This is a genomic window from Butyricicoccus sp. AF35-5AC, from assembly GCF_003477715.1.
GTDB classification, from domain to species: Bacteria; Bacillota; Clostridia; order Oscillospirales; family Butyricicoccaceae; genus Agathobaculum; species Agathobaculum butyriciproducens.
Genome location: NZ_QUDX01000008.1, coordinates 55,796 through 111,246 on the forward strand (window position 1 = coordinate 55,796; position 55,451 = coordinate 111,246).

General features: G+C 49.2%; 54 protein-coding genes and 4 pseudogenes (1 of these 58 cut by a window edge). 4 read left to right on the plus strand and 54 right to left on the minus strand.

Annotated elements, in window-relative coordinates; translation table 11 throughout:
• The 23 genes and pseudogenes from DWZ82_RS10815 to DWZ82_RS10925 form a co-directional block, all read right to left on the minus strand.
• Window positions 1-154, minus strand: partial view of a sensor histidine kinase gene (locus tag DWZ82_RS10815; RefSeq protein ID WP_118480788.1) — the start only. It extends 1,067 nt beyond the left edge of the window; only the first 154 of its 1,221 coding nucleotides appear in the window; the start codon lies at window positions 152-154; its stop codon lies beyond the left edge, outside the window.
• Window positions 151-852, minus strand: a complete 702-nt coding sequence (locus DWZ82_RS10820; RefSeq protein ID WP_118361954.1) for a response regulator transcription factor — start codon at window positions 850-852, stop codon at window positions 151-153. Before DWZ82_RS10820 ends, DWZ82_RS10815 begins: the two co-directional genes overlap by 4 nt.
• 90 nt (window positions 853-942) lie before the next feature.
• Window positions 943-1,680, minus strand: a complete 738-nt coding sequence (locus tag DWZ82_RS10825; RefSeq protein WP_118480790.1) for a hypothetical protein — start codon at window positions 1,678-1,680, stop codon at window positions 943-945.
• A gap of 349 nt (window positions 1,681-2,029) precedes the next feature.
• Window positions 2,030-2,542, minus strand: a complete 513-nt coding sequence (locus DWZ82_RS10830; protein ID WP_118480792.1) for a DUF6329 domain-containing protein — start codon at window positions 2,540-2,542, stop codon at window positions 2,030-2,032.
• A complete protein-coding gene (locus DWZ82_RS10835; protein WP_118480794.1) occupies window positions 2,539-3,228 on the minus strand; it encodes an antirestriction protein ArdA in 690 nt (229 codons plus the stop codon). Before DWZ82_RS10835 ends, DWZ82_RS10830 begins: the two co-directional genes overlap by 4 nt.
• A gap of 284 nt (window positions 3,229-3,512) precedes the next feature.
• Window positions 3,513-3,959 (minus strand): hypothetical protein, encoded by a 447-nt coding sequence (locus tag DWZ82_RS10840; RefSeq protein WP_147356930.1) that lies wholly within the window; start codon window positions 3,957-3,959, stop codon window positions 3,513-3,515.
• Between the two features lie 54 nt (window positions 3,960-4,013).
• On the minus strand, window positions 4,014-4,205 hold the full coding sequence (locus tag DWZ82_RS10845; RefSeq protein WP_118480798.1) for a hypothetical protein: 192 nt from the start codon (window positions 4,203-4,205) through the stop codon (window positions 4,014-4,016).
• 75 nt (window positions 4,206-4,280) lie between these two features.
• Entirely contained in the window at window positions 4,281-4,526 is a 246-nt protein-coding gene (locus DWZ82_RS10850; RefSeq protein WP_158575207.1) for a transposase, read from the minus strand.
• A 75-nt stretch (window positions 4,527-4,601) separates the two neighbouring features.
• Window positions 4,602-5,117, minus strand: coding sequence for a transposase (locus DWZ82_RS16100; RefSeq protein WP_118480802.1), 516 nt, complete (start codon window positions 5,115-5,117; stop codon window positions 4,602-4,604).
• Complete coding sequence (locus DWZ82_RS10860) at window positions 5,053-5,349, minus strand: hypothetical protein (RefSeq protein WP_118480804.1); 297 nt, start codon at window positions 5,347-5,349, stop codon at window positions 5,053-5,055. Before DWZ82_RS10860 ends, DWZ82_RS16100 begins: the two co-directional genes overlap by 65 nt.
• Window positions 5,350-5,396: 47 nt before the next feature.
• Entirely contained in the window at window positions 5,397-5,942 is a 546-nt protein-coding gene (locus tag DWZ82_RS10865) for a MarR family transcriptional regulator (RefSeq protein WP_243022936.1), read from the minus strand.
• Window positions 5,939-7,410 (minus strand): annotated as a pseudogene (locus DWZ82_RS10870) (relaxase/mobilization nuclease domain-containing protein). The gene DWZ82_RS10865 and the pseudogene DWZ82_RS10870 overlap by 4 nt, the downstream one beginning before the upstream one ends.
• A gap of 16 nt (window positions 7,411-7,426) precedes the next feature.
• A complete protein-coding gene (locus DWZ82_RS10875; protein WP_243022937.1) occupies window positions 7,427-7,714 on the minus strand; it encodes a hypothetical protein in 288 nt (95 codons plus the stop codon).
• A 170-nt stretch (window positions 7,715-7,884) separates the two neighbouring features.
• Entirely contained in the window at window positions 7,885-8,217 is a 333-nt protein-coding gene (locus DWZ82_RS10880) for a plasmid mobilization protein (protein ID WP_118480806.1), read from the minus strand.
• A pseudogene (locus DWZ82_RS10885) lies at window positions 8,214-12,668 on the minus strand (SNF2-related protein). Before DWZ82_RS10885 ends, DWZ82_RS10880 begins: the two are co-directional and overlap by 4 nt.
• Before the next feature lie 220 nt (window positions 12,669-12,888).
• On the minus strand, window positions 12,889-13,299 hold the full coding sequence (locus tag DWZ82_RS10890; RefSeq protein ID WP_243022938.1) for a hypothetical protein: 411 nt from the start codon (window positions 13,297-13,299) through the stop codon (window positions 12,889-12,891).
• Window positions 13,296-13,970, minus strand: a complete 675-nt coding sequence (locus DWZ82_RS10895) for a helix-turn-helix domain-containing protein (RefSeq protein ID WP_118480808.1) — start codon at window positions 13,968-13,970, stop codon at window positions 13,296-13,298. Before DWZ82_RS10895 ends, DWZ82_RS10890 begins: the two co-directional genes overlap by 4 nt.
• The gene (locus DWZ82_RS15400; RefSeq protein ID WP_185911899.1) at window positions 13,951-14,118 is read right to left on the minus strand and encodes a hypothetical protein; all 168 of its coding nucleotides are present in this window, start codon (window positions 14,116-14,118) and stop codon (window positions 13,951-13,953) included. The genes DWZ82_RS10895 and DWZ82_RS15400 overlap by 20 nt, the downstream gene beginning before the upstream one ends.
• On the minus strand, window positions 14,115-14,945 hold the full coding sequence (locus DWZ82_RS10900) for a phage antirepressor KilAC domain-containing protein (protein WP_118480810.1): 831 nt from the start codon (window positions 14,943-14,945) through the stop codon (window positions 14,115-14,117). The genes DWZ82_RS15400 and DWZ82_RS10900 overlap by 4 nt, the downstream gene beginning before the upstream one ends.
• Window positions 14,946-15,439: 494 nt before the next feature.
• Window positions 15,440-16,651, minus strand: coding sequence for a tyrosine-type recombinase/integrase (locus tag DWZ82_RS10905; RefSeq protein ID WP_007882176.1), 1,212 nt, complete (start codon window positions 16,649-16,651; stop codon window positions 15,440-15,442).
• A 147-nt stretch (window positions 16,652-16,798) separates the two neighbouring features.
• Window positions 16,799-18,016 carry a tyrosine-type recombinase/integrase gene (locus DWZ82_RS10910; protein WP_118480812.1) on the minus strand — a complete coding sequence of 406 codons (1,218 nt, stop codon included), beginning with the start codon at window positions 18,014-18,016 and terminating at the stop codon, window positions 16,799-16,801.
• An 84-nt stretch (window positions 18,017-18,100) separates the two neighbouring features.
• Entirely contained in the window at window positions 18,101-18,331 is a 231-nt protein-coding gene (locus DWZ82_RS10915) for a helix-turn-helix domain-containing protein (protein WP_008728422.1), read from the minus strand.
• A 536-nt stretch (window positions 18,332-18,867) separates the two neighbouring features.
• A complete protein-coding gene (locus tag DWZ82_RS10925) occupies window positions 18,868-19,281 on the minus strand; it encodes a sigma factor-like helix-turn-helix DNA-binding protein (RefSeq protein WP_118480816.1) in 414 nt (137 codons plus the stop codon).
• Between the two features lie 218 nt (window positions 19,282-19,499).
• Here DWZ82_RS10925 and DWZ82_RS15405 point away from each other — a divergent pair, with 218 nt between their 5' ends.
• Entirely contained in the window at window positions 19,500-19,658 is a 159-nt protein-coding gene (locus DWZ82_RS15405; protein ID WP_173880161.1) for a hypothetical protein, read from the plus strand.
• 64 nt (window positions 19,659-19,722) lie between these two features.
• Here the strand turns inward: DWZ82_RS15405 and DWZ82_RS10935 are convergent, their stop codons facing one another.
• The 9 genes from DWZ82_RS10935 to DWZ82_RS10980 form a co-directional block, all read right to left on the minus strand.
• Window positions 19,723-20,682, minus strand: a complete 960-nt coding sequence (locus DWZ82_RS10935) for a D-alanyl-D-alanine carboxypeptidase family protein (protein ID WP_005422939.1) — start codon at window positions 20,680-20,682, stop codon at window positions 19,723-19,725.
• Window positions 20,683-20,726: 44 nt separating this feature from the next.
• A complete protein-coding gene (locus DWZ82_RS10940; protein ID WP_005422940.1) occupies window positions 20,727-21,218 on the minus strand; it encodes a hypothetical protein in 492 nt (163 codons plus the stop codon).
• Between the two features lie 29 nt (window positions 21,219-21,247).
• Window positions 21,248-22,435 carry an ABC transporter permease gene (locus tag DWZ82_RS10945; RefSeq protein WP_118480820.1) on the minus strand — a complete coding sequence of 396 codons (1,188 nt, stop codon included), beginning with the start codon at window positions 22,433-22,435 and terminating at the stop codon, window positions 21,248-21,250.
• Entirely contained in the window at window positions 22,425-23,138 is a 714-nt protein-coding gene (locus DWZ82_RS10950; RefSeq protein WP_118480822.1) for an ABC transporter ATP-binding protein, read from the minus strand. Before DWZ82_RS10950 ends, DWZ82_RS10945 begins: the two co-directional genes overlap by 11 nt.
• 8 nt (window positions 23,139-23,146) lie before the next feature.
• Window positions 23,147-23,977, minus strand: coding sequence for a hypothetical protein (locus tag DWZ82_RS10955; RefSeq protein ID WP_233435094.1), 831 nt, complete (start codon window positions 23,975-23,977; stop codon window positions 23,147-23,149).
• Window positions 23,978-24,129: 152 nt separating this feature from the next.
• Complete coding sequence (locus DWZ82_RS10960; protein WP_005422949.1) at window positions 24,130-25,218, minus strand: sensor histidine kinase; 1,089 nt, start codon at window positions 25,216-25,218, stop codon at window positions 24,130-24,132.
• Window positions 25,205-25,909, minus strand: coding sequence for a VanR-ABDEGLN family response regulator transcription factor (gene vanR / locus DWZ82_RS10965; protein WP_118480824.1), 705 nt, complete (start codon window positions 25,907-25,909; stop codon window positions 25,205-25,207). The genes DWZ82_RS10960 and vanR overlap by 14 nt, the downstream gene beginning before the upstream one ends.
• Before the next feature lies 1 nt (window position 25,910).
• Window positions 25,911-26,135, minus strand: a complete 225-nt coding sequence (locus tag DWZ82_RS10970) for a helix-turn-helix domain-containing protein (protein WP_118480866.1) — start codon at window positions 26,133-26,135, stop codon at window positions 25,911-25,913.
• Window positions 26,136-26,197: 62 nt separating this feature from the next.
• The gene (locus tag DWZ82_RS10980) at window positions 26,198-26,386 is read right to left on the minus strand and encodes a helix-turn-helix domain-containing protein (RefSeq protein WP_118480826.1); all 189 of its coding nucleotides are present in this window, start codon (window positions 26,384-26,386) and stop codon (window positions 26,198-26,200) included.
• 164 nt (window positions 26,387-26,550) lie between these two features.
• Here DWZ82_RS10980 and DWZ82_RS10985 point away from each other — a divergent pair, with 164 nt between their 5' ends.
• The gene (locus DWZ82_RS10985; RefSeq protein ID WP_105309553.1) at window positions 26,551-26,907 is read left to right on the plus strand and encodes a helix-turn-helix domain-containing protein; all 357 of its coding nucleotides are present in this window, start codon (window positions 26,551-26,553) and stop codon (window positions 26,905-26,907) included.
• A 222-nt stretch (window positions 26,908-27,129) separates the two neighbouring features.
• On the opposite strand, the gene DWZ82_RS10995 is transcribed toward DWZ82_RS10985, so the two are convergent.
• Window positions 27,130-28,542 carry a relaxase/mobilization nuclease domain-containing protein gene (locus DWZ82_RS10995; protein WP_118480830.1) on the minus strand — a complete coding sequence of 471 codons (1,413 nt, stop codon included), beginning with the start codon at window positions 28,540-28,542 and terminating at the stop codon, window positions 27,130-27,132.
• Between the two features lie 114 nt (window positions 28,543-28,656).
• Between DWZ82_RS10995 and DWZ82_RS11000 the strand changes: the two genes are divergently transcribed.
• The gene (locus DWZ82_RS11000; protein WP_118480832.1) at window positions 28,657-30,069 is read left to right on the plus strand and encodes an ATP-binding protein; all 1,413 of its coding nucleotides are present in this window, start codon (window positions 28,657-28,659) and stop codon (window positions 30,067-30,069) included.
• 74 nt (window positions 30,070-30,143) lie between these two features.
• On the opposite strand, the gene DWZ82_RS11005 is transcribed toward DWZ82_RS11000, so the two are convergent.
• From DWZ82_RS11005 to DWZ82_RS15680, 6 genes are all read right to left on the minus strand, one after another.
• Window positions 30,144-30,443 (minus strand): CD1845 family protein, encoded by a 300-nt coding sequence (locus DWZ82_RS11005; RefSeq protein ID WP_097770128.1) that lies wholly within the window; start codon window positions 30,441-30,443, stop codon window positions 30,144-30,146.
• The gene (locus DWZ82_RS11010) at window positions 30,440-30,742 is read right to left on the minus strand and encodes a hypothetical protein (protein ID WP_009272651.1); all 303 of its coding nucleotides are present in this window, start codon (window positions 30,740-30,742) and stop codon (window positions 30,440-30,442) included. The genes DWZ82_RS11005 and DWZ82_RS11010 overlap by 4 nt, the downstream gene beginning before the upstream one ends.
• Before the next feature lie 151 nt (window positions 30,743-30,893).
• Window positions 30,894-31,238, minus strand: a complete 345-nt coding sequence (locus DWZ82_RS11020) for a plasmid mobilization protein (RefSeq protein WP_425518628.1) — start codon at window positions 31,236-31,238, stop codon at window positions 30,894-30,896.
• Window positions 31,235-32,053, minus strand: coding sequence for a DUF3849 domain-containing protein (locus DWZ82_RS11025; protein ID WP_118480836.1), 819 nt, complete (start codon window positions 32,051-32,053; stop codon window positions 31,235-31,237). Before DWZ82_RS11025 ends, DWZ82_RS11020 begins: the two co-directional genes overlap by 4 nt.
• 1 nt (window position 32,054) lies before the next feature.
• Window positions 32,055-39,563: an SNF2-related protein gene (locus DWZ82_RS11030; RefSeq protein WP_442861234.1), complete on the minus strand. Its 7,509-nt coding sequence runs from the start codon at window positions 39,561-39,563 to the stop codon at window positions 32,055-32,057.
• A 152-nt stretch (window positions 39,564-39,715) separates the two neighbouring features.
• Complete coding sequence (locus tag DWZ82_RS15680; RefSeq protein WP_226906289.1) at window positions 39,716-40,072, minus strand: TnpV protein; 357 nt, start codon at window positions 40,070-40,072, stop codon at window positions 39,716-39,718.
• On the opposite strand from DWZ82_RS15680, the gene DWZ82_RS15685 reads away from it, so the two are divergent.
• The gene (locus DWZ82_RS15685; protein WP_243022939.1) at window positions 40,059-40,826 is read left to right on the plus strand and encodes a hypothetical protein; all 768 of its coding nucleotides are present in this window, start codon (window positions 40,059-40,061) and stop codon (window positions 40,824-40,826) included. The two genes, DWZ82_RS15680 and DWZ82_RS15685, sit on opposite strands and share 14 nt — an antisense overlap.
• A 95-nt stretch (window positions 40,827-40,921) precedes the next feature.
• On the opposite strand, the gene DWZ82_RS11035 is transcribed toward DWZ82_RS15685, so the two are convergent.
• From DWZ82_RS11035 to DWZ82_RS11105, 15 genes and pseudogenes are all read right to left on the minus strand, one after another.
• Window positions 40,922-41,137 (minus strand): transposon-transfer assisting family protein, encoded by a 216-nt coding sequence (locus DWZ82_RS11035; protein ID WP_118480840.1) that lies wholly within the window; start codon window positions 41,135-41,137, stop codon window positions 40,922-40,924.
• A 1-nt stretch (window position 41,138) separates the two neighbouring features.
• Complete coding sequence (locus DWZ82_RS16105; RefSeq protein WP_442861236.1) at window positions 41,139-42,647, minus strand: YodL domain-containing protein; 1,509 nt, start codon at window positions 42,645-42,647, stop codon at window positions 41,139-41,141.
• A 132-nt stretch (window positions 42,648-42,779) separates the two neighbouring features.
• A pseudogene (locus tag DWZ82_RS16110) lies at window positions 42,780-44,507 on the minus strand (LPD28 domain-containing protein); the annotation flags it as partial.
• A 6-nt stretch (window positions 44,508-44,513) separates the two neighbouring features.
• Entirely contained in the window at window positions 44,514-44,792 is a 279-nt protein-coding gene (locus tag DWZ82_RS11045) for an immunoglobulin (protein WP_118480844.1), read from the minus strand.
• Window positions 44,789-46,888, minus strand: a complete 2,100-nt coding sequence (locus tag DWZ82_RS11050; RefSeq protein WP_199667473.1) for a type IA DNA topoisomerase — start codon at window positions 46,886-46,888, stop codon at window positions 44,789-44,791. The genes DWZ82_RS11045 and DWZ82_RS11050 overlap by 4 nt, the downstream gene beginning before the upstream one ends.
• Entirely contained in the window at window positions 46,869-47,576 is a 708-nt protein-coding gene (locus DWZ82_RS11055) for a hypothetical protein (protein WP_009298984.1), read from the minus strand. The genes DWZ82_RS11050 and DWZ82_RS11055 overlap by 20 nt, the downstream gene beginning before the upstream one ends.
• A gap of 150 nt (window positions 47,577-47,726) precedes the next feature.
• Window positions 47,727-48,479, minus strand: a complete 753-nt coding sequence (locus DWZ82_RS11065) for a DUF4366 domain-containing protein (RefSeq protein WP_009298983.1) — start codon at window positions 48,477-48,479, stop codon at window positions 47,727-47,729.
• Window positions 48,469-48,720, minus strand: coding sequence for a DUF4315 family protein (locus DWZ82_RS11070; RefSeq protein ID WP_118480848.1), 252 nt, complete (start codon window positions 48,718-48,720; stop codon window positions 48,469-48,471). Before DWZ82_RS11070 ends, DWZ82_RS11065 begins: the two co-directional genes overlap by 11 nt.
• A 29-nt stretch (window positions 48,721-48,749) precedes the next feature.
• Entirely contained in the window at window positions 48,750-50,486 is a 1,737-nt protein-coding gene (locus DWZ82_RS11075; RefSeq protein WP_118480850.1) for a C40 family peptidase, read from the minus strand.
• Window positions 50,479-50,853: a DUF3851 family protein gene (locus DWZ82_RS11080; protein WP_002569211.1), complete on the minus strand. Its 375-nt coding sequence runs from the start codon at window positions 50,851-50,853 to the stop codon at window positions 50,479-50,481. Before DWZ82_RS11080 ends, DWZ82_RS11075 begins: the two co-directional genes overlap by 8 nt.
• Window positions 50,854-50,855: 2 nt before the next feature.
• Complete coding sequence (locus DWZ82_RS11085; RefSeq protein WP_118480852.1) at window positions 50,856-53,255, minus strand: VirB4-like conjugal transfer ATPase, CD1110 family; 2,400 nt, start codon at window positions 53,253-53,255, stop codon at window positions 50,856-50,858.
• Window positions 53,212-53,667: a PrgI family protein gene (locus tag DWZ82_RS11090; protein WP_118480854.1), complete on the minus strand. Its 456-nt coding sequence runs from the start codon at window positions 53,665-53,667 to the stop codon at window positions 53,212-53,214. Before DWZ82_RS11090 ends, DWZ82_RS11085 begins: the two co-directional genes overlap by 44 nt.
• 20 nt (window positions 53,668-53,687) lie before the next feature.
• Window positions 53,688-54,557, minus strand: a complete 870-nt coding sequence (locus DWZ82_RS11095) for a VirB6/TrbL-like conjugal transfer protein, CD1112 family (RefSeq protein ID WP_024724981.1) — start codon at window positions 54,555-54,557, stop codon at window positions 53,688-53,690.
• Between the two features lie 69 nt (window positions 54,558-54,626).
• Window positions 54,627-54,713, minus strand: a pseudogene (locus DWZ82_RS11100) (Maff2 family mobile element protein); the annotation flags it as partial.
• Window positions 54,714-54,804: 91 nt separating this feature from the next.
• Window positions 54,805-55,451, minus strand: a 647-nt coding sequence (locus DWZ82_RS11105) for a DUF4368 domain-containing protein (protein WP_243022940.1), incomplete at its 5' end; no start/stop codon positions are given.

Consider the following 55,451-nt stretch of genomic DNA (forward strand, 5'->3'; position numbering starts at 1 on the left):
GGTTCTGGTACTGTGCCTCGCTGATGAGCGCCTTTTTTGCCTCACGCACAAAGTGTGCAGGTATGATGAGGTTCACCGCCAGCATGAACAGTGCAAAGAGCAGCAGAGCCGAGCAAAGGATCAGATACACGATCCGCAGTTTGATGTTTTTCACGTGCGCTCCGCTCCCTTCAGCTTATAACCAAAGCCCCATATGGTGCTCACGCTGACGGTGCTGCCCGATTGCGTCAGCTTTTTTCGGATACGGCGCAGGGTTTCGTCGGTCACACGGGTCTCCACCTCCGAATCAAAGCCCCACACCGCGCTGAGCAGCTCCTCGCGGGAATAGGCCTTTTCCGGCTGCTTCATCATATAGCTGAGCAGCCGCAGCTCGGTCTGGGTCAGTGCCACGATCGTGCTTCCGCAAAAGACAGCATTTTCCGTAGCGGAATAGCGGAGATCCCCATAGCGCAATTCATCTACTGCCGCCGCTGTTTTCCCCCTGTCCATCTCCACCCGGCGCAGCAGGGCTCTCACCTTCATGAGCAGTATGGTGGGGCGGAAGGGCTTGGTGAGGTAATCGTCGCTGCCCTGGCTGATGCCCATGACATAGTCCAGCTCGCTGTCCTTGGCCGTAAGCAGGATAATGGGGATATCGGAAACCGAGCGTAGCTCCCGGCACACGGTAAGTCCGTCCGTGCCGGGCATCATAATGTCCAGTATTACAAGCTCCGCAGGCTCCTGACGAAACGCCTCCAGCAGCGCGTCGCCGCTTTCAAAGGAGCGCACGGTATATCCGTCGCTTGCGAGGAAGCTATGGAGCAGCTCCCGGATGCTCTTTTCATCGTCCGCCAAATAGATGGAATGTCCCATGCGTCCTCCTTGAAAGCAGCGCCAAATGCTGCGCGTAGGCGCAGCATCGGCATGATGTTGATTTTATACTATCAGAATATCGTCTTTCTGTCAAAAGGGGCAGATGCCGCTTTCGCAGCCGGTGTTGCCCCAGATGGAATCGTACAGCTTGCACAGCCGGCTGTCGATCTCCGCAAGACGGTTGTAGTCGGCGATCAGCGCGTCCTTTTCCGTATCGGTCAGGAAGGTCAAACTGCGGATGAAAGCGGCCTCATCGTAGTTGTCGAAGTCGTAGTCGTCCGGCAGATTGAAGTACGCTTCATCTACCTTGTCCCACAGGTCGGCGTGCTTTTCGCAGACGCGGTCATACTCCTGCTCCAGGGTGTCGATCTCATCCAGTACCTTGGGGTCGGCTTTTTCCAGTGCCTTCTCGTAGAGCGGCATATTGTCGCAGTCGGGCAGCTTCTCATACAGCGCCTCCATTTGGGCGTCCAGCTCGTTCAGCTCCTTGATGTCTGCCAGAAGCGTTTCCTTCTCCGCTTCGGTCAGGGCATTGGTGCTGCGGATAAACGCCGCCTCGTCAAAATCTGTGAAGTCATAGTCGTCAGGCAGGGCGTTGCAGATTTCGTCCAGCTTTTCCCATAGCGCTGCGTTTCTCTGGAAGATGGCGTCGCTCTTCTCTTCCACTGCCTCAATCTGCTCCCAGATGGCGTCCTCGTTCTCGGTAGCAATTTTAGTAACAGGCTCCATTGGTACGGATGTGGCGGCAAAGGCGGAAGTTGCCGTGCCGACAGTCGATACCACCAACGCCAGTGCCAGTGCAAATCTCCAAATCGTTTTCTTTTTCATGGTATGTTACGCTCCTTTTTTGAAGTATTTGTGGTTGTGTATCAACCTTGTCTGTATCATACCAGAAGCTGCATTGAAATTCTCCCGCGAAAGTGCGGGGAAAGTGTCACAAATTCGTCACAGCGCCTGTGTTATACAATGAACACCCACCCGGTAGCCGACCGATGGGTGTTCGTTTCAATCCATTATGGTGCTGAATTTGCCCGCCCCCGCAAGCACAAAAACATGAGTTTCTGCTCCATGCTTGTTCTTTCTCTGTCTTAATCCTCCGATAGAGTGGGAGGTTCTGGTGGGGTCATATTGAACCCCTCCTCGATCCAGCTTGAACTCCCAGTTATAGCTGTTTTTATTATACCTTAAAGTGAATATCACAGAGCATGGCATCCGCGAAAACATCAATATCAAGGTAAGCCCTCACAGCATCGAGATATTCCTCGTCAGCGGGGAGGACGAGGGTGTAATCGGGCTTTCCCTCGACACGCAGCGTCATGCGGAGCATTTCATCCCGATTTTCATCCCGCCAAGGCTCTGCCGGCGAAAGATAGCTGCGGTCGATTGCCATATCCGGCGTCAGCAAGCTGCGGACGTTGGGAATAAAGGCACTGTACCGAGCGTAGTTGTGCCCCTGCGGGTCAATAAGGAAACCGTCCGTTCCCTCCGCGTCGAAGATGAGCAGGCAGTGCCTGGCGTCCTCATCACGCTGGACAGCGTTTTTGTTCTCTGCGATGAAATCATAGTCAGCCAGCAGTGCGCGGCTGAACTGCCTGAACCGCGGGCTTGGCAGCTCGATGACCTTATCCACGGCACAGGATTCTGCCTCGCATCCTGTCTGCTTACACTTCAGTTCTGCTTGAATGATCACATCATCCCTCCCATCTCCATGCGGCTGCTCTGACCACTGTTCATCACTTCCTCCATACTGTAACAACCCTTATAGGCGATGTAACCCCGGTCGGTGAACATCCCGTCCTCCGCGTTTATGCGCTCCGTGCCGCACTTTTCATAGTCATAAAAATCATCCAGGTTTTCGTCATAGTCAAAGCGACCGGACTGCCGGATCATATACTTGCCGTACTCCTGCGGCGTATGCGCACCGGAGGCGAAGTCAAAGAGGTCGAGGTGTTCTGCAAGGTTTTTGATCTGTGCCGCGGACTTTGGCTCTGCCAGCATGACCACAGCGCCCAACTTTCCCACATCTGCTTTTGATAACCCATCCGTTGCCTCTGCCAGTTCATTGAGGTCGGAGAAAGTTTCGTACTCCATATCGAGAAGGACATCCACCTCATTGGGGAGCTGGCTATCCTCCAGCCGCTTGGCGAGGTAATTCAGCTCCTCCACATTGACCGTGAGCATCTCTGCGCGCTTGAGGACAGCGTAGAAGCTGTCGATCTTCTCCACCTTGCAGTCCGTCTTGAGCGCGTCGCCAATCTCCAACGCCGCCAGCAGCTCCATGCAGTGCGCGTACTGGTCGCGGGGGATGGAGAACGGGAGGGTCACCACGCCGTATTCCGGGTGGCTGGGATTACTGAGAACCACTTGAATCATCATTTTTGTTTTCCTCCGATCCGTGATTTTGTTCATTCTGGTCCGCAGGCAGGTATCTTCACTCTGCCAACAGATGAAGCCATGCCCTGGATAGGGGCAGCCGGTGCATCGCTCAAAAAGTGTGCAAGCGTGAATCTCCGGCGGATCGCGGGGATAATCTGGAGCAAAGACTGGGGCATACCAATGGCCCAATGAGCTTTTTCGGTTGATCTGTGGCATTTCATTTCCTCCAATATAAAAAGTGGCCGGAGTCTTATTACTAAAACTCCAGCCGCTGCCATGTCGTATTACATTGTCTGCTCCTGCGAGGAGTGTTCCAGCGCTTTCTCTTGTCTCCGGACGCGCTCGCCCAGATCTGGCACGCATATCTCAATCTGTTGCTGGATGCTACAAATCAAATCTTCCTGCGCTTCAGTGAGTTCAAAAAAATCGCTGTCCATGGAGTCGGCACAGCAGCGATAAATCTCGATCATCTGCTCTGTGGTGAAAAGCTGTTCCTTTGGGATAAGCCCAGAGCGTGTGGCGAAGTCCTGCTTGGCAGCATCGTAGTTCTCCATGAAGTAGTGCCCGTGTACCACGCCCGTGCGGTCATAGTCCCAATCCCATGTGACGAATTGAACGCCGTATTTGCTTGGAGTACCCGCCAGCACCGTGCCGCCAAAGTCAGCGAGGATGCGGTAGTCTCCATCCAGTCCGCTGGCTTTGAGCTGCGGGGCGGCTTCCATAGCAGTCATATACTCCAGCGTCTTCGCGGCGATGTCCTCGACGCGATATAGGGCATCCTCTGCCTAGGGCGTGTCTACATCCTCTCGCCGATAGAACACGCTGCCCTTGCCGGTAATGCGGCAGAGGGGTGTGCCGTTCCAAAGGACGGGCAACTGCTCCCCCTCCACCGGCAGGGTTCCAAAACCAGCACGGTGCAGAGAAATACGGACTTCTTCAAGGTAGCGGAGCTGACGGCTTGTGTTTTGGGTGTCCATGTGAACGATCCTCCTGTTGTAAAAAATAAGGCCGGAGAGGTCTTCTCCGGCCTCAGCCTGTAGAAAAAGTCTGTCTTAGCAATCACGCCAAGGCAGGCTTTTTCGTTTGAAAAGGGAAAATAGCAGCCAAGAAAAATAATCGGCCGCCAAAATCCTTCTCTGCTTCTTCCCTGGAGAAGGATTTTTCCGTTTCCATTTCCAAGTGGCCAGTTTTTTCAAATTCATGGCAGCAAATTTAAGCTTCACCCAGTTGGCAACCTGAGCCAAGCCTCTGTACTGCGTATAGCGCATACCGTGCTTTTCTTTTGCATCGGCAAGCACACGCTCAATTTTTTTGTTGTCTTAGCTTGTAGATATCTCTGTACAAAGGTGTGTGTCGTACATCCTCATCCATATCTACAAAACGCTGCCAGATATGCCTTGTAACGTTTTTTCGCACTTGGCATTTTGTGTACACATCGCTTTTGTTGGGCAGTCTGCACACAGATAAGAGCGGCTTTTATATTCGCGGTAGCCATCGCGGTTCGTGGTAGAATAATGCAGCGCCTTGTATTCCGGACAAATCACATCGTCAAAGTATTCATCGTAAACATACATATACCAAGGATGGTTGCCGTCTTTGGTTTTGGGGCGTGTATAGGCAGAAGTCAGGACTCTGCCACTTTCAAAGATTCTTTTGCAGATCCAAGGGTTTTTGTAGGCGCTGTCGGCTGCAACGATTTTGTGTTCGGGGTAGTGCTGGCAGATATCATCATACAGAGAATCAAATGCTACGCTGTCGTGAATATTTCCTGGCGTAACATGTACACCTAAAATAAAGTTGTGCTTGTCACAAGCGGTGTGCGCTTCATAAGCAAAGACTTTCTTGTGTTCGCCCGAATACGCCGCATTCCGGATCTGTAGTAGAAACAGTCTTTTCTACCATTTCCGATTCACCGGAGTTATCTCCACTGCCAGAATCATTCCCGTTGTTGTTTTCGTCGAAGGGCTTCTTTCCGTGCGCTTCTCTGTCCTTGTCTATCTCATCAAACAATTCGTGTGCATAGCGCTTTGCTTCTTTGGGTACAGCTTTGCGGGCCTGCTTTTTCATATTTGCACTTGCCTTTATGTGCGTACCGTCTACAAATATGGCTTCTGTGTCCAAATATCCCTCGTCCGCAGCTGCCTTTAATACCCAGCGGAAAATATACTCTACCGAGCCAAAGAAAGCTCGTCTACAGTATTTCGTGTGGACAATTTTCTTGGATTGTATCTCCACACCTCTACGGCCACTTGCACCTGCGAATTCTGCAAGCTATTGGTCATAACATCTTTCCATTGAGAGATTCTTTCTGCCGCATAACATCCGACATTCGGTGCGTTCAGCATGGAATACTCTTCCAATGTCGAATATCCGCTTTCCCGCAAATCTGTTCCCACGTATTTTTTCGGAATATAAACTGTTCGTTTTATTGGGTTCAGTAACTTATCTCCTGCTTTTGGGAACAGTGTTTTCGGAGAATCCTCAGATTGCAGGATTCTCTGCACACCGACTTTCCCGATATGCAGCAATCCCATTTCTTCAAGTTGTCTCGATGCCCTTGATATAGAAGTAGGTGTCAGTTCCAAGTCCTTCGCAGCTTGACTTGTAGATAGTGCCTGTGCGCCGCCATAAATGAAATGCAGTAGAAGCATCTGCGCCGATGGAAGTATTTCTTCCCGTGGTATTTTTCCGCGCTGCACCGGACATTCTATCATCTACTATTCTCTTTATTTTCTTCTTCCTGCCGCACTTCCTGCTCATGCAGCTGTTCTTTCTTCTGTTCGTCCTCTTTCAGGATTTCCTGCACAATCTTCTGCGCCACAAGCCAATCCTGCATTTCCGATTTGGTCTTTTGGTACTCTGTATAGGAGCTTTTCTTTCGTTCCAGAAGCATTGCATACTCTGCGTTCAGCTCGCTAATGCGCGGGAGCTTTTTTTCAGAGCCGTTCTCTTTCTTATAGGCATCAAATGCCTTTTTCGCTGCGTTGCGCAAGGCCAGCGTATCCCGATGGGCTTCATAGAACTCTCGATTGTAGCCGGATGCCTTATACGCAGCAAAAACATCTTTTGTCTTGGCATAATTGATTAGATGTTTCCGCAGCACCGACACTTCCGACATCCGTGCCTCATCTGCCTTTACAGATTCCAGCAGCGCAGCGCATTTTTCAGAAATTCCATCTGCCTTTTCTTTCAGCTCTGCATAGCTCTTGATTCCATGCTCCTCCATGAACATCATAGCTTTCGCCATCTGCTTCAGATTAAAGACTTTCGCCCAGCGCGCATATCCTGCGCCTTTGCCCGCCTGCATTTTGGCACGGACATCAATAAGGAACGACAGCTCCGCCTTCTTATGCACCTGTGCAGACCGTGCGCTTGTGCGGGTTTTCTCAACAAATTTGCTTTTGTGAACCGCATTCCCGGCAATCACTTCGTTGAGTTCTTCAATCGAATATCCTTTGCCAAGAGAGCGGAAACGAGCAAATCTGGCGTGACCTTTTCCTCGCGGGACAGGCTGTTTTCCGTCTTTATACTCGTATCCTGCTTCCTGCAAAATCCCAATCAGTTCCCGGAAGTCTTTAGGGTTTCTTGCCAATGCTGCATCAATGGCCTCGCAGATTTCATCCCGCTGCGATTTTTCTCCGGGTATTCCGTTCTCTTCTGCCGCTCTCCATAGGGTTTCCGGATAATGACCGACAACCGGTGTTCCAGGCAGACGATATCACTGAGCCTTGCCAGCGCAAGACCGGATAAGTGAAAATCGCGGAATTTTCTGGTGCAGTCCAATGTAGTCGAATTAAAAATAATGTGGTTATGAATGTGCGCTCGATCAACATGAGTTGCCACGATAAATGCGTGTTTTCCCTTTGTGAATCGCATAGCCGTCTCATACCCAACCTTGTTTGCCTCCTCCGGCGTGATTTCCCCCGGCTTAAAAGATTGCCGGATCTGATATGCAATCACATCATGGGTCTGCGTTCTCCCCGTGATATGCTCATACTGCCGTTTGGAAAGCAGGAATTCTTCATCACAGGTCTTTGCGTCACAGGCATACGCACTAATATATTTTCCATCTTCCGTTTTGGCTGCATTCTCTGAATAATCAGTACGGTCAGCCAGACATTGCGCTACCGTCTTTCCTTTATTGATATGCAGCGCAATCAGTCTTGTAGCCGCCATTTTCATATTCCTCCACCCAACCTCAAATTGTCAAAACATCCTCTACACGCTCACACAGCCGTTCTATCAGTTCCATGATGCCGCCCGCACCAACCGCAGCTGCGAAAAGTCCCATCTCAATCAGGGTCAGCAGGAACACATCTGTCCAGTTCGCCCGTACCACCGAATAGATGCCGCAGCCAAGAACAAACAGCATGACCGGCGAAAGCACCCACAGGGATAGCTGCATCAACAGATTCCAGATAAAGCACAGAAATCGCAGCAGAAACACAACCGGCAGCAACAGGATTTTCAGCACCAGCTTCAACAAAAAAACACACGATCTTCATGGATTTCACCCCTTCGTTTTTCTTTTCATCTATATTTTACCGCACCCGCTTGCCAAACACCACGATGTCAACAGGTAGACCAAATAATATGTAACGGCACAGACTGTTTCATCTGTGCCCTGTGCTGTAGAAATCCCGCACATTTGCGCCGTCAGCGCATAGCCGAAAGCCTCTTCAGAATCAGCTTTTGCATCTCCCAGAGTTCATTCAGCCGCTTCTGCAAATCCCGGATATCCTCCGCATAGATGCTTCCGGATTCATTGGCGCGTTTTGCGTACTGGTTCAGGTTGTTGCTACATCGGCGAAGAAGGGTAGATACCTGCGCCACATCCGACAAATCAAGATTCACGCAGTATCCGTCCAGCGCCATTTTTCGCATATAGGCACCGGTATTCTGAATACCCAATTCCTTCTGCTTTTCCCGAATCCTCGCCAGCTCTTCCGGGTTTACTCTGACATTGATCCAGTGTTCCCGAACGCTCATAGTGCCACCTCCTCATCATCCCGATGTGTCATCGGCGGAATGCGACCGGCACGGTCACGCATCTCTGCCAGGACAGACGGCTTTCCCGTTGTTTTTTCACGGTCATGGTCATCCTTTCCACGGTCATCCATATTCAGCAGTGCATCCAGTTCCGCCAGTCTTGCGCTCTTTTCTGCCAGTTCTGCCTCCTGGGGGAATGGTTTTCCAAGCTCGGCCTGTGCCGCTTCCTGCTGGCTCCTAAGACTGTCCAACTGCTGTTCCGCCTTTTCCAACCTTGCAGGAATCCCGGCAAGGGCATTGTCCAAACGCAGGATATTGCCCGCAGCACTGGTGCCAATGGATACCCGGTGAGTCATCTCGCCTTTTAGCAGCACCTGATACTCTTTCTGGAAGCTGTCAAATGTCAGCTCCATCTTGAAACCACGATAGCTGCCAAGCGGCACCGGCTCCAAACTCTGATTGGCTTTACAGACTGCGAGGATTGCTTCACCGGCCTCGGCTTTTTCAGTAAAGCGTGTGCCATTCACTTCCATGCCGCAGAACCCTTCTTCCGGCAGCGGATGTGCCGCCACCGCCCGGATATCCGACTGAAAGCCTTTGATGAACCCCCGTGTTTTCTCAATCTCCGCAGGGAAATATTTCATCAGCTTATCTTCCAATCGGTACTGCTGGCTCTGATGGTCTGCTTTCAGCACCTTTAGTCTGGCAACATCTACATCCAAGTCCATTTTCTCCTTGATCTGCGGGTCTCCTGCACAAAGTGCCTTGATTTCCGCATAGGAAAGTGCCTGCTCATCCACATCGTCACAGGAACGTACCGGAGATTTGCTGGTCATGATCTGACTGATAAACTTCTGCTTATTCTCCAGTGTCTGATAGAGGTAGGCATCAAAGGTTCCTTCCGTCACATACTGATAAACCTGCACTTCTTTGTTGCGGTTGCCCTGACGGATGATTCGACCATTTCGCTGAGTCATGTCCGCAGGCCGCCAACCCACATCCAGATGATGCACGGCCACCAGCCGATCCTGCACGTTCGTGCCTGCGCCCATCTTCTGTGTCGAGCCTAACAACACCCACACCTGCCCGGTACGGACTTTGGCAAACAAATCCTTCTTTTTTGCCTCGGTATCCGCATCATGGATAAATGCGATTTCTTCTTCCGGCACACCGGACTGGATGAGTTTGGCGCGGATATCCTCATACACGTTGAAGGTTCCATCGTTTTTCGGTGTGCTGAGGTCGCAGAACAGCAGCTGGGTCAGCTTATCCGACTGTCCGTCCTCATAAATCCGAAGCACATTTCGCACACAGGCATTGAGCTTACTGTTAGGGTCATCCGGCAGAAGCGGATTCATCAGCCGCTGATCCAGCCCCAGCTTTCTGCCATCCGATGTGATTTTCAGCATGTTATCGACCGATGGGGCTACCACACCGGAATGCACAGCCGCCGCCCGTTCTGAAAGCTCCGCCACCATCGCCTGCTGATGCTCCGAAGGCTGCACTACTACGGTTTCAAACTTTGCTTCCGGCACCGGCAGATGCAGCTGATCGGAGGTCTTGATATCCGCCACTTCCTTGAACATGTTCATCAGCTCCGGCTGGTTGAAGAACTTTGCAAATCTCGTTCTTGCCCGGTATCCGGTTCCTTCCGGTGCCAGATCGATAGCCGTTGTGGTCTCACCAAAGGTAGAAGCCCAGCTGTCGAAATGGGTCAGCCCTTTCTGCTGCAACGTGCCGTACTGGAGATACCGCATCATTGTGTACAGCTCCGTCATACTGTTGCTGACCGGCGTGCCGGTCGCAAAGATGATGCCGCGCCCGCCTGTCAACTCGTCCATATACTGGCACTTCATAAACATATCCGAAGATTTCTGCGCTTCCGAAGTGGACAAGCCTGCGACATTGCGCATTTTTGTGTAGAGGAACAAGTTCTTAAATGCGTGTGCCTCGTCTACGAACAGCCGGTCTACGCCCAGCTGCTCAAAGGTAATCACATCGTCCTTTCGGTCGGTTGCCCGGAGTTTTTCCAATCTCGCCTCCAATCCTTCCCGGGTCTTTTCCATCTGTTTGATGGAGAAACGCTCGCCATTCTGGGATTTCATCTCAGCAATGGCGTTTTCGATTTCATCAATCTGGGCAGTCAAAATCCGCTCCTGGCGTTCTACGGACACCGGGATTTTCTCAAACTGGGAATGGCCGATGATGACCGCATCGTAATCACCAGTTGCAATTCGTGCGCAGAACTTCTTTCTGCGGGCGGTTTCAAAGTCCTTTTTGCTTGCCACCAGCAGTTTCGCACTCGGATACAGGCGCAGGAACTCGTTTGCCCACTGAAGGGTCAGATGATTTGGAACGACAAACATGGATTTCTGGCACAGTCCCAGCCGTTTTGCCTCCATAGCGGAAGCTGCCATCTCGAAGGTCTTGCCGGCACCCACTTCGTGGGCCAGCAGCGTATTGCCGCTGTACAGCACATGAGCGATGGCATTCTGCTGGTGTTCCCGCAGCCGGATTTCCGGATTCATGCCGCCAAAGCGGATATGGGAACCATCGTACTAACGGGGACGAGTACTGTTGAACAGTTCGTTATACTTTTCCACAAGTTCCGCACGGCGATACGGATCTTTCCACACCCAGTTCTGGAATGCATCCTTAATGGCCTGCTGTTTCTGCTGGGCGAGAGTGGTCTCCTTTTTGTTCAGAACCCGCTCCTGTTTGCGTCCGCGTCCTCCACGGTATCATAGATACGAATATCCCGCAGATTCAGCGTATCCTCCAGAATCCGATAGGCATTGGCTCGGCTGGTGCCGTAGGTCATATAGGCATGGACATCATTCCGGCTCGGTGTACTCTTACCGGTGATCTGCCATTCCGCCGTCATGGGAGAGAATTTCACCTCGATGTTCCGGCGCAGATAAAACGGCGGTTCAAAGGTTTCTTCCATGAACTGCTGGATATAATCCCTACTTACCCATGTGGCACCAAGGCGCACATCAATCTCTGAGGCATCCAGGTCTTTCGGCTGTGCTTTCTTCAAATATTCTGTGTTCACTGCAAAGGCAGGGTCAGAAGCCGCAGCCAGTTCTGCCACGCGGAGCTTTTCCCGGACATTGCCGGACAAATATTCATCAGCCGTCACCCAGCCGTTTTCCTCGTTGTCCTGCGACATCGGGTCTTTGAAAATGACACCATGCAGTTCCTGCCGGATTTTTTCATATTCCCCCGGTGTACCTAAAAGTTCCGACATATAGGGCAAATCCGCTCTGCCGCGCTCCCCGATAGAGATTGCCAGAGCCTCTGCTGGAGTATCTACGCTGGTAACAGCCCGTTCCGGTCGAATCGTCCGTTTGGTGAACATATCCGCCTTGGATTCCAGCCTGCCGTTTTCATCTACATTTTCCAGAGAGCAGAGCAGATAATACGACGAATCTTCTGAAAATGCCTGCGCATTTGCACGCGAGTTGATAAGCCCATACTGAGCGGCGAATCGGTCATAGGCTACATTCAGTTCCCGCTGTTTCTGGGCAATCGCCTCCTCCGGATAGTCGTTCAGCTGGTAGTCGATCAGTTCTTGCACAATGGTACGAAGCTCCACCATACCCTTGATCCTGCCTGTGGCTGTCGCAGAAAGGTCAGCCTTTCGCATGATGCTGTTCTCACGGAAGTAGACATCCCCATCCACCACCGCATAGGAGAAGTTCTTTACATTGGGGTCTGCCGGAATGGTTTCGCCCTGCAAGGACAGTTCTTCCTCCGGAGCCAGCTCCTGCGCTTCATAGTGACCGCCGATGTGCTGCACAGCCTCATGCAGCTGGTCTATCCAGAATCGGAATGACCGTACATTCTTCCTTGCCGTACTGGGTGCTTTCCGTTGTAATCTCACCTAGCACCATTTCCGGGTGGTCAACAAAGTAGCTGTTGAGGGCAATACCCTCCGATGTCAGTCCCAGATGTACCCAGTCCGGTTCGATATCAATGGGATGGTCTCTCCTTTGCAGAAAAATGATATCCGACACTACATCTGTACCGGCATTGGCACGGAATGCGTTGTTGGGAAGTCGAATGGCTCCCAGCAGTTCTGCCCGCTGCGCCAGATACTTTCGCGCGTCCGGATTCTTGGAATCCATCGTATAGCGGCTGGTAACAAAGGCCACGATGCCACCGGGACGAACCTGATCCAACGCCTTGGCAAAGAAATAGTTGTGGATAGAAAAACCGAGTTTATCATAGGGCTTATCACTGACACGGTAGTTGCCAAAGGGCACATTGCCCACAGCCAGATCATAAAAATCACGCCGGTCGGTGGTCTCAAAACCTGCCACCTTGATTTCTGCCTGCGGATACAGCTTCTGCGCAATGCGCCCGGTAATGGAATCCAGTTCCACACCATACATTCTGCTTCCTAGCATGGAATCCGACAGCATACCAAAAAAGTTGCCGACACCCATCGACGGTTCCAGAATGTTGCCTTTTTCAAATCCTATGCCGTCCAATGCTTCATAGATTGCGCGGATCACGGTAGGACTGGTGTAATGCGCATTCAGAGTCGAAGCCCTGGCTGCGGCATATTCTTCTTCCGTGAGAGCTGCTTTCAGTTCCTTATATTCGCCAGCCCAGGCAGTTTTCTCTGCGTCGAAGGCATCTGTCAGTCCGCCCCAGCCTACATAATTAGCCAACGTTTCCTGTTCCTCCGGTGTCGCATCCCTGTGCTGGTTTTCTAAGGCTTTCAGCGTGTAGATTTGCCATCTGGATATCCTTATTATCTTCTGCAACGACAAAATTCCATTCCAGAAGATGTTTTTCCTGAATCCCCGTTGCTTTCAGCTTCCTGATTTTACGCTGCCGCTCCACCAGCTCATCCTGGCGTTTCTTCTCCGCCATCGCTTCCTGCTGGCATCTGCAAAGGCAGGGAACAATCTTGTCTCTGCCCCAGAGCTTTACCCTGCACTGCACCGGCGTGTGGCAGCTCCGACAATACAGCAGACCATCTTCGCCCTTGTATTCCTGCTCTCCGGGTTCTTTCGGCGTAAAGAGCGAATCCAACGCCGCATTCAAAACCTCAGGCACCATGTCACTCAAAGGCTGTCTCCTTCCTCAAATGTGTAGTCTGCCGGGTTATACTTCGGCTTTTCTCTCTTTGCCCAGCTCCGGATTGTGGCAAGGTGATTTTTGTAGCTTTTGCCGGTGGAGGCCATATACTCAGAGAGCCGTTCCACCCGCATCAGATAATCTCCCGGGAACTCCTGCCGGAGCTTGCTGTATTCCGTGTCAGAGAGAAGGACATTTTCATATGAGCCATACCGGTGCTGGATTTCCTTTCTTTCTCTTTTATTGATTGTTTCAGTACTTGTTCTATTAGTACTTAATTGCGCGGGATTTTCCGTAACCGGTGTGTCCGTATCCGGATTTACCGTATACGGCTTTTCCGTACACGGTGATTCCGAACACGGCTTTTTCCTTGGCATCTCATAGATCACATACTCCGCTCTGCCCATCCGACCGTTGCTCTCACGCTGCTGGTTCCTTTCCAGATACCCAAGACGTTCCAGTTCTTTCAGAGCTGTAAGCACCCCATCTACGCCATCCGGTGTAATCGAAGATAATCCCCGTACCGAATAGTTCCATGTGTCCGGCAAACTGAGCAGCATAGAGAGAAGTCCTTTTCCTTTCAGGCTGAGACCCTGATCCCGCAGGTGGTAATTGCACATCGTTGTGTAATTGCTGTTCTTCTCAACCCTGAATACCGGCATGGTGCTCACCACCCTTTTTCGCAGGCTCCGCTTTTTTCTTCGGACATTTGCGCGGACGATCTTCGCTGTCCTCCCGGCGATGGTATTTGCCGGTATCCTGCATCATGCGTTCAAATGCCTGAAGTCGTCCCTCTGTAAAAAGTGTCATTCGATCACACCCCATTTCTTAAACAACTTGAAGAGATGATTCTTTCCCTTGCAGGTCACTCTCGTCTGCTGTACCAGTTTTCCGCTTCTGCCGTAGCAATCCCGGACAATAAAATAGCCTCTTGCAGATTTGTCTGCAAAAGGCATCAGCCAGTCGCTTGGACTGCGGTACAGATAGCGATGGTCCAGTAAGAGAGCCACTGCTGTCTTCTCCGGGATACCGATTTCCTGACAGAAATTCCGGATGCAGGTGCAGTCCTCCGAATTTACAAAGGTGTCGAAGTAGTCTGCCTTGGGCTGCGCCGCATCCAGTTGTTTGCAGATACCCTCAAGCTGCTCTCTCTCGGCTACAAGCTCCTGCGCCAGAGTGTAGATGACCTCCGGATGCTGAATCACCTGATCCAAAATGGAATCGCTCATATACACACCATGCTTGCGGATGGAAGGGAGAACTTCATCAAACACCCAGCGTTCAAATCGTTCTGCCGATGGCAGCTTGCTGTGAACAATCAGCCGGTAAACATCGCCTTCTGTGATAAAGGAGATTTCAACAGCCTGCTCTCCAGCATCCCCATACTGATTCACCTTCTGAACGACCCCCTCGCGTTTCGTTAGGGGGCCTCTGCAATGGCGTTTCACTGCGGCATAGGGATTCACATACCCCAACGCTTTCGCTACATCGCTTGCACAGAAGAAGGTCTTGCCTACCTCTTGCAACACGCGGATCGAACCAAACTCCTGATTTTCGAACACCTCCATCATCTGCCTCGACTGTCTGCCATGACTGTCCACAGCGGTGTCATGGGTCTTTTGATTGAAATCCGTCATACCTGTTACCTCCTGCTCGAATTTGTCTCGCCGGATTTCTGGCGAAAAAAATAGAGCCTCAACCCATTCTCGTTTTCAAAGAATGAGCCAAGGCTCTATGTAAATCAGTCAAGTATGTGTTCGTCCGTTGACGGCAAAATTGGACTACATTTGCTCCTATTGTCCACCAGTAATTTAACCCATAAGAGGTCAAAATGGGCTTGTCCACCAGTAATTCGGCCACTATAAACCCATAAATTTCCGTTCAAATTCCATCAAAATCGAACAGTCCAGACAGAATTTTGGGTATAGAAAAAGCCCGGAAAATGGTGTATTTCCGGGCTTTTTAGCATTATTAAGCTGTAGATTAGCGCTTGGAGAACTGCGGTGCGCGACGTGCAGCCTTCAGGCCGTACTGCGCGAGTTTTTGAGCTGTTTTCCCTTGATACTCCGGGCTTTTCCGGCTTTCTGCCTCTCAGTTATCCGGTGTGCGGACCATAAAAAACGGCCTTTTTTCATTCAGCAATAGCCTGCTGAAACGCACCATTTACTACCCCAAACAGCTCCTCTGGTTTATTGTACTTCACTTTTGCATAGATGTCCATAGTTGTTTTGCTGTTTTCGTGTCCGGCAAGGTATTGGACGGTCTTCGGATCAACACCAGCATAGAGAAGATTGGTAATGTAAGTGTGCCGCAGCTGATGCGGGGTTACATCAAAGTCCAGCGTATATCTGATTTTGGGTTGATTTTTCTGGGTCATGCCCAGCGTTGGGGTAACCGTGTATTTGATGCTCTGCCCATTCACATACTTATAATAGTTCCGGGGCTTAGTGGAGCGGACAACGACATACTGCCACACTCTTTGAAACTGCGAAGCAGCCAGCGGCTCCCCTTTGCTGTCAGCAATCACATAATCTGATATGGAATTTTCTTTCGTTTCTCTCAGACAATCCACCAAACACTTCGGTATCGGAATATCCCTTTTTGCCGCCGGAGTCTTTAGCACCGTAGAAATCACGGGTCTGTTATGCTCTGTGCGCCATGCCCGCCTCACCGATAGATAAGGTGTATCCTCGTCCAGAAATACACAATCCCATTGCAGTGCAAGAATTTCTTCCCGACGCAGACCGGAATACAAACCGAGCATAATAAACAAATATGGAGGAAGTCCCTTGACTGTATCCAGAAGCACGGCTACCTGCTGATCTGTCAATGCCTCCTTCTTTTTTGTCGGTTTTCCGCCTTTACCGGATATTCCCGCACAGGGATTGTGTTCAAGAATTTGGTTTCTCTCTGCCGCATAAAAAATGCACTTGAGTAGCATATTGACCTTATTGTATAAGCCTTCCGATTTCTTTGACAATGGAACAAGCGCCAGCCGAATATCGTCAGCGGTCACTTCTTCCATATACATCTCTCCCAGAGGTTTTATGATATAGTTTGTCATATCCCTCGTATAACCTCTGAGTGTAGACGCAGACACCTTTGCCGACTGCATCAGCAGCCACTTCTCTCCATACTCGGCTACTGTCGGGTGCTGCCGGTGAAAGATAATTTCTTCCACCTGCTTCCGGGCCTCTAACTGCTTCTCATACAATTCCTCACAAGTAGCGGCATACAAACTCAACTCTTTTCCATCTGCATCCGTAATCCTGGTTCTGTAATACTGGATTCCTTTCAATGTAATGGTCCCGTACTTCGGGATCTGTGTTTTCTTTTTTGCCATCTTTGATCGTCCCTTCTTGATAATGTGTAGTCTCCGTATCTACACTCTCTTTTTATCAGAAAGCCTCGATTTAATCAAAGATACGGCTGAGGTAAAACAAAGAGCGAGACATCCTTGCCTCGCTCCTGCTTCATTTCCTATTTGTTATTACTGTGCTGCATCCCAGCTTGCAAACGCACAGTTCATTGATCTGACCAGCTCATCTGGTCTGTTGTACTTAACCTTTGCATAAATGTCCATGGTAATCTTGCTGCTTTCATGGCCTGCCAGGTATTGAACCGTTTTGGGATCTACCGATGCATGAATGAGATTGGTAATGTAAGTATGCCGCAGCTGATGGGGTGTTACTTCAAAGTCCAGACTGTAAACCACTTTTCCGTTATGAGCAGCCTTTTCTCCCAAGACAGGTGTGACAGTATGCTTTACTCTTTTTCCATCTTCATACCGATAATAGCTCCGCTCCTTGACCGTCCTCGTAACAATATACTGCCAAAGTCGCTTAAACTGCGTGTAGGACAGCGGTTCGCCGTCCCGGTTTGAAACCACATACTCCGAAGTCGATGTTTCCTTTGCTGCTTTCAAACACTCAGCCAAGCAAACAGGAAGAGGGATATTTCTCTCCGCAGCCTTGGTTTTCAATTCGTCTGAGATTACCGGTCTGTTGTGTTCTGTGTGCCATGCCCGCCTTACCGTCAGATATGGAGTATCCGTATCCAGATATACTGAATCCCATTGCAGAGCAAGAATTTCTTCCCGGCGCAGCCCTGCATATAAACCAATCATGACAAAGACATAAGGCGGCAAATCTCGGATAGCATCCAAAAGGCGTGCTGCCTGTTCATCTGTCAAAGCCTGACGATCCTCTTGTGGAACACCGCCACCTTTTGTCGTGAGATAAATCGTCGGGTTATGGTCAATGATCCTGCTTTCCATCGCTGCGCGAAAGATAGATTTGTAAAGGATTACCACAGATTTATAAACCGATGCAGATTTCTTGGAAACCGGAACAAGGGCAAGCTGAATATCATCCAGGCTAACCTCACCCATCCGTTTATCTCCCAATTCCGCTATAATATGCCGCCTGACCTTTGAGGTGTAATCCGTCAAAGTAGTAGCTCGTACATGAACCGACTGCATCAGCAGCCACTTTTCACAATACTCTGCAACTGTGGGCGTTTTCCGATGAAAAGTGGCATTCTCAATCTGTTCCAACGCAAGCGTTTCTTTGTTGTATAGTTCTTCAGGTGTTTTTGCGTAGATAGCTACGAGCTTACCATTCGTGTCTTTGATTCTGGTCCTATAATATAGGACACCTCTTTTCATAACTGTGCCATATTGAGGAAGCATTATTTTCCTATTTGCCAATTCCTCCACCTCCTAAGAATATACTCCAGCGCTGTATCTATGTTTTATCAGACCATTATGATTTCGACAAGGATACGGACCGGCTTACACTCCAGCTCTGCGAGGTTTACGATAAGTTGCGTTCTTTTCTGCTGGCTTTGCTCTGTGGGTGCATTTTGCGATATACTCCTGAAGGCCCGCTGAGGTAAAGTACACACAGCCATTCTGCACATATTGCACATAAGAAATAAGACCATTGTTACGGGCCGCGTCCAGCGTTGCAATGCTGATACCCAAAATTTCTGCTGCTTCTTTTCGTGTAATAAGTTTTTCCATAAAGCATATTTCCTCCAATCTGTCAAGTTTATCATCGTGTTTGTTCAAAGCCACATGAATACGCTGGCAGCCGAAACTGCCAGCGCATGGTATCTGATTTTGAACAGGAAGCTACAAACGCTTCCTATTTATATAACTCAGCTTTCGTCATATTTGCCACGCCCCCTGACGATGGGAACACAACAGGTCTCCGCTGGCGCGGCTGTCATAACTCCGCAGCATCGTTCGTATCGTGTGCCGCAGGGTTCCCCCCAAGTCTTTGGCGGGCCGTGAGGAAGTATCTTTAAGCCCCCATGCAGTCATCGCGCCGAATCTGCCACAATCCGTTTTATGAAATCGTAGATCGCTCCGAAGCAGTTCTTTCATCACCTCCCTGACTGCTCCATCTTCGCGGCGTTCCACACTCGCTCGTACACGGGTTATGTACCTGTTATGCTGTCTATGAAATTGTCAAAGTGCTGATGAAGGGGAAAACTTGTCCTTCTTATAAGCACTGACAAAAAGAACAAAAAACAGGCGCTTCAAACGAAAATTTATCAAAAATATTTTGCCAGCTGCTTCAGACCACGCCGAATGCTGTCACGGACACGGCTTGGATCTACCCCCTCTGCTGCGGCTATCTCTCCTACTCTCATGCCCAGATAATACCTGGCATAGATCCGCTTGGCTTGTTTCTCCGGCAAAGCCATTACTACGGCATAGATCTGCTCCCGCAGCTGCTTTTCCTCCAGAAACATTTCCGGCGTCTGGGGCTTCAGTAGGATCGCATTTTCAATGCCATTGTCACAGTCCAGAGAGTAATGCGCCTTATAACGATACATCCTCCGGTCATAGGCAGCTTCTGCACGCTCAGAGTCTCTGATCGTCTCCAGCACATCTTCTGTTACTTCTACAAAGTGATCGGTTTTATAAACATCGGGATACAGATCCCGGAGATTGACTTTCTTCATTATGTACCTCCATTTCGATTCACGGGTGGTTAACGGGTGAATCGAATGGAGGCGGAGACCGACACCGGCAGACAACCGGGTCATCTCCGAAAAAATGGCAACAAAAAACGCCAGATTTCCGTGAGAGAAAACTGGCGCGCCAAGAACAGCCATTATTATGCTGAATTACATGGAACGATAATGCCGATGCAATGTTATACTTGCCCGGAGGAGGAGCAATGCTTTTTTTAACTGATGTAGATCATGTGAGCTTTGAAAAAGCAAACGAGACACGGCAAAATAACCTCCAATCGGCTACCGTGTCCCTGCAAGTCGTCATAGGTTTGTGTAAACGCAAAGAAACGGCGGCTCTGAAAATCAAAGCCGCCGTTTCATAGGCGCGTGAAAATGTGTCTGCTCTGCGACGGCTTTTTTTCTTTTGCCGTCGTCCGGCAGATGAAATCATTTAGTTAAATAGTCAGATTCATCTATTGTTTTAAGAATATAATTCACATCATCATATCTTGAAGAATCCGATTGAGAGCCTAAACTACATATTAAAAATTCCTTTCCATGTTGTTGATAAAGAACAACTAAATTATAGTCATTAGATAAGGAACCTGTCTTGATACCTTTAACATTTTCATTGTAATATTCTGATGTTTGGTCAAGAAAAGTATTAGTATTCCTCCATGTCTGCGTACTTCCGTCAGGTAAAGTAGCTGTATAATTACTCTTTGAAACAATATCTCTAAACCATTGCTTCTCTAAAAGGTGAGTAGATACTGATTTTAGGTCTGAAACGGTAGTGAGAGCATTGACATCATATCCGCTTGGGTCATATAAAATTGTGTTTTCATACCCTTGATTTTGTAAGTAATTATTTAGATGTTCCATAAAAACATTAATACGTTCTTGACTATTCTTAGCTTGTGGTGAAAGAATAGAACCACAATAATCCGCGACTACATAAGCAGCGTCATTTCCAGATGGAACCAACATGGCAGCAAACAAATTGTGGAGAAAATATTTTTTCGCGTCTATATTCGCAACAGATGAACCAGGTTTAGTTAATTGGATTGCTTCATAATTTGCAGGAACAATACTATCTAAATCCGCAAGTGTTGCTGCGTATTCAATGACAAATAATTTGGCTAAGCTGGCAGGAAGCTGTTGCTCGTTTTCTCGCTTTGAAATAAATATATTGTCATTAGAAAGGTCAACTAATATGAGGGATTTTGCATTATAAAAATCTTGAAAGAAAATTCCATTCAGCCAAGAGTTGATTTTATTCTTCTCATTGCGAAAATTGTCAGGTTTCATTGCCCACGGTATGAAAAATACACCTGCTATCGTTACAGCAGTAAGGAAAACAAAAAATATTCCGAAACGAGACGTCCTTCTCTTGTATTTTCTTTTCATAAATTGCACCTCCGACAGTAATCAGTCAGATTTAATAGGTAAATCTAATTGGCATAATTTGCTCTTATACTTTCTGTAAATCCAGAGGGGTCACCTAATTTTGCTTTATCTATATTTTCGCGCAAATAATTACGAGTTGCGTCATCACACCGGTCTATTCCCATATATGGCATGTCGAAGGCTTTTTCCAATTCTTCTAATGCTTTTTCGGCTCGCTCTGGATCTGTATTATAAGTATCAAGCCATTCTTTCATCCATGAATATTCCCACAAATAAGAAGCTCTCGTTTCTCCATAACCAACCTGAAAGGAAGCTCCTGTATCTTCATCTTCCAGTTTATCAGGAAGTGTAATGCCATCAGGCCAATTCAAACTGTCAATGGTTGCAAGATATTCTTCTTCAATGTGTGCAAAATCCGTGAGTCCTCTTGAAGTAGAATTTGTTTCAGAATTTGAACAACCTGTAAACATCAGACATACCAATAAAGAAAGCATTGCTCCTAAAAAAATCGTTGTTTTCATAGATAATATTTTCATGTTTTTCCTCCAATTTTATAAAATTTATTTTATCTAAGCGCCAATGCAGGTTCAAGCTTTGCAGCTTTTAACGCTGGCAATAGTCCTCCAAGCAACGCTACAACAACGGATGTTATAACAGCTACCACTGCCGAAAGAATAGGATATTCCAGTGCCGCTACGGGAGAATCCACAGGCAGAAATAACCCCATGCCTTGAACCAAGAAAAAGGATATCAGGATTGAAACAATACAAACAAACACTGATATAGTTAATTGTGCGCCTAACACTAAAGTAACAATATTCGCACGAGAAGCGCCAATCGCCCGTCTAATTAGTAATTCGTGAGTACGTTGTTCCAAGGATGATAACCCTATGTTAATTTGTCCTAATACAGAAACAAATAACAATAAAAATGATGTTACCAAAAGTCCTAATTGAAGTACAGAAAGTACGGAATTATAAGTATCTCCAATATCACTTTTCCCTATGATATCCAAATTTCCTTCTATTGTATCTTCTAAAATGTCATGTAATGACGAATACATCTGTCTCATGGTAATTCCCGCTTCTGAATGCCAATGAACAGTTGCATTTTTTACTTTCCACATATTCGGAACAAGTAGTTCTATTGAATGGGCGTCAAGATATACAGTTGGTATATCTGTCCCGTCATTCACAGTACCTACCACATTAAATGGTGTTAATGAAAGACTACTTTCTACATTTCCAACAGCATATGAAGTATCAAAATAATTCTGTGCTGCTTTATTTACTACCATGCACAGAGTTTTATTTATTTCCGAAGAATCAAACCAATCCCCTGATGACATAGGCAAATTATAGATTTTGTTATATGTGCTTGTAGTAAAAACAACATCTACGGGTACAGTCTTTTTGTAAACAGTGTCACTTATGTCTTGTAGAGAAGAGACAGACGCTACTGGAGCAACTGTTATCTCTTCCAGCATGGAAAAGGTAACAGCCACAAAATGATCAGTATTGTAAATTTCTCGAAAAAAATTCTCCATTTTAATGGTATCTTGAAAATCTGATCCTGTAATTGAAAAAGAATATGTAGGACTCCATCCATACATCTGTGCATTGACAGAAATCAAATATTCTTTACCAAGCGTTCCCACCAAGACAGAACTAATCATTGCAATAATTCCTACAAACATCGATATACCTGTTAAGATATTTCTTAGAGGAGAAATACGAAGGTCTTTAAGAATCATATTTAACACATTGAAGCCTCCCTCCGTCCATTTCAAAAATTGTATTACAAGTCTTTGCAATATCGAGGTCATGAGTTACTATTAAAAGCATAATGCCATTTTTAAGCACAACTTGATGTAAAAGGTCCATAATTTGTTTTCCGGTTTTTTTATCTAAAGCACCAGTAGGTTCATCACATAAAATGGCTTCCGGCGATACTGCAAGTGCGCGGGCAATCGCCACTCTTTGTTGTTCGCCTCCTGATAAATTAGATGGATAATCATTTTCTTTTCCTTCTAATCCAACACTTTGCAAAAGATTTCGTATTGCTTCTTTCCGCTGTCTTGTATTCATTTTCTTTTTGGAATAAAGTAAAGGAAGCTCAATATTTTCCCAAACTCTTAAATGTTTAATTAAAGAATAGTTTTGAAAAACAAAACCGATATTACTTGCTCGAAGCATAGATAGCTGGCTATCTGTTAAAGTGGAAACAGACATACCATTATAAAGAAATTCGCCTTGATATGAGTGGTTGAGTAAACCTATAATTGATATAAGGCTTGTTTTTCCTGAACCCGATTTGCCTACAACAGCATAGCTGTTTCCTCGCTTTAGTTCCATATTTGCTTTGTTTACAGTTACTAAGGTATCACCATTATTCAAATTAACAGTCGCTACCAAGTTTTTTATTTGAATTAAATTTCCTCCATTCGTTTTTTCCATGTTACAAATTACTCCTTACTCCTTGGGTCAAGGTTTGGGGGAATAGAAGAAATTGTATCGCCCTCATTTACACCCGACAATATTTCTATATATGCACCATCAGTTGCACCCAGCATAACTTCTGTTTGAATTTGTTTTCCGTCATTTATTACGGTTACCATTCCCTTACCTTGTCTGCCCGCAATGACTGAAAGTGGTAACAAAAGCACATCTTTTCTAGTTTCGGCTGTTATGACAACGGTAGCACTTTGTCCGGGTTTTACATCAATATCTTTTCCAATTAAACATTGCAATGTGCTTTCTGCATTTTCTGATACTGGTACTACAACTGCAATCGCTTCCGTAGGTCCCACACCATCAACTACTTGAAACTTTGCTTTTAATGCTGCATTTTCCGGCAATATTTTCAAAAAATTTTCAGCTTCAATATTGAGAGCAAAACCTGTGTACTTAGCTGTTGCTAAGGGATAATTTTTGGGAACACTCTCATTAGATGAGATAATAGAAAGAATCGTTGCGTCAACTGGGGATTTTATTTCTTCTTCAGATACTTTCCCAATCACACCACCCTCAGTAATTTTGTTGCCGGCTGAGGAACAGGCTTCAAAAGTACCCTCAACAGAAGAACATAAAACAAAATCCAAAGCCGGAATAATAGTTGTGTGAGCAGATACCGTTGGAGTAAGATTACCGCGAGTAACGGATACCGTTTCAACGGATTGTACTTTTGGATTTACGTTACTGGTTTCATTTTTCTGCTCGTCAAAACAACAGGCAGATAACACAATTATTATCATACATAGCATAGGTAACGCCATAATTCGATTTTGGTATTTCACCAACATACCTCCTTGTTATTGTATATTATATTTCGTTTAAAGATAAAAGGCTTTCACCTTGATACAATAATTATATCAAAATAAAAGCCTTAATTTTGATGATTGTTCGCAAGAAAATCCTCTTTTTTGCTACGGAATTTCTTACGATTTTCCTACGAAAGTGGAAGTGTAACTATAAATTTTATACACTCGTCTTTACTATGAGCAACAATAGTCCCCTTATGTAGTTCTACAATATGTTTCGCAATCGCAAGTCCCAATCCGGCACCACCACTTGTAGTATTTCTTGATGTGTCAACTCGGTAAAACTGCTCAAATATTAGTTTTAGTTTTTCTTCTGCGATAGGATTCCCAAAATTTTCAAAAGTAATTACAATAGTGTTCTCTTGAAGTTCTGTGGTTATTGCAACTTCTGTATCTGTATAACTGTAAATTACCGCATTACGCAAGAGATTATCGAACACACGTTGTATTTTGTTTGCGTCGCAATGTAGCATAATGTCGCTTGTACTATTGAGAGTACATTTCAAATTTTTTTCCTTTAATATGGGCTTAAATTCATAGATAAGTTGTTCTAATAAACGGGTCAAATTTATGTTGCTGTATTGTAATGTTATGTTAGATAAGTTAAATCGTGTGATTTCAAAAAACTCGTTTATCAAATCTTCAAGACGTTCTGCTTTATCAAGAGAAATAGAAAGATACTTTTCTCTTAACTCCTGTGATATTTGTTGTTCATCATCATGCAGTAGTGTTAGATAGCCAATGACGGAAGAAAGCGGCGTTTTCAAATCATGTGCAAGGTACATAATCAAATCATTCTTGCGCTGTTCATTTTCCTGTGCAAGTCGCGCATTGTTTTCTGCTTCTTGCTTTAAGCGATTTATGTTGATAGCAATTTCGCTTAGTTCCGGTGAGAGTTCAATATAATCTACTGATTTATCAAATAGTTTTCCTGTTGCAGCTTGTAACTCGTAGACATAATTAACAACCTTTTTCAAAAGTTTATAAGTCAAATACAAAATGCAAACTACCCATAATATAAGCCCTACCATATAAACATAAAGTCCCCTATATATCAGGTAGTAATGTTCCACATATCTATCCAGTACCCAAGTAAGTCCCATATCTAACGAAACCGTACACACTAAGATAATTCCCGAACAAATTACACTCTGTAAGATATAACTTTTAAACAGGATTGTAAGCAGATAATTTTGTTCATTTTTATTCAATTTCATAACCTACCCCCCAAACTGTTTTGATAAATTTTGGATTTTTGGCGGGTTCATTTAATTTTTCTCTAAGCCGCCCTATATGTGCCATTACGGTGTTGTTATTATCTAAATATTTTTCTTTCCAGATATTTTCAAATAGTTCCTCAGTTGAAACAACTTTGCCTTGATGTTCACATAAGTACCAGAGGATAGAAAACTCAATAGGTGTCAAAGTAACCTCTTTTCCATACAAAGTACATTTGTGAGTATTCTTGTTTATAATAAGTCCTCTTACATCATGTTCTGCAATGGGAGCATCTATTTCCTTGGTATTAGCCGCATTATTATAACGAACATAACGGCGAAGTTGCGTTTTTACTCTTGCTACAACCTCCAAAGGATTGAAAGGTTTTGTAATGTAATCATCAGCTCCAATGGTAAGTCCCATAATTTTATCAGTATCCTCAACTTTTGCCGTCAGCATTATAATAGGATAATAATACTGTTCTCTGATTGTCTGACAAATACGAAATCCATCAATATCTGGAAGCATTACATCTAAAATTGCCAAATCCAAATTTTGTGACTCGATACATTTGAGAGCGTCCATACCATTATAGAATTTATGTACCGTGTATCCGTCATTTTTTAGATATACCTCAATTAAATCGGCTATCTCTTTTTCATCATCAACTATTAAAATGTTTTCATTCATATTATTCGCACTCCTTATTAACCTTGTCTGGCAAGGCTTCCATAATATCTCCAAAATCGCAATTCAAGTATTCGCATATTTCCAATAATACAGGGAGCGTAACATTCTCATTTTTACCAAGTTTAGCAAAAGTGCTTTTGCTTGCTCCGATAGCTTCTCGAAGCTTGCCCTTTTTCATATTTTTATCAATCAACAGCTTCCATAGTTTATTATAACTCACTCGCAGCTTTTTTGAAAGCAAAAGAAAGCCCGTTAATCAGGCTTAGATCATCTTCAAGAAGTAATATATTACTCATACTTTTCTGCCTTTCCTTGTTTTGTTCGACCATCAATCGGCTTTTCCGCATCCTTTGGAATTAGCCAGATAGTTGCCATCTTCACAGCGCTAGGGATACGCCCAGCAGCGCAATAGTAATTAACTCTACGAGGTGTCACGCCCCACTTTTCGGCGGCCTCTTTTAGTGTCATATAATCCATTCTGCACCTCCACAGAGTACATTATAGTTCTTTGTCTCGAACAATACAAGTTTATCACTAATCGCAGCTCTATAAAATCGGCATAATCATACTGATTGTTAGGCATAATAAGGTCATTCCATCATATAAACCGGAACGATACAATATTATTGAGGTGAACGATTATGCCGATTGATGATTTGACTGCTTTGGGGCAAAAAATGCGGGAAGCCCGAAAGAAAAAAGACCTGACACAGCAGGAACTTGCGGATCTGAGCCATGTTTCTGTAAAGCAAATCGCCAATATCGAAAAGGGGAAAATGAATCCTTCTTATTTGATTTTAAGAGCATTGGCAAAGGTCCTGCACATCTCTTTAGATACGCTTATAAATCCAGATATTTCTCTGGAAGATGAAGGTGTCAATCAGATGAAAATGCTTTATTCCAGCTGTCCGCCAGAAATGCGTGACACCCTGCTGCATCACACCCAGGAAACGGTGAAAGAACTGACAGAGTTGTCCGAAAAATTTGAAACGAATTGAGCCAGTGAGTGAACTTTAACGATTCTCTCACTGGTTCTTTTCAATTTCGGAGAAAAGAGGCAAGCAATGCCGGTGTTAATACACACCGACCCGCAGAGAAGAAAATCCCTTTGTGATTTTCCTCTCCGCTTGCTTGTTGAGGGCAGCGCCCCCAAGCCCCTTTGAACACAGAATTTCATTCTGTGGCTACGCGTTCTGCGAACGCTTTTGACCAGGACCAGCTTACCGCTGGCCGTGGTCTTTTTCTTTTTCAACATCCTGTTCTACCTCCATTTTCAGGACCCGATCCACATTGGCCTTTGCCGTTAAAAGTTCTCGCATTTCCTCACGGGAATGCCGATACTCGGCATAGGTCTTTTTCTTTTCTTCCAACAATTTCGCGTACTCTGTCTGCAACTCTTTGACCTTGGGCAGCTTCTTGACGCCCATCTCATCAAAGGCATTCTTAGCAGCCTGGTGGAGCAGAATTTCTTCCTCATGTTCTTCCCTGAATTTCTTAGAGTAACCCGCCTTGCGGTATGCCACATAGACCTCACGGGTCTTGGCATAATTTACGATGTGAGTACGCAGAACAGCGATCTCTGCCATGCGCTTTTCAGCCGCTTTGATCTGCGCCGAAAGTTCATTGTGATGTGCCGTGGCAGCCGCAGCCTTTTCTTCCAAAACCGCATACTCCAGCAGGTTGTGCTCTGACAGGTAATTCATGGTCTGCGCCATCTGCTTGAGGTTGAACACCTTAGCCCATCGAGCATAGCCAGCGCCTTTTCCAGCCTGCAATTTTGCCTGAATGTCCACCAGCAGATTGATCTTTGGCGGCTCTGCCTGTGTGACTGTTTTCTTTCGCGGGGTATGTGCTTTCTTCCCGGAGAGAACTGCCCGCAAATCTTCCAATCCATATCCTTCGCCCAGACTGTCCATGCGGGCGGCTTTCTCCCAACCAGAGAGCTTCAGTCGATACGATTTTCCGCGCTTTGAGACTTCACAACCATACTCTTGCAACAGTTTCAGCAGTTCTTCAAAGTCAGCAGGACTTTGTGATAATGCGTTGTCAATTGCCACACGAAGCAGCTCTCGGTGAGAGGGCTTTGCCTGATCTCCCAGCCACTTGTTATAGCTTTTTCCGTGAAGTTTCGGATTCTCTACAATGGACAGTCCGTTTTCAATGCAGATGGTATCACTTAACCGGCGAACCGCCTTGGTGCTGCCCCAAAAGTTTCGGAATTTCCGGTCATATTCTAAGCTGACCGATGACCAGATAATGTGATTATGAATGTGCGACTTGTCTATGTGAGTGCAGACTACAAAGGCATGATTGCCTTTAGTAAAACGCTTTGCAAATTCTACGCCCAGCCGGTTGGCTTCTTCCGGGGTAATCTCACCGGGGCGGAAGGACTGGCGCACATGATAGGCAATCACATCATCCGCGCCACGCACTCGTCCGGTAGCGGCAATGTACTGCCGCTTTGCCAGAAGGAACTCCGCATCAACCGTTCTGCTGTCACACGCAAATCCTGCGATGAGCCTTCCATTATCTGTTTTCTTTGGGTTTGCTACATAGTCGATGATGTCACTGATCGCCCGACTCTCTGTGCGGCCTTTGCCGACATGAAGTGGCATGATTCTTGTAGTTGCCATAAAAAGCCCTCCTCTCAAAATATTTTCTCTGAACTCTTTGTGCCTATCGTTGAAATAAACTCTCCTTATGGGTATAATATAAAGAAACTACCAATACCTCAAAGGAGGGATTTTATGATAGAACAGCTCATTGCTGAAGCAACCGAATGTGATTTCAAAGTTGCTCTCGAAATAAAAAAGCCAAAAAGCTGGTTAAAAAGTGTCAGTGCCTTTTCCAATGGAATTGGCGGCACTCTGTTTTTCGGAGTCTCCGATGACCGGGAGCCTATCGGCTTGTCCGATGTTCAAAAGGATGCTGAAGCGATCAGCCGCTTAATCAAAGAACGTATCACACCATTACCGCAGTTTATCTTAAAGCCATTGCAGGAAGATGGTAAAAACCTGTTGGCTCTGGAGGTTTCTCCTGGCCGCAGCACCCCATACTATTACAAGGCAGACGGAGTGATGGAAGCATATATCCGTGTTGGAAATGAAAGCGTAATTGCCCCTGATTACATTGTGAATGAACTGATCTTAAAGGGAACCAATCAGTCCTTTGATACCCTAACAACAGACGCGGTAAAAAAGGATTACAGCTTTACACTTCTGGAAGCAACCTATCTGGAACGGACTGGTCTCCGCTTTGAGCCATCCGATTATGTCTCCTTCGGTTTGGCTGACAAAAATGGGTTTTTGACCAATGCCGGAAAGCTCATGACCGATCAGCACACAGTTTATAACTCCCGTATGTTCTGTACCCGGTGGAATGGCTTGGAAAAAGGCTCTATCTTTGATGATGCGCTGGACGATAAGGAATACGAGGGGAATTTGATTTATTTACTGAAAAGCGGCAGTGAATTTATTCGCAATAATTCCAAAGTCCGTTTTGTCAAAGAAGCTCAGTATCGGGTAGACAAGCCGGATTATGCTGAACGAGCTGTAACAGAGGCTCTTGTCAACGCTCTCATCCATCGTGATTATATTGTGCTTGGCAGCGAAGTCCACATTGATATGTTTGATGATCGGGTGGAAATCACATCTCCGGGCGGTATGTTTGGCGGCGGCTCAATTCAGGAATACGATATTTACAGTATCCGTTCCATGCGGCGAAACCCTGTGATTGCTGACCTGTTCCACCGCATGAAGTACATGGAACGCCGTGGAAGTGGTCTGCGCAAAATCGTCAGTGAAACCGAAAAGCTACCTGGATATACAGCGGCATATAAGCCTGAATTTTCCTCAACAGCAACAGATTTCAGGGTCATCTTGAAAAATGTAAACTACAACTTAGAGGGTGACGCCCACCAAGTTATCCACCAAGTTACCCACCAAGTTATTGAACTATCAACGGTATCCAAACAGATTTTGGCTTTTTGCACAACACCAAAATCCAAGAAAGAGCTTGCAGTATTTTGCGGCTTCAAAGATTTAAGAAACTTCACTTTGAAACATATCAATCCGCTTTTAGAATCCGGGCAATTAGAAATGACTATTCCCGATAAACCTAAAAGTCGCAATCAAAAATATATTACAGTTCGTTCCGAATAAACAGAGAAGCAGGGCATTGGGTCTCATCTCCCATTGTCCTGCTTCTTTTTCATTCCAAATTATATTCACATCATTTACCCATACATCCAATCCTGGATCGCCAATTTCAAATCCTGCACCTTACCCAACAGCCAGATCGCCGCAAGCGGCAATCCCATCGGGCTAATCAAAAAAGCTATAACCAGCAAAATCGCACCATTCTGCGGGGAATAGGTAATAAGCACAGCCACGCCAAGCAGAGCAATTACCGTGCTGAGTAGACCAAGCACCAGACCAGATATGTAGATCAGCCCCGTGCAGAGCCAGACAAAAAGCGTCAACACCAAAAAGACCGGTGCAGTTACGATCATCAGCAGGCATTTCAAAATCTTCATTCCAGTTTCTCCTTCCAACGCTCCAGATGCCGTTTGCACAAGGCATCCGCTTCTCTCTCATCATCTTCCGTCACTTCCCGTTTTCCTTTGGTCAGTTCAATCTCCAGATAAGTCCGGTAATCATCGGCTAAGAGGTCGAACAGTTCCTTGGGAGTATGGCACACCTCGCCGGTGCAATAGTGAAAGTCCTGGTCAAATTCCACCCTTACACATCCGTGACGGCTGATATAAACTTCGATGGTCTCGTCTGCGGCCAGGTAGTCCGCAAAAATCTCCAGCACCTTTTCAAAGGTCAGCATCTGTTTTCACTCCTTTGCTACGCTTCTTATTCTACTCATATTATCCGGTACGGACAGACAAAAGACAAGGATACAGACAAAAAGAAAAAGCGGAGGAAGGTGCGGCGAAGAAACGCCGTTCCTCCCTCCGCAAATGGAGTATCTATCCCTGTTATGAAAGTTTGGAGAGTTGGGTAAGGATTTCCTTCACACCCTCCCACAGTTGTTCCTGCCGCTGGGATATATCCTCCAAGTCAGCATTATAAACCCGCCCGGTCTCATGCACTTTGCGGGTCAGCTGGTTCAAGTTGTTGCTGCTTCGGCGCATCAGGGAGACCAACTCCTTCAGCTCTGGCAGTTCCAGCTTGACCACATAACCATCCAGCGCCATTTTCCGCAGATAAGCGCTCAAATTCTCTGTCCCGTATTGCTGCATCTTTTGATGGATCAGTTCCAGTTCTTCTGCGGACACCCAAAACAGAACCGGCACATCCCGCTTGCGCTTTGCCATGGTTATCGCTCCAGCTCCCGTTTTTTCGGGGCGGCAGACTTATTGGCGGGCAGCTCCTGTTTGAGCTTATCCCGTACTGAGGGACGGGACGGTTCCAGTTTTTCTCTCTGGGTACGGCTGCGCTGCTGTTCTTCACGCACCAGATCAATAAAACCATCCAGCACAGCAGGGTGGCTGTTTAAGGCATAACCACAACGGACGGTTTCGGGATTATCATTAGGAATGGTCTTGGCCCATTCTTTGTTGCGTCGGGAGTAGCGCCCATCCCAGTCCTGAAGCTGGATCGTGTTAGAGAGAACCATAGATACACGCTCCATGCCATAGGTCTCGATCACACCCTTTGCCGCATCGTGACTGAGATACATTCCGTCGAAGTGTTCCCGCACCGCCGCTTCAATGGACTCCTTGCATTGGAGATTTGCATTGTTGGAAGCCCGGTACTGCTCCAGCTCCCCATGTTCTCTCGCATAGGCGGCAGAGTGGGGATAGACCGGTGTTGTTCGCAGTTCCTCTTTGGCTCTGCATACATCATCGGCACGGCTTTCAATGCTGTCCCGGATTACACCCATATAGCCGGTCTCCAGCTTTTCAAAATAGCGGTACACATCCGCCAATGGAGAGGGAGATTCCAAAAGTGCCTTGGCCTGGGCGTCGGTCAGCTCCAGCTCCTCCATCGCCATCACAATATCCTCACGGACAGTATATTCATAGGTGTGGTGCAGGATTTCTTCCGGGGGCTGGCTTTTCAGCCAGTCCCGGAACTTATCCTGTCCGGCAGCCATCTTTTCATAAAGGGCTGTATTCAGATCGTTAGTATTCATGTTATCGCACCTCCTCATGCTGTTTTGGTTTCTTGTCTGTACTGCGGGGTTGCACCGGTCGTTTTAGGTTATCCAGCACCGAAGTCCGTGTGCTTTTGGCAACAACAGACTCGGTGTGTGCCTGCCCCTTTCCGTCGATGTTGAGCAGGGTATCCAACTCCACCAGACGGGCGTTTTTGCTTCTCAGTTCTTCTTCATAAAGGAATGGCTTTCCGACTTCCTCCTTTGCGGCAGCCTGCTGCTGATAGAGGTTATCCAGCTGGGCCTTTGCCGCCTCCAGACGCTGGGACATCTGAGCGAGGGCATTGTCGATACGAGTAAGATTTCCGCGAGGGTCTGTACCAAGGGTTGCCCGGTGGGTCATCTGTCCTTTCAGCAGGAGCGTATACTCCTGTTTCCAAGCGGAAAATTCCACGGACATGGCATAACCCCGGTAGCTGCCGATCTGCACCGGATCGGAGGTTTTGACCTCCTTGCAGGCATCCAAAAGGGCTGCACCGGCGTTCTCCTTATCGGTCAGCAGATCTCCACGAATCTCCATACCGGCAAAGCCGTCCTCCGGGTGCGGGTGAGCTGCCAAAACCTCCAGGTCAGATTCAAAGCCCTTGATAAAGCCCTTGTGCTTTTCAATCTCCTCCGGGAAATATTTGAGCAACTGATCCTCCAAGCGGTACTGCTTACTCTGGTGGTCGGCTTTCATCAGCTTCAGGCGGGATACCTCCACATCCAGATCCATACGCTCTTTGATACGGGGGTCTCCGGCGCACAGAGCCTTGATCTCGGCAAAGGAAAGCGCCGTTTCATCCACATCATCGCAGGAGCGCACCGGCGATTTAGAAGTCATGATCTGGCTGATGAATTTCTGCTTATTCTCCACTGTCTGCCAGAGGTATGCGTCGAAAGTTCCCTCGGTCACATAGCGGTACACATGGACAAGGGGATTCTGGTTGCCCTGGCGCTCGATACGGCCCTTGCGCTGGGCAAGGTCTCCCGGTCTCCACGGACAGTCCAGGTCATGAAGTGCCACCAGACGGTCCTGCACATTGGTGCCTGCGCCCATCTTGGCGGTGCTGCCCATAAGCACACGCACCTGACCGGTACGGACTTTGGAGAACAGCTCCTTTTTCCGCACCTCGGTATTGGCTTCATGGATAAAAGCGATCTGGTCGGCAGGCATCCCCTGGGCAATGAGCTTCTGACGAATATCGTCATACACCGTAAAGGCCGGTTCCTGCTCCGGCAGAGGCACGGCACCTTCCAGTGCGTGAAGCAGTGGATTATCCAGCGTTTTCGCCGCCTTGCTTGCAGGAGCTTTTGCCTGCGGGGTAGAAATATCACAGAACACCAGCTGGGTTAATTTATCAGCCTCGCCATCCCGCCAGATCTGCATGATGTTCTCTACGCATTGATTGACCTTTGTTCCGGGTTCGTCCGGCAGCATCTGGTTGACGATCCTCTGGTCCAGCCCCAGCTTGCGGCCATCCGAGGTAATCTTGAGCATATTGTCCTGGGACGGGTCAACGGTTCCGCTGTGTACCAGCGATGCGCGCTCCGAAAGGGCCTTGACCATTTCCTGCTGATGTTCGGTAGGCTGCGCCACGATGTTGTGGTATTCCACTTCCGGGGTAGGCAGATTCAGCTGGTCGGCAGTCTTAATGTCCGCCACTTCTTTGAACAGGTTCATCAGCTCCGGCAGGTTAAAGAACTTGCTGAATCTCGTTCTTGCCCGGTAGCCGGTGCCTTCCGGTGCCAGCTCCAATGCTGTGACGGTCTCCCCAAATCGGGAAGCCCAGCAGTCGAAGTGGGTCATGTTCAGCTCTTGCAGGCGTTCATACTGAAGATAACGCTGCATGGTGTAAAGCTCGGTCATGGAGTTGCTGACCGGGGTGCCGGTGGCAAAGATCACACCACGATTTCCGGTGATCTCGTCCATATAGCGGCACTTGGCAAACATATCGGAGGATTTCTGCGCGTCCGATGTGGAAAGACCAGCCACATTCCGCATTTTTGTGTATAGAAACAGGTTTTTATAGTTGTGGGCCTCGTCCACAAACAAACGGTCCACACCCAGCTGCTCGAAGGTTACCACATCGTCTTTTCGCCCCTCGGCTTGCAGCTTTTCCAGTCTGGCTTCCAGAGACTTTCTGGTACGCTCCAGCTGCTTGACGGTAAAACGCTCGCCGCCGCTGGCCTGCACCTCTGCGATGCCCTCGGTGATCTCGTCGATCTGCTCATAGAGAAGCCTTTCCTGACGCTCCCGGCTGATGGGGATACGCTCAAACTGGCTGTGTCCCATGATGATGGCATCATAATCACCCGTCGCAATACGAGCGCAGAACTTCTTTCGGTTATGGGTCTCAAAGTCCTTTTTGGTGGTGACTAAGATATTGGCGGAAGGATAGAGGCGCAGAAACTCCGACGCCCACTGCTCTGTCAGATGGTTTGGAACCACAAAGAGAGATTTCTGGCACAGTCCCAGGCGTTTGGCTTCCATCGAAGCAGCTACCATCTCAAAAGTTTTGCCTGCGCCTACTTCATGTGCCAACAGGGTATTTCCTCCATACAGCACATGGGCGATGGCGCTTTTCTGGTGTTCCCGCAGGGTAATGGCCGGGTTCATGCCTCCAAAAGTGATGTGGCTGCCATCATATTCACGGGGACGGGTAGAGTTCATTTCCTCGTTGTACTGGCTCACCAAAGTCTGGCGGCGCTCCGGGTCTCTCCAGATCCAGTCCCTAAAGGCTTCCCGGATCGCCTGCTGTTTTTGAGCCGCCAGGGTGGTCTCCTTGGCATTCAGCACGCGGCGCTCTTTTCCGTCTGCATCCTCTATGGTGTCATAGATACGGACATCCCGCAGGTTCAGGCTGTCCTCTAAAATCTTGTAGGCGTTGGCGCGGCTGGTTCCGTAGGTGGTATAAGCTGCCACATCGTTGTAGGATACAGAAGATTTCCCCTTGATCTGCCATTCAGCGGTAAAGGACGAATAGTTGACCTCGATACTGCGTTGGAGATAAAACGGGGTATTAAAGGTCTCATACATAAACTGCTGGATATATTCCTTGTCAATCCAGGTAGCGCCCAGACGCACCTCGATCTCCGACGCATCCAGGTCTTTGGGCTGGGCGGCGGTAAGGGCTTCCACATTGACTGCATAAACCTGGTCCTGCTGTGCCGCCCGCTGCGCCTGACGCAGTTTGCGGCGTACATTGCCGGAGAGGTATTCATCAGCAGTCACATAATGGGGCGTTCCGTCCTGCTCCAACTGTCCCGGTACACGGAAGATTACGCCTTGCAGCTCTCCGGCCAGTTCGTCGCTGGTCTTGCCAGTCAGCTCCGACATATACGCCATATCCACACAGGCTTTCTCCGCGATGGAGACGGCAAGGGCTTCACTGGCGGTATCCACGGTGTCCACCGCCTTGTGTGGCTTGATGGTGCGCTTGGTGAACATATCCGCCTTGCGCTCCAGCTTGCCGTCCTCGTCAATGACTTCCAGCGCGCAGAGCAGATAGTAGCTGGAATCATCGGCAAAGGCCAGTCGGTTCGCCCGGTCATTGATAAGACCATATTTTGCGGAAAAGCTGTCATAGAGCCGGTTCAGTTCGGCCTGTTTATCCTGAATGGCGCTGTCCGGTGTGGCGGCGTCCATTTGGAGATCAATGAGCTGCTGGACACATTCCCGCAGGCCCACCAGCCCTTTCACGCGGGCCTCGGCGGTGGAGTTCAGGTCTGGGCGCACCATGCGGCTGTTTTCACGGAAATACACAGTGCCGTCCACAACGGTGTAGGAGTAATTTTTCACATTGGGGTCGGCGGGAATGGAGGTGTCGATGGCTTCGCCCTCACCCAGCTCCGGCAGCTCGGCTTCCTGGTAGGTGCCGCGAATGTACTTCACGGCATCATGCAGCTGATCGGCAAGCTCCAGCCCCTCAATGGGATTCACGGTGTAGTCCATGCCATGGGCAGTGCTTACCGGCTCCTGTCTGCCCAGCACCATTTCCGGGTGGTCGATAAAATACCGGTTGATGGCAAAGCCGTCCTGCGTCTGTCCGGTCTGGGTCCATTCCGGCACGATGTCCAGCGGGCGGTCCCGCTTTTGGAGGAAGATGATGTCCGATACCACCTCGGCACCGGCATTCTTTTTGAACGCGTCATTCGGCAGACGGATCGCTCCCAGCAGCTCGGCACGCTGGGCAAGATAACGGCGCACGGTGGAATCCTTGGCGTCCATGGTATAGCGGGAGGTCACAAAAGCTACCACACCGCCGGGACGCACCTGATCCAGTGCTTTGGCGAAAAAGTAGTTGTGAATACTAAAGTTTAACTTGTTGTAGGCTTTGTCGTTGACCTGATACTGACCAAAAGGCACATTGCCGATGGCAAGATCAAAGAAGTCTCGGCAATCAGTGGTCTCAAAACCGCCTACTGTGATGTCCGCCTTGGGATAGAGCTGCTTTGCGATGCGCCCGGAAATCGGGTCCAGCTCCACACCGTATAGACGGCTGTTTCTCATTTCCTCCGGCAGCATACCGAAGAAGTTGCCCACACCGCAGGACGGCTCCAGGATGTTGCCGGTCTCAAAACCCATGCGGTCCACCGCTTCATAGATGGCCCGGATTACCGTGGGACTGGTGTAGTGCGCGTTGAGGGTAGAGCTTCTGGCGGCGGCATATTCCTCCGGGGTCAGCAGTTCTTTCAGCTGGGCATACTCGGAAACCCATGCCGGTTTCTCCGGGTCAAAAGCATCAGAGAGACCGCCCCAGCCCACATATCGAGAAAGAACCTCCTGCTGTTCGGGGCTTGCCTGCTGTCCGGCAGCTTCCAGCTCTTTCAGCAAACGAATCGCATTGACATTTGCCTGGAACTTGGCTTTCGGACCGCCTTCGCCCAAATGCTCATCAGTAATGCGGAAGTTCTGTGCATTGCGGCGCAGGTTAGCCTTGTATTCCTCATAGGAGGCTTCCTCGGCAGCTTTGGCATTGGGAAAGGTCTGCCACTGGCCATTGACCTGAATGGAAACCGGGTGTTCGTCCAGCACTTCCTCAAAGGTTTTCTCCGGCTCTGTCACAGGGGCTGGCGGCTCCGGCTCCTCGATATGCAGTCGTTCCACCACCACATCATAAGGCAGATTGTTCTTATCGCCCGGATAGACGGCCATGGTCTCGGAATGGAAGGTCGGGGATTCGGTAGCCGGTTGGGGCTGTTCCTGTCCCAAACCGTCCTGCTGACGGGCGTACAGTCCGCGCAGCAAAGGTGCAACCTCATCCCAGCGGAAATACAGCACAGCCAGACGCTTTTCCTCTGCATCCATGACTTCCAGTTCTATGCCCTGTGCCGTGGTACGGTAATCGGCAATATCGCCGGTCTCCAGATTCAGTGTCTCGATCTCACCGGAATAGGCTCTGCTCAACCAGTAGGCGATCTCGCTGTTACTCCTGCCGGATTGCAGCAGCGTGGAAATCTGCTTTTTATCCGCTTCATCCATCAGTCCATGAGCCAATACATCCCGTAAGTCCTGATCTGCCTTGTCCGGGGCAATAGGAAGAAACTCGGTATAGTAAGCATTGCGGCGGTCTGCCCGAAGCAGCTGCTCGAACTGTTCTTTGCGCTCTGCCCGGTAGATGGGATATACCATCCCGGTGGGCAGAAGCTGTACGGTGTCCTCCCGTAGCTCGGTGATCTGATAGGCGTCATCCTCGATATACACGGTATCGCCCACGGCATAGACCGGGGCAGCAGGGTCATAGGATGTTCTTTGCGGAGTTGGGCGGCGAACTGCATCATATTCCTCATCGGAAATAGCAACTTCGGAAGTCTGCTCTGTCTCAGCAGCTGCGATCTGCTCTACATCCGACATCACCTGTTGGATAAACGGATCATTGTCCAGTTTTTCCGGGTCTGCCACCTGGCCGTTGACGATCCCTCTTTCTTCCAGAGCTTCCCGGATGGCGATTGGGTCGATGTCGTCAAAACGGTTCTGTTCTTCTTCGGTATAGAACCGGTCCTCCTGAATGAGCTGGGCAATCCGGCGCTGTACCTTCGGCCAGGGCAGCTGCGTTTCCTCCGGGCTGCCGGCACGGACAACGAACAGGCTGTTGCTGTTACTGCCGCCGTATTCCTGAGCCAGCCATGCGGCGGTATCTTTTTCTCTTGCATGGTCTTTCATATAGCGGACAACAGCGTGTTTACTCTCGATATTGCCGTTCCATGCACAAAGGGCAGTATCAATATCTTCCTGAGAAAGAGGGCGCAGAAGCTCATGGAGCTTTGGATAGGTCTCGTCGATCACTTCCCGGTGTAAACGCTGACGGAACTCCGGCACATCCGAATAGAGTCGGATCAGCTCCATATCCTTAGAACCAAGAACCGCACGGCGCACAGCGGCATTGCCCTCGATGACAGCATTTTCACGGTCAGAATGCCCGCAGGCATTGCGGTATGCGGCATCCTCGGAAATAACGGCAGTCACCACAGGCTTATACTGCTCAAACTGCTCCCGAAGGATAGGCTTTGGCGTTTCTTCTTCCATCTCCGGCTGCTGGGCTTGGATGGCATCTTCTTCTGCCAGTTCCTTTTCAGCTTGGATTTTGTCATACTGCGTCTGTTCCTGTTCAGTAAGATAGCGGCCTTTCTGAACAAGAGAGGTAATGCGCTTGACAACCTTTTCCCAGTTCAAGTGAACATCCGGGCAGTCCTGCTTTTTATAGTGCAGTCCTTTCCCATCGTGATCTTCGCCGCTGTGTGTTGCACCGGACAAGGCATGAGAGCGTCCGCCAATGCCATACTCGGCTTTGAGGAATCTCACTTTCTCCTTATCCGTATGGTTTGCCATGAAGAACGCATAGATACGGCCTTTTCCTCCGGCGAAACTGCTGCCGCCGGTCATAGCGGCGTCGATCTCATCCTCGGTAATGAAGTGCTGAACGGTTGGCACTTGGGAAAGGTCCGAAGAAAAAGTCCTGCGGGGCAGGTCAAGGTCTTTCAGGTTCTCCCAGATTTCCCTTAGCCTATGGTAATGAAAGCGCAACAGGTCACGATCCTGCTGATAGGAAGTCCAGAAGGCGGCGTATTCTTCCTTGAGTGTCTGACGGAAAGCCGGGTCATTCAGCTGCTCCGTCAGGCGGCGGGTCTCCTCCGGGAACCCATTGCCTCTGATTTCTGACAGGCAAGACAAATATCCTGCTTCTCTGGCGTCCTCACTGAGATCGTGATACAGGTTCCAGAACTTTGTGGCAAGGAGAGATCGTTCATAGCCCGCCGCTTCTGCAAGCTCCACATTGGAGGCAAACTGACCGCTCTCCAAAAGCTCCCCGATACGCTCTGCGGCGCTCTCCCAGGAAATGACCTGGGCAGACCTGTCATAACGGACAGACTTTCCGTGGGAAAGATGGATACCATCCTCGGCATACCATGCGCTCACACTGCCAAGGCCATTGCCGCCGTTGTACAGCGTTTTCAGTATCTCGGCAATCTCAGCGGTGGTTTTCTGCTTTTCAAATGCTGCAACCACACGCTCCCTCTGACGGTCTGTATTGCCTCCCAAACGCAGCACATGGTCGATGTCATTTTGGGCAAAAGAAAAAGCAGAGGATGTATGCGCTACATTCTCTGCTTCATCTATGGATTGGATCTGTTCCGCTTCGGAGAGGAACAGGTTTAGGGTCAGCTGTTGATAAGCTCCGCCATCAGGATTTCCTCTGCCTGGGCTTTGCAGGTGTTCATCAGCCCCACCCACTTCATGGGATCGCTGGCTTTCAGTTCCTCGGTGGCTCCCGCTTCCTTCGCCAGCTGGGGCATCATCTGTTCCAGTCTGCTCTGGGCGGTCTCGTCGATCTCCAGAAGGTGCGGGTACAGCTTCTCGCTCAGCAGCATCTGGTTGTAGAGGATGGGACGATGTTCCTTCAGGTAGGTTTTCCTCATCCTGCCGTACTTGCCCAGGGGTTTCTCCGGCTGCTGGCTCAGCTTCAGGTCGGGAATCTGATAGTCTCCGTTCTGGATATAGGTCATGGGATTGTTCATCTTGTTTGCTCCTTTCTTGGTTGGCTTCGCGCTCTGCATTTCGGACGGTAACGCCGATCTGCCGCAGCACCTGCTGGTTGATCTGGCTGACCGCTGTTCCCAGCGCCCCGATGGTGGACGGGGTATTGAAATCAAAGATTGCCATGAAATCTTCGTGGTCGAAGTAGCGTTCCGGCTCCAGTCCGCAGCGGGACATCAAAGCGTAAGTGATGCTGACGGTGGCTGCTGCCTTGAACTGTACTCCGATGTTAAACTCATCATATTCCTCCAAAAAGGAACCGTCAACGATATAGAAGAAGTCCTGCTGATGCTCCGTCCAGTATTCCTCAGCCAGTTTTCCGGCTACCTCGGTGAGCTGTCCGGCAAGGTCATCACCGGAAACATCATAGGTGCGCTCAAACATGGCCTGCACGGAATCCAGATGGCGCTCCTCCAGCTGCCACAGCCAGGGAGTGCGGGAATGTTCACGGGTTCCGGTGTCGGAAATATCAAAGACATAACGCAGGCGGGGCCTGTCCCCGGAATCGTCCACCAGAGCGATTCCCTTGGAGCCGCGCCTTACATACCGGCCCATCTTTTCATTCCACAAATCGTACTCTGCACAGGCGGTAGCGTCCGGTCGCTGGGCATAGATCATCAGCTGCTCATGGAACGGGTACTTGTAAAGGCGGGAAGCAGTAGTGAGAAACCCTGCCCATTCCTGCCAGCTCCCCGTGAGCTGCGTTGTCACCTTCTCCGCCATCTGTGCATATAGTTCAGCTTTGGTTGGCATAGTGTTCTGTCCTCCTTTCGGTTTTGGGGTAAAAGATGGGGTGGCAAATTGCCACCCCATCCCTGCGGTTATGGTGTTTACTGGTCAAAATCCGGGTACAGCTCCAGCTGGGCAAAGTCCTCATCGGTCATCGCACAGAGCTTCGTAAGGGCGCTGTCGGTCAGTTCACGCAGTTCCGTTTCCTCCGGTGATAGCTCGCCGCACATCTCACGCAGGCTGTCGATCAATCCGGTGCGGCTGCCGGTATTGTAAATGCACATCAGGTTCATTTCCTCAAAAGTAAAATTTCCCATATCAAATCTCCCTTTCCGCACTCTTTTTGGGCGCTGTCTTTTTGTGTTCTGCCTTGGGCTGGCCTTTCAGCTGCTCCATGACGGACTTTTTCTTTTCCCGTTCCTCCCGATGGGCAGCGGCAGCCAAATCCATGAGGGAAATGGACTGACCGCTGCGGGCCCGCTGTTCCAGCTCTGCCACCGTAGGCTCTTTTGCGCCATTGTTGATGATACCGTCGATCATGCCGTAATCGTCCTCCATGGCCATCTCCGCATTTTTCAGCGGGTTTTCTGGCAGGAATCCGGGGATCTGGGTAAAACCAACGCTGTCGCAGTAATGACAGGATACCTTACCATCCTGCTTGATCGCAACGATGTCACTGACACTCATAGAAGGACTGTGAAAATCCGCCGGTTTTTGCAGATTAAACTGCTCATATAGTTTTTCCAGCTGCTCCGGCACAGTGCCAGACTCCCTCATCGGAGCAGTGTAAATGAGATCATAATTGCTGCGGTCTATGGAAATGTCATGGGACTTTAACCAATCCAGATTCATAAAGCGCACATTCTGCGGATCGTCACGGCTCACCTGATAGATGGCAAAGCAATCTCTGTTCTGAGAGAGAAATGCCTGTTCGCGTTCCTGCTGATGTTCCTGACGCTCCATGACCTTTTCGTGGAACTGAGGGCTTTTCTCCCATTCCTCATGGTCCACACCGAAAAGACCGCCATGATCCATGATTTCCTGCGGATCAAACACCATGCTCTCCGTATTGTCCTCATGCAGCACATAGACAGTCAAACCGGCGGCATCCAGTTCCAGCGCCCGTTCTCTGGTGACAGGGAGCATCCCATCATAGAAGTAGCCGTATTCCTGCATATCCGGTGTGGAGACCTGCTCATCAGGCATGGGGTATTCATCCAGCGCCTGCTCCTGTGCCTCCGGCAGCTGGGCAGAAGCGGTCATCTGACTTGCCTCTGCCTGCATCTGCTCATAAGCAGCTTCCTGCAAGGTCTCAACCATAGACAAGGGAGCGCGTCTGAGCGAAGTGCTGTCCAGATTGTTGTCATCACAAATCTGGAGAACTGCATTTTTGCGGGAAAGCTCCGGCATATCCAGCTGACCGCCATCCAGCTCTTTCATGGACGCAGCATCGTAAAGAGTGTAGTCCCAGCCGCTGTCACAGGACTGGATATGAAGATAGGTGGCATTGTCGATCAGAAACAAAGCCTCCTGCTGGTTGGCGTCCGCCCCCAGCACTTCCATTTCCGGCATTGCCGCAGCCAGTTCCTTTACCGCTTTTTGCACCAGAGGATTATCACGGTAATAGTCGATTGCCTGGATGGTGTCCAGGTCAATGGTCTGGCCGGTCAAAATCGGAAAAGGTCCTTCATAGTCGCTTCCGTCTTTCAGCTCAAAACCAATGCCCTTGATCCCGTTCATTCGTTCTGCTGGAATCTCCTGATAAATGCGGATTGCTTCCTCCAAAGACAAGTTATCGTGGTATTCTCCGAGGTTTGGAAATTCCATGCACTCTGCTACATAGTAAGTCAGATTGCTGGTTGGCTGCTCTATCAGGGCGGTTTCCGGCTCTGCCTTTGCATGAGGGTCGATTCCGCGCTCTTTGCAGATTTCCTTATAGTGGCGCTCAATGTCAGAGATCAAAGTGCCGGAGGTCTTATTGATGGTCTCCAAACTGGCTCTCAGCTCTTTCAGTTCCTTGCCCTGACTCCAGCTGGCAATATAGCCGAAGCTGTTTTCTCCGGTCTCGATGCCAAAATATTTGCAGACTGCATAGGAGATGCTTTCAGCCTCCACTTCCTCCGTGTGGCGGTCTTTCCTCTGTTCTTGCAAAAACTGGGTGAGGGTAGAAAAGCCGCCAACAAAATTCATCCCTTCTTCCTCGGTCAGCATCAGGCGTCCATCTTCCGCCAGCTCCAGCGGCTCTGTCAGCAGAACGGAACCTGCATGGTTTACAACCACTTGTTCTTCTACACAGACCGGCTCTCCGGGGTCGTAGTCAGAACCGCGCAGGTCATAGCAATAAACGCCCTCCGGCAGATTATCACGGACAATCCGCCCATTGGAGAACAGACCGGGTTTATCAAACAGCTCGATCTCCTGATATTGCTCGTCATTGGCAATCTGAATCTTTTTCTGATTGTGGAGCTTGCTGTGGGCAATCTCGTGTACTGTGGCCGAAACCGTCTGCACCTCACTCATGCCCTGACGAATGGCGATTTTCTGATGATCGGCAGAAAAATAGCCGTCCGTATCGGCGGCCATTGCTTCAAAAGTGATCGGCACCGGCGCACTGCGGCGCAGAGCCTCCATGAATGCCTCATAATTTGGCACATTGCCGGAAAGGGAGGAAGCAAGCTCAGGCAAAGGTTTCCCGTCGGTCTGGCTCACATCAAAGACCTTGACCGGGCGAAACATGGGGATCTCGATTTCTTTTTCCTCTGTGACGATCTTTCCGTCTTTATCCAAAATCGGAGCCTTGGTATCCGGGTCCAGTTTCTGCTCCTCGATTTTCTTCTTATATGGTGTGGGAGCAATGATGGTAATGCCATGCTCGCCCTTTTTTACATGACGCTCAAACTGGTCTTTCCACTTATTGTATCCGGCTACCAATGTAGCGTCCGGCTTCTGCATATAGATGAGCATGGTGTTGTTTACCGAATAGCGGTGGAAGCGGGACATGACGGACAGATAGCGCATATACTTTTCACTCTCAAACAGTTCCTTGATCCCCTGCTCGATGCCATCTGTGATTTCCCTTAGCCGCTCTCGGTTGGTGGGTTTGTTCTCAGCCATGATTTTCAATCTCCTTTCCAAATGTGTGATTTCTGCTGTGTGTTCTGCAATCCATGCCTTTTGTTCTTCTTCACTTTCATAAAGAAAAAGGTCCAGCAGGTACTCTACATAGGCTTTCTTCTGGATTGCTTCCACAAAACGGGGGTGCGGTTCTTCCTCCGGTGTCCGGGGAGAATTGTCGGCCTCCCATTTTTTCAGCAGATAGTAGTAATCGGACAGTACGCGATAACACCGCTGCCGGTCCTCCCGAAACTTTTGTGCCTCTGTTTTCTGCCGGACATATCTCCTACGGGGAGGGGCCTGACTGTCATAGATCAGGCCAAAGTCCTGTGCCAGTTTCTCCGCCGCTTCTTTTGGGGAGAGGTCAAAGAGCTTTGCGGTAAAGTCGATCACATCCCCATCTTCACCGCAGCCAAAGCAGTGGAATCGCTGGTCTACCTTCATGCTGGGGTTTTTATCATCGTGAAAAGGACAGCAGGCCATGCCAGTTCGACTGACTTTTATCCCGTAAAACTCTGCCGCTTCTCTGGTGCTGACCGACTGCTTGACCGCTTCAAATACATTCTCTGCCATGTGTCTTTAACTGCCGGACTTTCTCACAGGGGGCTGGTATCCGGCAGCTTTCGCACGCTCACTGGCAGCTTTGCGACGCTCGGCGCTGTATGGCTCCCGGACTGATACACACCGCTTGGGGACAGCAAAGTTATGGGCGTCCTTTCGGGTGATCTGGTCGGGGTGCTTTTTTGCCAGCAGTTCCAGCTTCTCCATCAGACGGGGATCGTGGGTGTAGACCTCAGCCATTGGTTCTGCCTGGTTATAGAGGAGAATGGTTTCCCGTTCCACTAAAGAGAGCTTCATCGGCTGCCTCCTTTCCGCTGGTCAAATTCCAGCTTGAAGTTGGCATACTGTCCATCGTCCTCCAAAACCACAGTGGCATCGTAGGTCTTGCCTGTTTTCTCCGAATATAGCCCCGTCACACGGACACAGCCATCGTTCAGCAGCGCAGACACCACAGCTTTGGTCGGCTGTTTTTTCTTGGCAGCCCACCATTTGTTGTTTTTCCAGATTGCAAATTTGCAAGAATCATTCTGACAGAAGAAGCCTTTTTGCAGTTCTGCAACTTCACCGCCGCAGCGAGGGCATTTGCCCACCACCTCACGGGGCGGAGTGAACAGGTACTCAGTTCCCTTGATGACCTGATAAGTCCCCACCAGATCTTTCAGCATGGTGCTGATCCCGTCCAGAAACTCCTCTGGGGCAAGCTGCCCGCGCTCGATCTCGCCCAGTCGGTACTCCCACTCGGCAGTCAGAAGCGGCGATTGCAGTTGTTCCGGCAGAACGGTGATCAGGGAAACTGCATCGTGGGAAGGAAGAAGCTGCACCGTTTTCCTGCTCTTTTTTCGTTCCAGAAAACCGGCAGATACCAGCTTTTCCAAAATACCGGCACGGGTGGCCGGTGTCCCCAGACCTTTTCGCTCGGCATCCTCCGGCATATCCTCTTTTCCGGCAGTCTCCATCGCGGACAACAGGGTGTCCTCCGTAAAGTGCTGGGGCGGACTGCTTTTGCCTTCTTTGACGATTGCCGCAGAAACCGAAAGGGTCTGTCCTTCAGTCAGCTCCGGCAGGGCTTTCTCTGCACCCTCTTTTTTCGGCTCTGCATCCTTCGTTTTGGCACGGTAAGCGTCCTCCAGTGCTTTCCATCCGGGGTGCCTCACCGTTTTTCCTTTGGCGGTAAATTTCCCACCGGCACACGCTGCAATCACAACGGTTTCCGAATAGATATGGGGCTGGGCCACGGCGCACAGCAGACGCAGGGCCACCAGCTCCAGCACTGCTTTTTCTCCCGCAGGAAGGGCAGAAAGGTCTGCATCCTTGAGATTTCGGGTGGGAATTACTGCGTGGTGGTCGGTTACTTTCTTATCGTTGATGACCGCATGGGAGTCACAGGTAATGGCGATCCCTTTGCGAAACGGCATAGCATTGGCAACCAGATTCACCAGCACCGGCAGGCTGTCTGCCATATCGCCGGTCAGATAGCGGCTGTCAGTACGGGGATAGGTGCAGAGCTTCTTTTCATACAGGCTTTGCAGATAGTCCAGGGTCTGCTGGGCTGTAAATCCAAGCAGGCGGTTGGCATCTCTTTGCAGAGTAGTCAGGTCATAGAGGGCAGGCGGCTTTTCGGACTTTTCCTTGCACTCCACCTTTTTGATTGTGACAGCTGCACCCTGGCAGACTTCTTTCAGCTGCTCGGCAGCAGCCTTATCCGCCATGCGCTCCCCGGATACGGTAAGACCGGGTAGCTCCAGTGCCACGGTATAAAAGGGAACTGGCTTAAAGGTGTCGATCTCAGCTTCTCGCTGGACAATGAGCGCCAGCGTTGGGGACATCACGCGCCCGATATTGAGGGTGCGGTGGTACAGCACGGAAAACAGCCTTGTGGCATTGATCCCCACCAGCCAGTCGGCCTTGGCACGGCAGAGAGCAGCATCCCGAAGCCCGTCATAGTCCGCACCGGGGCGCAGGTTTGCAAAGCCTTCCCTTATGGCGGAGTCCTCCATCGAAGAAATCCAGAGGCGTTTCATGGGCTTTTGGCAGCCTGCCAGCTCGTAGACGCTGCGGAAGATCAGCTCGCCCTCGCGTCCGGCATCACAGGCATTTACTACCTCCGTCACATCCGGGGCGTTCATCAGCTTTTTGAGAATATCAAACTGCTTTTTCTTATCCTTTCCCACTACCATCTGCCAATGCTCCGGCAGAATAGGCAGGTCATCATATCGCCACTTGGCGTACTTGGGGTCATAACTGTCTGCATCCGCAAGCCCGGCCAGATGGCCCACGCACCAGCTGACACGCCAGCCGCTGCCCTCCAGATACCCGTCCTTACGGGCGGTTGCACCAATCACCACCGACAGACTTTGTGCAACCGATGGTTTTTCAGCAATCACCAGCTTCATAATCTTCAACCTCCCATTCATTCTGCCAATTATCAGACAGTTTTTTTGCAATGCTGTGTTCTGAGGCAAGTGTAATGTCATAGCCAAAGCGATAATCATATCGGTACAACCTGCCAATCAAATCATTGATTATGATATTGCAGGCCATAATCACACGCTCTTTATCCACCTGCATCAGTTGATAGCGTTGATAATTGTTGTAATATTCTCGATGTCTGTGGGTTCTGCTGACCGTATCTTCCATCAGACAATCTATGGCATCTTTTTCACCATCTTCTTTGCTGCCCTGTGTATAAGACAACAGTTCCTTAACCATGGGAAAACTTTGTTCATCTACCGTTGCTTCTTCGCTCAAAAAACCGATATAAGCTTTTAGTAACAGGCTAACGGCTGTTTTTTCAGCTTCAGATAAAGCGTTCATGGTCTCCGCTGCATCAAGCAACAGCTCCTTTTCCACAAATTCATCTATCTCACCAGAATAAAGCATTCGGATTGAGTCCACACATAAAGAGCGCTTTTGGGGTGCGGTCTCAATTTCAAAATCATAAAGATCCAAGTCATCGTCCTTCTTTGACTTTTTTTGAACTTTGCTGATAGCAGTGAAAAGAATGTCTCCTCCAAAGTAAATTCCGAAGGCGACCAGATCAAAAATAATCAGAAAGTGTAATAACCAGTTCCAGGTGTTCATTGTGAGGTCCTCCTTTCTTTGACCATGTGCTGCTGATTTTGGGTGTGGATTTACAGTAAGAGAGTGAATAGAGCAGCAGAGGGCAGGAATTTCTCCCTGTCCTCTGTCCCTTATCCCGCAATGATTTGAAATACGCTACGCTCAAATAGTTCAATCTGCTCTATCGCGTTCCTCATTAGGGTCAGAACCCTCAAAACCATCCTCAAGGACTTCCTCATCTTCGGTTTCCCATTCCTCGGAATCTTCCTCGCCATAATCATAATCGTCCAGGCTGTCATTGCCCTTGGTCTTAGGCTTATTCTTAACGAGCTTCAAGTAGGCAAATACGCCACCGCCGCCCAGCAGAGCCAGCAGAAGGATCAGGGCAGCCGGGTTCAGTCCGGCAGGCTTCTCTTTTTCCGGCTCCGGTGTTTCTGCCGGAGGTTCCGGTGCTTTGCCCGTACATTTGCTCATATCGGTTGCACAGACCGGGCAGGCCGTATTGACTGTCCCTGTTTCACATTTTGTCGAACAGCTGCACACAGCAGGCGGCTCCTCTTTGGGTTTTCCATCTTCCATCAGTGCCATCAGGTCCGCTTCATCCACCTGGTTCAGAAAGTGAACAGCAGTCTTTTTATCTTCGTTGGCCCTGTCGATCAGGATATAAAAATAGTTGCCTGCCTTGGTGGTAACGGTAATGAGCTGCTTGTTGCCACCAAAATCATCCACCAGAGCGGCGTTGCCATCCGGGGTCAGCGGAGGTGCTTTTTCCGTTTCTTCCACCACCACATTGCTGTCATTGGTGGTATCCTCTGCCGGGGGCGGCGCTGCGCCCTGGGCAAAAGCGGGAACAGTAAAGCCCGATGCCAGAACCAGCGTCAGGCAAAGGGCGGAAAGTGTTCGGAGCAATCGTTTATTCCTCATAGCTGTTTTCCTCCTGTTCGTTGTTGTCATCCACCATACTGCCGGAAACTGTGCCGCCGGACAGCATGGCGCTCAACTGGGTCGGTGTCATACGCAGGGCGCGCACCATCTGGACGATCTCCAGATTTTCTGCCTCGGTTTTCTGCGCTTCCAGCGCCTTGAGCTTTTCCTGGTACTCTGCGATCTTCTCGCGGACCTTTGTAATCTCCTGGTCAATGCGCTCAATTTTGTTCTTTGCCATCGTCTATCACTCCTTCTTAAAAATCTCTGTTACCAGTTCATCAGGCCGTAGCCCTTAATGCTTTGATAATTCAGGTCATAACTTTTGATCTTGCAGGCATCGCCGGAATTTCCCTCCACGGTATAAACACGGCTGCCATCCGTACCGATCACAATACCCACATGGTCTGCTGTCCCATCCAAATCCCAGTCAAAGAAAATTGCATCTCCGGGGGCAATGTTTTCATATCCTCGTGCGCCCCACTGTCCATGAGACTGGAACCACGGAACACCCTGAGACTGACAACCAGCAAAGCGTGGTTCCGTTCGACCGGATTGACCATAGCACCATGATACAAAGCAGGCACACCATTCCACACGGGAGTCAAAGCCGTACCAGCTCCAATAAGGTTGTCCTCCCACATTGCCCACCTGACTTTTCGCCAGTTCCACCAGCTGCGGATTGCCGGGGCGGGAGCCATTGATAAATTCAACACCAGTCAAATCTTCAGAAACACCTGTATCGGGAGAACCACCGCCAAACAACAGCGGCTTATTGCCCATGGTCTGCCGGTAAACCTGATACATTTCCATCTGCTCCGGGGTCAGTAACTCCGACGCCACAGCGGAAATGGGCTTGCTGGTGAGTTTCACATTCAAAATGTAATACTCATAGGGGACTTCTTCTGAGGTGGTCTCGCCGGTCTCCGGGTCGGTGGAGGTCTCCGTGCGGTAGCGAATCTCCACTTCCTCAGTAAGCGTCAGCTGATACTGTGCTGCAAACACACGCGCCAGCTCTGCCTGAGCGCTCTGCCGGGTGTAACCTTGCAAGACAGCAGAGAGAACTGCCGCCAGCTCATGGGGGTCATGGCCAATCATATCCAGGTTATAGCGATACTCGTCATACCCTGGGTGGCTGCTTTCGATGTTGTCGATTTTCTCCTGCAACCGAGCTTCTCTGTCTGCATAATCTGCCTCCACCGCCAGCATTTCCGGGTCATCCGATGGATAGGTAGTGCCGGAAATTACAGAACCAATACTCTGTGCCATCATAGAGCAGGAGGACATGGTATTCATCAGCATACAGACGATGAGGAACAAAACCCCTGCCATCAGGAAGCCCTTCTTGTGGCGCATGACGAATGCCCCTGCCTGCTGTGCCTTTTCTTTTACCGTCCTTGCGGCTTTTCCGGTTTTGGACGCAGCCTGGGCGGTATTTCCGGCAGTCTGACCGGTGCGCTTGGCGACGGCATACTGCTTTTTGATACTCTGTTTTTGCTGCCAGCGGGAGAGAGGGTTGCTGGCAAACTGAGGATTTTCCCGTAGGGACTTCTGGTACAGGGCATTTACATTTGCCTTTTCCAGCTTCTGCTCGGCCTGGGCTGCTTTGCGGTACGGCTTCAGCTTGTGGCTGCGATAGCCCTCCCGCACCAGATAAGCGCTGGTCTCCACCGCCTCCTCGGACTTGTGGGCGCTTTCCACACCCACATTGTCCTGTTCTGTTTCCCGGATCTCTTTGTGAAACTTGCCCGCGACCAGATGGACGGGAGCTTCCTTAACCCCTTGAGAAAGTTTGGAAGGTGGTTTTTTCTTGTCCTCAAAGGTCAGCTTCGAGGTCTTTTTCCCGGTGTCCGGGTCAATGACCGTCTGTCTGACTTTTTTCTTTGGAATATTGGCCTGCGCCTTATCTGCTCTGGCCGTAGCTTTCTCCGTTTTGCGGATCGGCTTTTCCAGTGCAGGGTCAGCCCGTTCCTCATCAGTAAAGCGCAGGCGCGGCTCTTTATTCAAACCAATCACCCATTAGGATAGCATCCATCATGTGGTGCAGCTCCACATAGAGGGCCAAACCTTCCGGATCATATAGCGGATGCACGGTGAGATACGCATGGACTTGCGCCAGAATCTCAGAGAGCATTGTGATAGGTCTGCACCCTACAATGGTTGCTGCACCAGGGGCACACATCATATTCGCCCAAATCGAAAAGAGACGGGCAAGACCAATTTCGCCATCCTCATTCAAGGTTTTGAGTTCTTTGTCAGCGGTACGACACTCAACAACAGCGGAGGCCATTACCGGAAGCAACATGAATTCGTGAGCCTCCAATGCCTCACGGAAAAAAATCATGGTATCAAGTTCGCAAATATTCTGTTTCATAGTTATTCATCCTCCTTTTTCAGTTCCTGGGGTTTGGTGGTCATAATACGGTAAAGTTCGGTGTTCTTCGGGAAGTGGTCTACAAACGGCAGGATCGTGGAGCCATAGAACAGCAGGCCCTCGCCCTCACCGGAGTGGGTCACATAGCTAAGCTGGTGTGTGGAAATGCCCAGCTGCTTGGCAAGTATCTGACGGTCTCCGCCTGCCTGGTTGAGCATATACACGAAGTCGGAGTTTTCAAAGATGTTCTCTACCTCGCGGCTGCTCAAAAGGTCTTTGACATTCTGGGTGATACCTGTCGGAATACCACCCCATTTACGGAATCGCTTCCAGATTTCCACCGTATAGGCGGCGGTCTGTTCCTCTTTAAGGAGCAGGTGCATCTCGTCGATGTAGTAACGGGTGGACTTGTGGGCGGCACGGTTAATGGTAACGCGGTTCCACACCTGGTCCTGCACCACCAGCATACCGATCTTTTTCAGCTGCTTGCCCAGCTCCTTAATGTCATAGCAGACAATGCGGTTGTTGATGTCCACATTGCTCTGGTGATTGAACACATTGAGGGAGCCGGTTACATAGATTTCAAGGGCCGTAGCGATATACTGGGCTTCCTTTTCCTCCTGTTCCCGCAACAGGTTATAAAGGTCCTCCAAAATCGGCATATTCTCCGGGCGCGGGTCATTGAGGTAAGTCTGATAGACCAGACGCACACAGCGGTCAATGATGGTTTTCTGCACCGGCTGTAAGCCCTCCTTACCGCCCACGATCAGCTCACACAAGCTGAGGATAAAATCAGATTTGAGGGACAGCGGGCTTTCATCATCCGAGTAGTCCAGGTTCAGGTCCATCGGATTGATGTAGTTGGTGGAGGTAGGCGAGATCTTGATGACCTGCCCATGCAGACGCTCAACAAGAGGTGCGTACTCCGCTTCCGGGTCACAGATGATGACATCATCATTGGTAAGCAAAAAGCAGTTGGCGATTTCTCGTTTTGCGCTGAAGGACTTACCGGAACCCGGCGTACCCAAAATCAAGCCGTTGGGGTTTTTCAGCAGCTTTCGATCCACCATGATGAGGTTGTTGGACAGGGCGTTGATGCCGTAGTACAGGGCTTCTTTGCCGTTCTGGAACAGTTCCTGTGTGGTGAATGGTACAAAGATAGCCGTAGAACTGGTGGTCAGCCCTCGCTGGATCTCGATCTGATTGAGTCCCAGAGGCAGACAGCTCATCAGCCCTTCTTCCTGCTGGAAGTCCAGTCTGGTCAGCTGGCAGTTATACTTCTGGGCAATAGAGCCTGCCTGAAAGATGTTGTTGCCAAGCTGACGGGGATTGTCCGCTGTGTTCAACACCAAAAAGGAGACCAGGAACATTCTCTCGTTTCGGCTCTGCAAATCCTGCAACAGTTTTTTGGCTTCGCTGCCATAGGTGGCAAGGTCAGAGGGAATGATGTCCATGTCGTATCCGGCACGGACTGCTTTTTTCTGTTCCTCGATCTTACTGCGGTCCAGGTCGGTAATCTTGCGCTTTACCGTTTTGATGGCTTTCACCTGATTCACCGACTGAATGTGCATACTCACAATGAGCGAGCTTTCCATATCCAGAAAATCAGCCAGCAGACGGTCATTCAGCTCCGGTGCAAGGATCTGCAAAAAAGAAACAGCCCCGTATTTCTTGCCCATACGGAACTGCTTACCGGTGCGGAACTCAAAGGAGCTTGGTGCGATGAAGTCCTTGGTAGATAGGCCGGAAGGAGCCAGCCAGTCCCATTCAAACTGAAACGGGAGCTGTTCATCCATGTGAAATACCGCATGAAGCTGGGAAAGCCTTTCCTTACCGTCCAGTGTTCTGGCGGCTACGCCAAGACGCTTGAAGTTATTGAGTATATCAGTCTCAATACGCTCCAGACGGGGCTTGGCGGCTTTGATGCTGTCAGCGTCGATACCAAAGGTCAGGTATTTGGTCTTGATGAGACCGTTGTTCCCTCTGGCCAGCTGATTTTGCAGCATCGTGGTGTATTCCTCACGGATACTGTCAAAGTCATCCCCCTGGGGCGGGATGGAAATGGAGTTGGCAAATGTCTCCTCCGATGCAGCAAGGTTCAAAAAAGACAGCTGGAAGTGAATCGAGCTGTCGAAATAATTGAGGAAATCACACCAGCCCTCAAAGATTGCGGTCTTATCTTCATTTTGGGAGAGCTGATAGTTGATGTCCTGAAACTGAATGGTCTTTGTGTAGTGGCTGTCCGATATGCGGCAGATTCCGTCCGGCCACATCCGTTCATAAGGGATACTGTCCTGCGCAGATTTTCCTTTTTTGTCCGTGCGGTTGGCGCGGACAATGGCCGCGTCGATCTGCTTCTTATCGGCGCGGGACAGCTTTTTCTTTGTCTTTACCGGCTGCACAGTTTTTTCCTCGGTTTTCCCGAACATCCGATGCAGCCATTTTTTTATTGCGGTGAACAATGTCATACACCTCCTTATCGAGCATTTCCTGCCGCTTTAATACGGCATAAAAGTTATTGGTCTGGTAGGGACGCTGCTTGGGACGGATCACAGCTACTTTGAGAATGTTGCCCACGATCTTTTCAAGGGGCTGTCCATGCTTTTCGTACATAGCCAGCATAAAGAAGGGCAGCATAACCAGCATCATACACATAGCCGCTACACTGTTTCCGGTAGGTTTTCTGAGCAAAAGGAAAAGCGGTACGCCAATAAGCGATCCGCCCGTGAAGCAGATAAGCTGCCGCTTGGTCAGATTGAACATGATCTTTGTTTTGACTTTTGTTAAGTCCTTGGGTACGGGTACATAAGCCAATGTGGAAACCTCCTTCCGTTTTAGTGCGCCTGAAAGACTGATTTGGCGAGACTGCCGGTTTTGAACAGCGTAAAACATAGCAGTACGGTGTAGCCCACGCAGCTCCAGATTGCCATGATGATGTCATCTTCCAGAGCGATGTTCTGCACCAGCACAGCATAAATTGCCACGCAGACGATAATGAGAAACGCCTGAAAGCCCAGCGCCAGCAGGGATCGGAGGTAATTCTGGCCCATACCGCCCCATTCTTTACCCATCATTGCAGCCATTGGAACGGGAGCCACCGAAGTCACAAGGTAGATTTCGATCATACGGCCATAAATAACGATAAAGATACAGATATATAACGCCCACATAGTAATGCCAATAAAGAGGGATTGGAACCACAGTCCGAACAGCGGTCCCAGATCCATTTCCATCAGCCTCGGTTCCAGATCGGTCATAACTGAGGAAATGTCAATGGACGCATCCGAATTGATAACCCCTGCCGCCTGCGCCACTACGCTCTGCGCCATATCAAAGACGCCCATCACGATATTCCATGTATTTGTGACAATGAGGATGGCAGCGGCTGATTTGAACACCCACTTGAAAATCATCCAGGTGTCCACATCATGCAGGTTGTTCTTGTCTGCGATCATCTGGATCAGGTCTACGGTCATCACGATAGCCAGGATCACGCCTGCAATCGGCACCATGATGGAGTTGGACAGATTCTCAATCATGCTGAAAATACTGCCATTCCATCCCTGTGGGGTCTGGCCTACCTGTACGGATATATCCGCGACCTGCTGGTTTACACTGTCAAACATCCCCGAAAGGTTGCTCATAATGCCGCCCACCAGCATTTCTTTCAGCCAATTTGTCAGGGCTTCAAGTAAGAAATCCATACGGTGTCAACCTCCTTTCCGCCGCCCCCGCAAAACTGCGGGAGCGGCAAGGATTTCATACGGAGACGCTTAGACAGAGAAAAGCCCGGAGAGCAGAGGTACAAGGACCATGCCTACCACGGCTACACCAGCACCGGCCATGAGCTGTTTCATCCCCAATTAGGTGTAAAAACTCTGCTCGATGGCGGGCGGCGGCGTACAAAAAATCTATATGGTGTTGTTAAGAGAACCGTCCCGGCGGGACAGGTCAGGCAGTGACCTGTTCCACCTCCGGGATGGGTTTGAGATTAAAATGAATTTCGATAGAAATGTGTCTTGTTTTATCTTCGTCAATGCGCTCATGCACAACGATTTCTTTGATTAAGCGGTTGAGGGTGGCTGCGTCCAGCTCTGTGATGTTGGCGTATTCCTGAATGGCTTCCACCCATTGTTTTGCATCATTGGCAAGCTGGACTTCATCGGACAGCCGCTTTCTGCCCTCGGACACTTTTGTTTTAAGCTCCGTCTGCTCGGTCTGTGTCTTTTCCAGCATGGTGTTGAAATTCTGCTCACTGATACGCCCTGCAATCATATCCTCATAAAGCCGCATGACCATTTTGTCCAGAACCTCAATCCGTTCCTCGTCCCTTGTAAGGGAGCGTTCCATTGCTTCCCGCTGTTCCCGCTGCTCGGCTTCACAGGTATTGGTCAGGCGGTCGGCAACCGCTTCCCCGTCCATCAGGGCAGCTCTGGCACATTCCCGGATTTTCCGCAGCACATGGCTGTAAAGGGTGTCATAATCAATCCGGTGCTGGGTGCAGTGGTTCTTTCCAAAGGCATTGTAGGTCTTGCAGGAGTAAATCCGCTGGGGATGTTTTGCATTTGTGTAGCGTATCGTCAGCGACTTCCCACACT

What these genes read in the sequence shown, in the direction of transcription:
- DWZ82_RS11055 (WP_009298984.1), bottom strand. Translation starts at nt 47,576, where the DNA reads ATGAACACCTGGAACTGGTTATTACACTTTCTGATTATTTTTGATCTG.
- DWZ82_RS10940 (WP_005422940.1), bottom strand. Translation starts at nt 21,218, where the DNA reads ATGAAAATATTATCTATGAAAACAACGATTTTTTTAGGAGCAATGCTT.
- DWZ82_RS10950 (WP_118480822.1), bottom strand. Translation starts at nt 23,138, where the DNA reads ATGGAAAAAACGAATGGAGGAAATTTAATTCAAATAAAAAACTTGGTA.
- DWZ82_RS10980 (WP_118480826.1), bottom strand. Translation starts at nt 26,386, where the DNA reads ATGGATTATATGACACTAAAAGAGGCCGCCGAAAAGTGGGGCGTGACA.
- DWZ82_RS10825 (WP_118480790.1), bottom strand. Translation starts at nt 1,680, where the DNA reads ATGAAAAAGAAAACGATTTGGAGATTTGCACTGGCACTGGCGTTGGTG.
- DWZ82_RS15685 (WP_243022939.1), top strand. Translation starts at nt 40,059, where the DNA reads ATGGGATTGTTCATCTTGTTTGCTCCTTTCTTGGTTGGCTTCGCGCTC.
- DWZ82_RS10915 (WP_008728422.1), bottom strand. Translation starts at nt 18,331, where the DNA reads ATGGAAAAACTTATTACACGAAAAGAAGCAGCAGAAATTTTGGGTATC.
- DWZ82_RS10865 (WP_243022936.1), bottom strand. Translation starts at nt 5,942, where the DNA reads ATGATAGAATGTCCGGTGCAGCGCGGAAAAATACCACGGGAAGAAATA.
- DWZ82_RS10935 (WP_005422939.1), bottom strand. Translation starts at nt 20,682, where the DNA reads ATGAAAAGAAAATACAAGAGAAGGACGTCTCGTTTCGGAATATTTTTT.
- DWZ82_RS10895 (WP_118480808.1), bottom strand. Translation starts at nt 13,970, where the DNA reads ATGCCGGTATTCAGGGTTGAGAAGAACAGCAATTACACAACGATGTGC.
- DWZ82_RS15405 (WP_173880161.1), top strand. Translation starts at nt 19,500, where the DNA reads ATGCTTTTTTTAACTGATGTAGATCATGTGAGCTTTGAAAAAGCAAAC.
- DWZ82_RS11000 (WP_118480832.1), top strand. Translation starts at nt 28,657, where the DNA reads ATGATAGAACAGCTCATTGCTGAAGCAACCGAATGTGATTTCAAAGTT.
- DWZ82_RS10840 (WP_147356930.1), bottom strand. Translation starts at nt 3,959, where the DNA reads ATGACTGCTATGGAAGCCGCCCCGCAGCTCAAAGCCAGCGGACTGGAT.
- DWZ82_RS11035 (WP_118480840.1), bottom strand. Translation starts at nt 41,137, where the DNA reads ATGGGAAATTTTACTTTTGAGGAAATGAACCTGATGTGCATTTACAAT.
- DWZ82_RS10960 (WP_005422949.1), bottom strand. Translation starts at nt 25,218, where the DNA reads ATGAAATTGAATAAAAATGAACAAAATTATCTGCTTACAATCCTGTTT.
- DWZ82_RS11070 (WP_118480848.1), bottom strand. Translation starts at nt 48,720, where the DNA reads ATGGCAAAGAACAAAATTGAGCGCATTGACCAGGAGATTACAAAGGTC.
- DWZ82_RS10845 (WP_118480798.1), bottom strand. Translation starts at nt 4,205, where the DNA reads ATGGACACCCAAAACACAAGCCGTCAGCTCCGCTACCTTGAAGAAGTC.
- DWZ82_RS10835 (WP_118480794.1), bottom strand. Translation starts at nt 3,228, where the DNA reads ATGATGATTCAAGTGGTTCTCAGTAATCCCAGCCACCCGGAATACGGC.
- DWZ82_RS11080 (WP_002569211.1), bottom strand. Translation starts at nt 50,853, where the DNA reads ATGAAACAGAATATTTGCGAACTTGATACCATGATTTTTTTCCGTGAG.
- DWZ82_RS10925 (WP_118480816.1), bottom strand. Translation starts at nt 19,281, where the DNA reads ATGAAGAAAGTCAATCTCCGGGATCTGTATCCCGATGTTTATAAAACC.
- DWZ82_RS15400 (WP_185911899.1), bottom strand. Translation starts at nt 14,118, where the DNA reads ATGACACTTTTTACAGAGGGACGACTTCAGGCATTTGAACGCATGATG.
- DWZ82_RS10820 (WP_118361954.1), bottom strand. Translation starts at nt 852, where the DNA reads ATGGGACATTCCATCTATTTGGCGGACGATGAAAAGAGCATCCGGGAG.
- DWZ82_RS11065 (WP_009298983.1), bottom strand. Translation starts at nt 48,479, where the DNA reads ATGAGGAATAAACGATTGCTCCGAACACTTTCCGCCCTTTGCCTGACG.
- DWZ82_RS10900 (WP_118480810.1), bottom strand. Translation starts at nt 14,945, where the DNA reads ATGACGGATTTCAATCAAAAGACCCATGACACCGCTGTGGACAGTCAT.
- DWZ82_RS10880 (WP_118480806.1), bottom strand. Translation starts at nt 8,217, where the DNA reads ATGAGCGTTCGGGAACACTGGATCAATGTCAGAGTAAACCCGGAAGAG.
- DWZ82_RS11045 (WP_118480844.1), bottom strand. Translation starts at nt 44,792, where the DNA reads ATGAAGCTCTCTTTAGTGGAACGGGAAACCATTCTCCTCTATAACCAG.
- DWZ82_RS10945 (WP_118480820.1), bottom strand. Translation starts at nt 22,435, where the DNA reads ATGATTCTTAAAGACCTTCGTATTTCTCCTCTAAGAAATATCTTAACA.
- DWZ82_RS11010 (WP_009272651.1), bottom strand. Translation starts at nt 30,742, where the DNA reads ATGCTGACCTTTGAAAAGGTGCTGGAGATTTTTGCGGACTACCTGGCC.
- DWZ82_RS11005 (WP_097770128.1), bottom strand. Translation starts at nt 30,443, where the DNA reads ATGAAGATTTTGAAATGCCTGCTGATGATCGTAACTGCACCGGTCTTT.
- vanR (WP_118480824.1), bottom strand. Translation starts at nt 25,909, where the DNA reads ATGAATGAAAACATTTTAATAGTTGATGATGAAAAAGAGATAGCCGAT.
- DWZ82_RS15680 (WP_226906289.1), bottom strand. Translation starts at nt 40,072, where the DNA reads ATGAACAATCCCATGACCTATATCCAGAACGGAGACTATCAGATTCCC.
- DWZ82_RS10905 (WP_007882176.1), bottom strand. Translation starts at nt 16,651, where the DNA reads ATGGCAAAAAAGAAAACACAGATCCCGAAGTACGGGACCATTACATTG.
- DWZ82_RS10985 (WP_105309553.1), top strand. Translation starts at nt 26,551, where the DNA reads ATGCCGATTGATGATTTGACTGCTTTGGGGCAAAAAATGCGGGAAGCC.
- DWZ82_RS11050 (WP_199667473.1), bottom strand. Translation starts at nt 46,888, where the DNA reads ATGAAGCTGGTGATTGCTGAAAAACCATCGGTTGCACAAAGTCTGTCG.
- DWZ82_RS11095 (WP_024724981.1), bottom strand. Translation starts at nt 54,557, where the DNA reads ATGGATTTCTTACTTGAAGCCCTGACAAATTGGCTGAAAGAAATGCTG.
- DWZ82_RS11025 (WP_118480836.1), bottom strand. Translation starts at nt 32,053, where the DNA reads ATGAATACTAACGATCTGAATACAGCCCTTTATGAAAAGATGGCTGCC.
- DWZ82_RS10995 (WP_118480830.1), bottom strand. Translation starts at nt 28,542, where the DNA reads ATGGCAACTACAAGAATCATGCCACTTCATGTCGGCAAAGGCCGCACA.
- DWZ82_RS16105 (WP_442861236.1), bottom strand. Translation starts at nt 42,647, where the DNA reads ATGGAATTTCCAAACCTCGGAGAATACCACGATAACTTGTCTTTGGAG.